Source organism: Ensifer sp. ENS11, from assembly GCF_014851895.1.
In the GTDB taxonomy this organism is placed as follows: Bacteria; Pseudomonadota; Alphaproteobacteria; order Rhizobiales; family Rhizobiaceae; genus Ensifer; species Ensifer canadensis.
This window is the reverse complement of sequence record NZ_JACVAN010000021.1, coordinates 57672-115342: the sequence shown is the minus strand read 5'-3', so window position 1 is coordinate 115342 and position 57671 is coordinate 57672. Positions and strand designations below refer to the sequence as shown.

47 protein-coding genes (2 of these 47 cut by a window edge) are annotated in these 57671 nt (G+C 62.6%); 24 read left to right on the top strand and 23 right to left on the bottom strand.

Annotation, left to right across the window (positions count from 1 at the left end; translation table 11 throughout):
- Window positions 1–588, bottom strand: the 5' portion of a protein-coding gene (locus tag IB264_RS28115) for a dipeptidase (protein ID WP_025428401.1). Its footprint begins 453 nt before the window's first position; the window shows 588 of its 1041 coding nt (coding positions 1–588); it begins with the start codon at window positions 586–588; its stop codon lies off the left edge, out of view.
- 287 nt (window positions 589–875) lie between these two features.
- Between IB264_RS28115 and IB264_RS28110 the strand changes: the two genes are divergently transcribed.
- The 7 genes from IB264_RS28110 (at window position 876) to IB264_RS28080 (ending at window position 8499) form a co-directional block, all read left to right on the top strand.
- Window positions 876–2474 carry an ABC transporter substrate-binding protein gene (locus IB264_RS28110; protein WP_025428400.1) on the top strand — a complete coding sequence of 533 codons (1599 nt, stop codon included), beginning with the start codon at window positions 876–878 and terminating at the stop codon, window positions 2472–2474.
- Window positions 2471–3484, top strand: a complete 1014-nt coding sequence (locus IB264_RS28105; RefSeq protein ID WP_025428399.1) for an ABC transporter permease — start codon at window positions 2471–2473, stop codon at window positions 3482–3484. Before IB264_RS28110 ends, IB264_RS28105 begins: the two co-directional genes overlap by 4 nt.
- Window positions 3481–4383, top strand: a complete 903-nt coding sequence (locus tag IB264_RS28100; RefSeq protein ID WP_192434426.1) for an ABC transporter permease — start codon at window positions 3481–3483, stop codon at window positions 4381–4383. The genes IB264_RS28105 and IB264_RS28100 overlap by 4 nt, the downstream gene beginning before the upstream one ends.
- 4 nt (window positions 4384–4387) lie before the next feature.
- Window positions 4388–5218, top strand: a complete 831-nt coding sequence (locus IB264_RS28095; RefSeq protein ID WP_025428397.1) for an ABC transporter ATP-binding protein — start codon at window positions 4388–4390, stop codon at window positions 5216–5218.
- On the top strand, window positions 5215–5955 hold the full coding sequence (locus IB264_RS28090; RefSeq protein WP_025428396.1) for an ABC transporter ATP-binding protein: 741 nt from the start codon (window positions 5215–5217) through the stop codon (window positions 5953–5955). The genes IB264_RS28095 and IB264_RS28090 overlap by 4 nt, the downstream gene beginning before the upstream one ends.
- Before the next feature lie 39 nt (window positions 5956–5994).
- Entirely contained in the window at window positions 5995–7509 is a 1515-nt protein-coding gene (locus IB264_RS28085) for a serine hydrolase (RefSeq protein WP_025428395.1), read from the top strand.
- A gap of 87 nt (window positions 7510–7596) precedes the next feature.
- The gene (locus IB264_RS28080) at window positions 7597–8499 is read left to right on the top strand and encodes a LysR family transcriptional regulator (protein WP_025428394.1); all 903 of its coding nucleotides are present in this window, start codon (window positions 7597–7599) and stop codon (window positions 8497–8499) included.
- Between the two features lie 77 nt (window positions 8500–8576).
- Here the strand turns inward: IB264_RS28080 and IB264_RS28075 are convergent, their stop codons facing one another.
- The 3 genes from IB264_RS28075 to IB264_RS28065 form a co-directional block, all read right to left on the bottom strand.
- Window positions 8577–9443 (bottom strand): D-amino-acid transaminase, encoded by an 867-nt coding sequence (locus IB264_RS28075; protein ID WP_025428393.1) that lies wholly within the window; start codon window positions 9441–9443, stop codon window positions 8577–8579.
- A gap of 25 nt (window positions 9444–9468) precedes the next feature.
- The gene (locus IB264_RS28070; RefSeq protein WP_025428392.1) at window positions 9469–10524 is read right to left on the bottom strand and encodes a P1 family peptidase; all 1056 of its coding nucleotides are present in this window, start codon (window positions 10522–10524) and stop codon (window positions 9469–9471) included.
- 179 nt (window positions 10525–10703) lie between these two features.
- The gene (locus IB264_RS28065) at window positions 10704–11750 is read right to left on the bottom strand and encodes a DUF930 domain-containing protein (RefSeq protein WP_025428391.1); all 1047 of its coding nucleotides are present in this window, start codon (window positions 11748–11750) and stop codon (window positions 10704–10706) included.
- A 413-nt stretch (window positions 11751–12163) separates the two neighbouring features.
- Between IB264_RS28065 and IB264_RS28060 the strand changes: the two genes are divergently transcribed.
- From IB264_RS28060 to IB264_RS28045, 4 genes are all read left to right on the top strand, one after another.
- The gene (locus IB264_RS28060; RefSeq protein WP_038577778.1) at window positions 12164–13207 is read left to right on the top strand and encodes an amino acid ABC transporter substrate-binding protein; all 1044 of its coding nucleotides are present in this window, start codon (window positions 12164–12166) and stop codon (window positions 13205–13207) included.
- 19 nt (window positions 13208–13226) lie between these two features.
- Window positions 13227–14417, top strand: a complete 1191-nt coding sequence (locus IB264_RS28055; protein WP_084815192.1) for an amino acid ABC transporter permease — start codon at window positions 13227–13229, stop codon at window positions 14415–14417.
- Window positions 14414–15487 (top strand): amino acid ABC transporter permease, encoded by a 1074-nt coding sequence (locus IB264_RS28050; RefSeq protein WP_025428388.1) that lies wholly within the window; start codon window positions 14414–14416, stop codon window positions 15485–15487. Before IB264_RS28055 ends, IB264_RS28050 begins: the two co-directional genes overlap by 4 nt.
- A gap of 82 nt (window positions 15488–15569) precedes the next feature.
- Window positions 15570–16778 (top strand): TIGR03862 family flavoprotein, encoded by a 1209-nt coding sequence (locus IB264_RS28045; protein ID WP_025428387.1) that lies wholly within the window; start codon window positions 15570–15572, stop codon window positions 16776–16778.
- A 128-nt stretch (window positions 16779–16906) separates the two neighbouring features.
- Here the strand turns inward: IB264_RS28045 and IB264_RS28040 are convergent, their stop codons facing one another.
- Window positions 16907–18721 (bottom strand): ABC transporter ATP-binding protein, encoded by a 1815-nt coding sequence (locus IB264_RS28040; protein WP_025428386.1) that lies wholly within the window; start codon window positions 18719–18721, stop codon window positions 16907–16909.
- A gap of 506 nt (window positions 18722–19227) precedes the next feature.
- Between IB264_RS28040 and IB264_RS28035 the strand changes: the two genes are divergently transcribed.
- From IB264_RS28035 to IB264_RS28005, 7 genes are all read left to right on the top strand, one after another.
- On the top strand, window positions 19228–20577 hold the full coding sequence (locus tag IB264_RS28035) for an ABC transporter substrate-binding protein (protein WP_128090502.1): 1350 nt from the start codon (window positions 19228–19230) through the stop codon (window positions 20575–20577).
- A complete protein-coding gene (locus tag IB264_RS28030) occupies window positions 20577–22481 on the top strand; it encodes an ATP-binding protein (RefSeq protein WP_225906408.1) in 1905 nt (634 codons plus the stop codon). Before IB264_RS28035 ends, IB264_RS28030 begins: the two co-directional genes overlap by 1 nt.
- Complete coding sequence (locus IB264_RS28025; protein ID WP_025428383.1) at window positions 22478–23818, top strand: sigma-54 dependent transcriptional regulator; 1341 nt, start codon at window positions 22478–22480, stop codon at window positions 23816–23818. The genes IB264_RS28030 and IB264_RS28025 overlap by 4 nt, the downstream gene beginning before the upstream one ends.
- 162 nt (window positions 23819–23980) lie before the next feature.
- Window positions 23981–25300 carry an ABC transporter substrate-binding protein gene (locus IB264_RS28020; RefSeq protein WP_025428382.1) on the top strand — a complete coding sequence of 440 codons (1320 nt, stop codon included), beginning with the start codon at window positions 23981–23983 and terminating at the stop codon, window positions 25298–25300.
- Between the two features lie 217 nt (window positions 25301–25517).
- Window positions 25518–27227: an iron ABC transporter permease gene (locus IB264_RS28015; RefSeq protein ID WP_025428381.1), complete on the top strand. Its 1710-nt coding sequence runs from the start codon at window positions 25518–25520 to the stop codon at window positions 27225–27227.
- 18 nt (window positions 27228–27245) lie between these two features.
- Window positions 27246–28346: an ABC transporter ATP-binding protein gene (locus tag IB264_RS28010; protein WP_084815191.1), complete on the top strand. Its 1101-nt coding sequence runs from the start codon at window positions 27246–27248 to the stop codon at window positions 28344–28346.
- 91 nt (window positions 28347–28437) lie between these two features.
- Complete coding sequence (locus tag IB264_RS28005) at window positions 28438–29097, top strand: histidine phosphatase family protein (protein ID WP_025428379.1); 660 nt, start codon at window positions 28438–28440, stop codon at window positions 29095–29097.
- A gap of 95 nt (window positions 29098–29192) precedes the next feature.
- On the opposite strand, the gene IB264_RS28000 is transcribed toward IB264_RS28005, so the two are convergent.
- The 3 genes from IB264_RS28000 to IB264_RS27990 form a co-directional block, all read right to left on the bottom strand.
- On the bottom strand, window positions 29193–30977 hold the full coding sequence (locus IB264_RS28000; protein ID WP_084815190.1) for a diguanylate cyclase: 1785 nt from the start codon (window positions 30975–30977) through the stop codon (window positions 29193–29195).
- Window positions 30978–31123: 146 nt separating this feature from the next.
- Complete coding sequence (locus IB264_RS27995) at window positions 31124–33334, bottom strand: TonB-dependent siderophore receptor (RefSeq protein WP_025428377.1); 2211 nt, start codon at window positions 33332–33334, stop codon at window positions 31124–31126.
- Between the two features lie 179 nt (window positions 33335–33513).
- Complete coding sequence (locus IB264_RS27990) at window positions 33514–34398, bottom strand: AraC family transcriptional regulator (protein WP_025428376.1); 885 nt, start codon at window positions 34396–34398, stop codon at window positions 33514–33516.
- A gap of 244 nt (window positions 34399–34642) precedes the next feature.
- On the opposite strand from IB264_RS27990, the gene IB264_RS27985 reads away from it, so the two are divergent.
- A complete protein-coding gene (locus IB264_RS27985) occupies window positions 34643–34849 on the top strand; it encodes a hypothetical protein (RefSeq protein ID WP_025428375.1) in 207 nt (68 codons plus the stop codon).
- A gap of 32 nt (window positions 34850–34881) precedes the next feature.
- On the opposite strand, the gene bla is transcribed toward IB264_RS27985, so the two are convergent.
- On the bottom strand, window positions 34882–35742 hold the full coding sequence (gene bla, locus IB264_RS27980) for a subclass B3 metallo-beta-lactamase (RefSeq protein WP_192434424.1): 861 nt from the start codon (window positions 35740–35742) through the stop codon (window positions 34882–34884).
- 329 nt (window positions 35743–36071) lie between these two features.
- Between bla and IB264_RS27975 the strand changes: the two genes are divergently transcribed.
- Window positions 36072–37028 (top strand): polysaccharide deacetylase family protein, encoded by a 957-nt coding sequence (locus IB264_RS27975; protein WP_057213053.1) that lies wholly within the window; start codon window positions 36072–36074, stop codon window positions 37026–37028.
- A gap of 94 nt (window positions 37029–37122) precedes the next feature.
- Here IB264_RS27975 and IB264_RS27970 read toward each other — a convergent pair whose 3' ends face one another.
- Window positions 37123–38040, bottom strand: coding sequence for a LysR family transcriptional regulator (locus IB264_RS27970; RefSeq protein ID WP_057224036.1), 918 nt, complete (start codon window positions 38038–38040; stop codon window positions 37123–37125).
- A 449-nt stretch (window positions 38041–38489) separates the two neighbouring features.
- Here IB264_RS27970 and IB264_RS27965 point away from each other — a divergent pair, with 449 nt between their 5' ends.
- Both IB264_RS27965 and IB264_RS27960 read left to right on the top strand, forming a co-directional pair.
- On the top strand, window positions 38490–40943 hold the full coding sequence (locus IB264_RS27965) for a penicillin-binding protein 1A (protein ID WP_057224035.1): 2454 nt from the start codon (window positions 38490–38492) through the stop codon (window positions 40941–40943).
- Window position 40944: 1 nt separating this feature from the next.
- Window positions 40945–42684, top strand: a complete 1740-nt coding sequence (locus IB264_RS27960) for a penicillin-binding protein 2 (protein WP_025428370.1) — start codon at window positions 40945–40947, stop codon at window positions 42682–42684.
- An 83-nt stretch (window positions 42685–42767) separates the two neighbouring features.
- On the opposite strand, the gene IB264_RS27955 is transcribed toward IB264_RS27960, so the two are convergent.
- Window positions 42768–43370, bottom strand: a complete 603-nt coding sequence (locus IB264_RS27955; protein ID WP_025428369.1) for a nitroreductase family protein — start codon at window positions 43368–43370, stop codon at window positions 42768–42770.
- Between IB264_RS27955 and IB264_RS35465 the strand changes: the two genes are divergently transcribed.
- Window positions 43363–43830, top strand: a complete 468-nt coding sequence (locus IB264_RS35465; RefSeq protein ID WP_156407918.1) for a hypothetical protein — start codon at window positions 43363–43365, stop codon at window positions 43828–43830. The two genes, IB264_RS27955 and IB264_RS35465, sit on opposite strands and share 8 nt — an antisense overlap.
- On the opposite strand, the gene IB264_RS27945 is transcribed toward IB264_RS35465, so the two are convergent.
- The 12 genes from IB264_RS27945 to IB264_RS27890 form a co-directional block, all read right to left on the bottom strand.
- A complete protein-coding gene (locus IB264_RS27945; protein ID WP_025428367.1) occupies window positions 43827–44423 on the bottom strand; it encodes a 2-hydroxychromene-2-carboxylate isomerase in 597 nt (198 codons plus the stop codon). The genes IB264_RS35465 and IB264_RS27945 overlap by 4 nt on opposite strands.
- A gap of 48 nt (window positions 44424–44471) precedes the next feature.
- Entirely contained in the window at window positions 44472–45533 is a 1062-nt protein-coding gene (locus tag IB264_RS27940) for an LLM class flavin-dependent oxidoreductase (RefSeq protein WP_192434422.1), read from the bottom strand.
- A gap of 11 nt (window positions 45534–45544) precedes the next feature.
- Entirely contained in the window at window positions 45545–46483 is a 939-nt protein-coding gene (locus IB264_RS27935; RefSeq protein ID WP_057224031.1) for an ABC transporter substrate-binding protein, read from the bottom strand.
- 76 nt (window positions 46484–46559) lie between these two features.
- The gene (locus IB264_RS27930) at window positions 46560–47504 is read right to left on the bottom strand and encodes an ABC transporter substrate-binding protein (RefSeq protein ID WP_025428364.1); all 945 of its coding nucleotides are present in this window, start codon (window positions 47502–47504) and stop codon (window positions 46560–46562) included.
- Between the two features lie 77 nt (window positions 47505–47581).
- Window positions 47582–49357: an amino acid ABC transporter permease/ATP-binding protein gene (locus IB264_RS35270; RefSeq protein WP_081788921.1), complete on the bottom strand. Its 1776-nt coding sequence runs from the start codon at window positions 49355–49357 to the stop codon at window positions 47582–47584.
- Window positions 49358–49400: 43 nt separating this feature from the next.
- Window positions 49401–49952 carry a GNAT family N-acetyltransferase gene (locus IB264_RS27920; protein WP_057207543.1) on the bottom strand — a complete coding sequence of 184 codons (552 nt, stop codon included), beginning with the start codon at window positions 49950–49952 and terminating at the stop codon, window positions 49401–49403.
- A gap of 25 nt (window positions 49953–49977) precedes the next feature.
- On the bottom strand, window positions 49978–51165 hold the full coding sequence (locus IB264_RS27915; protein WP_038578097.1) for a M20 aminoacylase family protein: 1188 nt from the start codon (window positions 51163–51165) through the stop codon (window positions 49978–49980).
- Window positions 51166–51184: 19 nt separating this feature from the next.
- Window positions 51185–52534, bottom strand: a complete 1350-nt coding sequence (locus IB264_RS27910) for an LLM class flavin-dependent oxidoreductase (RefSeq protein WP_025428363.1) — start codon at window positions 52532–52534, stop codon at window positions 51185–51187.
- A 23-nt stretch (window positions 52535–52557) separates the two neighbouring features.
- On the bottom strand, window positions 52558–53553 hold the full coding sequence (locus tag IB264_RS27905; protein ID WP_025428362.1) for an LLM class flavin-dependent oxidoreductase: 996 nt from the start codon (window positions 53551–53553) through the stop codon (window positions 52558–52560).
- Between the two features lie 377 nt (window positions 53554–53930).
- Window positions 53931–54458 carry a DUF992 domain-containing protein gene (locus tag IB264_RS27900; RefSeq protein WP_057224028.1) on the bottom strand — a complete coding sequence of 176 codons (528 nt, stop codon included), beginning with the start codon at window positions 54456–54458 and terminating at the stop codon, window positions 53931–53933.
- 320 nt (window positions 54459–54778) lie between these two features.
- Window positions 54779–54991, bottom strand: a complete 213-nt coding sequence (locus IB264_RS27895; RefSeq protein WP_025428360.1) for a hypothetical protein — start codon at window positions 54989–54991, stop codon at window positions 54779–54781.
- A gap of 113 nt (window positions 54992–55104) precedes the next feature.
- Window positions 55105–56283, bottom strand: coding sequence for a glycosyltransferase (locus IB264_RS27890; protein ID WP_025428359.1), 1179 nt, complete (start codon window positions 56281–56283; stop codon window positions 55105–55107).
- A gap of 330 nt (window positions 56284–56613) precedes the next feature.
- Between IB264_RS27890 and IB264_RS27885 the strand changes: the two genes are divergently transcribed.
- Window positions 56614–57671, top strand: partial view of a polysaccharide biosynthesis/export family protein gene (locus IB264_RS27885; protein ID WP_025428358.1) — the 5' portion only. The gene runs 268 nt beyond the window's last position; 1058 of the gene's 1326 nt are visible here — the first part of the coding sequence; it begins with the start codon at window positions 56614–56616; its stop codon lies beyond the right edge, outside the window.

Below are 57671 nucleotides of genomic sequence, written 5' to 3'. Positions count from 1 at the left end.
CATGACCCTGAGCTCGTTGCACGCCCGGATCAGATCCTTGCCGCTTTCCGTCAGGCCGGGACCGATATCCGGCGACGACGGGAAACGGAACGGCACACCATAGGCAAAGATGTTCGGCCGGCTCCAGACAGGCCCGAGCGTGCGCAGGCCGGCGGCGTGCAGCACGTAAAGCGCATCGAGATCGGCGGCGAAGGCTTCGACACCTTCGACGTGGAGCACCGAGGCGAACACACCGTCGGCGATGGCCTGGCGGATATCGGCTGCCGACCGGCAGATCTTCAGACGGCCGCTCGCTCGCCGCTCAAGCCGCATGAGCAGGCTTGCCATGCCGAGCGTGCTCTTCAGCGCATCCTGCTGATCCGGCGTTGCGAAATCGCCATTGGCATCCTTCTGCATGCTGGGCGACGCGACATAGACAGCGCAAAGACCACCGGCGAGCCCACCTTTTTCCGCCTTGACGAGATCGATATGACCGCTGCCGCCGCCGTCAACGAAGCGGGCCTCGGCGTCTGCCTGCTGCGAGTGCCACAAGCGGGACAACACATCGTTATGTCCATCGAAGACCGGAATTTTCGCCTGTGTTGCCAATTGGGGACCGCCTTTCAACTTGTTTGCCGCCCACGGCGGCCGACTGCGCACGACTCAAACTGGCCGTCGCGCGCGAACATAATCATCTGACAGCCCTAGGGGAAAGCCGTCCATCGGCGCAAATGCAAACCATGCATAGGCCCTGCCGAAATCGGAATTGGTAGCACCAAGCCATGTTGTGCTTAATCCGGCCACTAACAAGGGAACACGGTTGGCGGTGAGGTGAACTGCGAAAACCTCACGACGGCCGTTCGCATGACGTTAAGTCCGAGAAGGGGATATTTCCGATGATTTCCAGACGCAACCTGTTGATCGGCGGCGCTGCCGTGCCGTTTCTGTCCTATGTCAGCCTGGTTCCGGCCTTCGCCGAAACGCCGAAGGACATTCTGGTTGTCGCTCAGCAGCTCGACAACATGACCAGCCTCGATCCGCATGAGAGCTTCGAGGCAGTCGGCAGCGAAATCTGCGGCAATATCTACCAGAAGCTCGTTCATCCCAACCTTGATGATGCCAACAAGGTCGACCCGATCCTGGCTGAATCCTGGGAAACCGATGCCGACAGCAAGGGGTTCACCTTCAAGCTTCGCGCAGGCGCAACCTTTGCCAGCGGCGCGCCGGTTACGTCAGAAGATGCGGCCTTCTCGCTGCAGCGCGCCATCAAGATGAACAAAGGCCCGGCCTTCATCATCGCCCAGTTCGGCTTCACGCCGGAGAATGTCGAAGAGCGCATCGTCGCCGTCGATGCTTCGACCCTACGCCTGACGCTCGAGGAGCCGGCATCGCTCTCCTTCCTGCTCTACTGCCTCTCGGCCAATGTCGGCAGCATCGTCGAGAAGAAGGCCGCGCTCGAAAACGAAGTCGACGGCGACCTCGGCAACGCCTGGCTGCAGAAGAACACCGCCGGTTCGGGCGAGTTCGCGCTGCAGTCCTGGAAGCCGAGCGAGAGCGTCGCGCTGACGGTCAATCCGAACGGCCCCTACAAGGGCAATATCAAGCGCATCATCCTACGCCACGTTGCCGACCCGTCGTCGCAGCTGCTGATGCTGCAGAAGGGCGACGCCGACATCGCCCGCAACCTCAGCTCCGAACAGTTGCGCACCCTGCAGGGCGACGAGAACTACGCGCTGGTTCGCAAGGGCGTCGCCTCGCTCGTGCTGATCTCGCTCAACCAGAAGCAGGCAAACCTCGCAAAGCCTGAGGTCTGGCAGGCGATCAAGCACGCACTTGACTACAAGGGCATGCAGGAAAACATCGTGCCCCTCACCCACAAGATCCACCAGAGCTTCCTGCCCGAGGGCTATCCGGGCGTCGTCAACGATACGCCGTTTACGAAGGATGTGGCCAGGGCCAAGGCGCTGATGGCCGAGGCGGGCCTCGAAGGCGGTTTCGACATCGTGATGGATCATTATTCGGCACAGCCCTATCCGGATCTGGCGCAGGCGATCCAGGCAAACCTTGCCGAAATCGGCATCCGCGTGCAGCTCCAGGCGGCCGAGAACCGCCAGGTGCTGACCAAGATGCGCGCCCGTGAGCACCAGATGGCGCTCTCGGCCTGGGGATCGGACTACTTCGACCCGCACGCCAATGCCGACGTCTTCAACATCAACCCCGACAATTCGGATGATGCCAAGTCGCGCCCCTTCCTGTGGCGCTCATCCTGGCAGGACGCCGAGATGGCAAAGAAGGCCGAGGCCGCCCGCGACGAGCAGGATCCGGCAAAGCGCATCGCGCTCTACGAGGAGCTGCAGCGCGCCCATATGGAGCACAGCCCCTTCATCTTCATGCTGCAGACGACGACCACGGCCGCCTGCCGCAAGTCTGTTGCCGGCATCCGGCTCGGCACGCTGTCGGACTCCCATTCCTATGCAGAGGCGTCCAAGGCTTGAACAAGCGTATCCGAAGCTTTTCCGCCACGTTGAGCAGCGTCTTCCTGACGCTGCTCGGCCTGACGATCGTCACCTTCATGATCGGCCGCGTCATGCCCGTCGACCCGGTGATTGCCGCGGTCGGCGACAACGCCTCCGAGGCGGTGATCACCCGCGCGCGCATCGAAATGGGGCTCGACCAGCCGCTGATCGTGCAGTTCTTCCGTTATCTCTGGCAATTGCTGCACGGTGATCTCGGCATGTCGATCCTGACACGCAACCCGGTTGCGACCGATATCGCCCGGTTCTTCCCGGCTACGCTGGAGCTGGCGACGGCGGCGCTGCTGCTGTCGGCGGCAATCGGCATTCCGCTCGGCGTCTGGGCGGCCGTCCGGCAGGGCAAGTTCGTCGATCAGGCGATCCGCGTCGTCTGCCTCGCCGGTCATTCCGTTCCGGTGTTCATGCTGTCGCTGATCTCGCTGTTGATCTTCTACGCGACGCTTGGCGTGGCACCGGGACCCGGCCGCCAGGACGTGATCTTCGACGGCATGATCGATCCGGTCACCGGCCTGTTGACGATCGATACACTGATCGCCGGCGACTGGGATGCTTTCCGTGACGCCGTGGCGCACATGGCGCAGCCGGTCTGCATTCTCGCCTATTTCAGCATGGCCTACATCACCCGCATGACCCGAGCCTTCATGGTCGATGCGCTGAAGGGCGAGTTCGTCATCACCGCGCGCGCCAAGGGTCTCTCCGCATCGACCGTCATCTGGAGCCACGCCTTCCCGACGGTAGCCGTGCAACTGGTGACAGTCTTGGCGCTGACCTATGCCGGACTTCTCGAAGGCGCCGTCGTTACCGAAACCGTGTTCAGCTGGCCGGGCCTCGGCCAATACCTGACGGTGTCGCTGATGAACGCCGACATGAACCCCGTGGTCGGAGCGACCCTTTTGATCGGCCTCATCTATGTCGGCCTCAACCTCATCGCCGACCTTCTCTATCGTGTACTGGATCCCCGCGTCCGATGATGCTTACGACCTTTCGAAACTGGGCGCTGGATGAAACGCCCGCCTCCCGCACCCAGGCCTCCTGGGGTCATCGCTATCGAATCTGGCTGAAGCTCAGGTCCAACCCGCTGGCGATGATCGGGCTGACGATCATCCTCGTCTTTTCGCTGCTTGCCGTGTTTGCGCCGGTACTGGCGCCGCACGATCCGGCGATCCAGAACCTGGCCAACCGGCTTGCCGCCCCAAGTGCTGCCCATTGGCTCGGCACCGACGAACTCGGCCGCGACATCTTCTCGCGCATCCTCTTCGGCGGTCGCGTGACGCTCGGCATGGTGGTTTCCGTGGTCGTTCTGGTGGCGCCGATCGGGCTCGCTGTCGGCTGCATTGCCGGTTATTTCGGCGGCATCGTCGATACGGTGCTGATGCGGGTCACCGACGTGTTTCTCGCCTTCCCGAGGCTCATTCTCGCGCTTGCCTTCGTCGCGGCGCTGAAGCCGGGCGTCGAAAGCGCCATCCTCGCCATCGCGCTCACAGCCTGGCCGCCCTATGCGCGTCTCGCCCGCGCCGAAACCATGACCGTGCGCCGCAGCGATTTCATCGCCGCCTGCCGGCTGACCGGTGCATCGCCATGGCGCATCATCATGCGCCATGCAGCGCCGCTCTGCGTGCCGAGCCTGATCGTGCGCATCACGCTCGACATGAGCTCGATCATCATCACCGCTGCAAGCCTCGGCTTCCTCGGCATGGGCGCGCAGCCGCCGTCACCGGAGTGGGACGCGATGATTGCCACCGCCAAGCGATTCATCTTCGACCAGTGGTGGGTCGCCACCGTTCCCGGCATCGCGATCTTCCTCGTGTCGCTCGCCTTCAACTTTCTCGGCGACGGATTGCGCGACGTGCTCGATCCGAAGGGGGACTGAGACCATGCTGGTTGATATCAAGAACCTCCGCATCGCCTTCGAGAACCGCTCCTCGCGCTTCGAGGCGGTGCGCGGCATCTCGCTTTCACTCGGCGCAGAGAAACTCGGCATCGTCGGCGAGAGCGGCTCGGGCAAGAGCCTGACGGCACGGGCGCTGATGAAGCTGCTGCCCTCCAATGCCGCCATATCAGCCGACCGGCTCTCCTTCGACGGCATCGATTTGCTCTCTGCCTCGGAAAAGCAGATGCGCCAGATCCGTGGCAAGCGGGCGGGCTTCATCCTGCAGGATCCGAAATATTCGCTCAACCCGGTGATGAACATCGGCCGACAGGTGGCGGAAGCCTGGCGTGCCCACAAGGGCGGCAGCAAGAGGCAAGCGCTCGAGGCGGCGATCCATCTCCTCGACCAGGTTAAAATCCGCAATCCGCGCGAAGTCGCCGCCGCCTACCCGCACGAAGTCTCGGGCGGCATGGGCCAGCGGGTGATGATCGCGATGATGCTGGCACCCGATCCGGAGCTGCTGATTGCCGACGAACCGACGAGCGCGCTCGATGCGACCGTGCAGGCAGAAATCCTGCGGCTGATCGAGGAGCTGGTGTCGGAGCGCAACATGGGCCTCATTCTCATCAGCCACGACCTGCCGCTCGTGTCGCATTTCTGCGACCGCGTCGCGGTGATGTATTCCGGCCGCGTGATGGAAGAGCTGAAGGCGTCCGAGCTGCTGAACGCCCGCCACCCCTATACCAAGGGGCTTCTCAACTGCATGCCTTCCCTCACGCATCCCAGGGACCGGTTGCCTGTTCTCAACCGCGATGCATCGTGGCTCACCGCATGATCGACGTTGAAAATCTCCGCATAAGATTCGGCGACCGCGAAGTCGTCAAAGGTGTCTCGTTTTCGGTGAAGAAGGGCGACAGCTTCGGCATCGTCGGCGAAAGTGGCTCGGGCAAATCCACGATCCTCAGGGCGATGGCCGGGCTCAATGAAAGCTGGGCCGGTCGCATCGCCTTTGGCGGTGAAGCGGCGGCACTGAAGCGCCCACCCGCCTTCTTCCGCCGGGTGCAGATGGTGTTCCAGGATCCTTATGGCTCGCTGCATCCACGCCAGACAATCGATCGCATTCTCAGCGAATTGCCGCTCGTGCACGGCATGGACAATATCGACAAGCGGATCGTTCAGGCGCTGTCCGACGTGGCGCTGCCGCAGGCGGCCCGCTTCCGGTTTCCGCACCAGCTGTCCGGCGGCCAGCGTCAGCGGGTGGCGATCGCCCGGGCGCTGATTGCCGATCCGCAGGTGTTGCTGCTCGACGAGCCGACGAGTGCGCTCGACGTTTCGGTGCAGGCTGAGATCCTCAACCTATTGTCCGATCTTCGCGAAGCGCGAAATCTCACCTACATTCTCGTCAGCCACAACCTGGCGGTGATCGCCCACCTCTGCGGTCAGGTCGGCGTCATGCTGAACGGCGAAATGGTGGAGCAACTGAGCGCGCAGGACCTTCGAGCGGGCAAGACACACCATGCCCATACGACGGAGTTGCGTATGCTGAGCGTCGGGCTGGAAGAACCGGCCTGACTTCGCCCCTTGGTGACAACTAGGACAATGGAAGAAAACATGCCGGCACATTTCGATTGGCACGCCGCATCCGCCACAGCCGAAGGATTCGCCAAGCAGTGGGCGGAGAACGAACCGGGCGGCGCCATCGTCGGTTTCGACGATAGCGGCATCCGCTTTTCGCATGCGCGCGGCGTCGAAAGCCTGGCAACGTTTGCGCCATTCTCGGCCGAAAGCGTCGTTCGCTATGCCTCGGTCACCAAGCATTTCTTCTGTGCCATGGTGCTTGGCCATGACGACATCATCAAGCTCGACGACCGGCTTGGGCACCATCTGCCCGAACTCGTCTCGCCGCTTGCCGACGTGACGGTCGGCCAGGCGCTGGATATGAGCGGCGGCCTGCCGGATACGCGCGAATGCCTGTCCCTGCTCGGCCTCTCCGTCTACACGGACACACAGGCCGCACCGCTTCTGGCGTTTCTGGCGCGTCTGCGGCGGCTGAATTTCGATGCCGGCAGCGAGGTCTCCTACTCCAACACCGGTTATCGCCTCGTCGAGGCCGCGCTGGAGCGCAAGGGCTTTGCCTTCGACGACTTCATCCAGAACGACGTTGCCGGACCGCTCGGCGTCACCTTCAAGGCGCCCGACGTCTGGAACGATCCGGTCGCGAGCCTGGTGCCTGGTTATTGGCACTCTGGCGAGCGCTGGCAGCTTTCCGCCGCCGGCCTGCATATCTCCGCTTCCGGCAGCCTGACAGGAAGCGCCAATGCGCTCACTGCCTGGTTGCAGGCATTGATGGGCGGGCACGGTCGTTACGAAGGTTTGCTGGAAAGGTTGCAGACGACCCGTTTCCTGGCGGACGGACGGCCGAGCGGCTACAGCCTTGGCCTGCGCTCGTCGACGCTCGGTGAACGTAGCTTCGTCGGCCACGGCGGCTCACACCCCGGCTACAAGACTTACTTCCTGCTCGACCCCGAAAGCCGCTCGGGCTTCGTCGTCGTCTCCAACCGTGAGGACACCAACGGCAACAAGATCGCGCTCGAAAGCATGGCGGCGCTGACCGGCTTGCCGCTGCCAACACCGGCAGCCGGCATTCCCGACGGCCTCTATATCACCGAACAAGGTCCCTGGTGGCTGGAGATCAAGGGCAGCGTCTGCACCTATCTCGATGCCGACGACACGCTTTACGACGACGGCGACGGGTGGGTTTCCTCGCGCTCGGCCTCGTCGCCGATGCGGCTGCGGCTGGAGGGATCGGCGCTTGTCGGCGAGGCGGGCCATGCGGCGCGGCGGTTCCTGCCCGTCGCCGGCCAGCACGTTGTGCCGGCGTCTCTCTCCGGAGCGTGGCAGTCCCCTGAAGGGGCAGAGTTCGAGATCCGCGACGGGGCGGTGGTTATGGGTGTTGGCCCGGTGCGCAACGTCATGCCGCTGACGGCGCTCGGCAACGGTCGCTTCCTGTTCACGCTGCATGACGGCCCCTGGACGAAGCGTGTCTGCCTGCATGCCCTCGACGATAACCGGGTGGAACTGGTGCTCAACCGCGCGCGGATGATGGAATACCGCCGTCGGCCCTGATTTTTCTTGAAGCCTGTCGAACTGTGCCTAAAAGGGGTCAGGTTCCCGCTGCAAGGCGGGAAATGACGTTCTTCAGGAGTGCATGCGTTGGAAATCAAGTGGCTCGAAGACTTTCTGGCACTGGCGAGCACGCTCAATTTCTCGAAGGCGGCCGACGAACGGCACGTCACCCAATCCGCCTTCAGCCGCCGGATCAAGCAGCTCGAAGCCTGGGTCGGCGCGAGCCTTGTCGACCGCGCCACCTACCCCTCTCGGTTGACCGAGGCGGGCCTGAAATTCGTTCCGGTGGCGCAGGAGACCCTTCAGCACCTCTATCAATCCAGGCGCAACCTGCAGAAGGAAGAGGGCTCGGACGCCAAGACGATCAAGGTGACCGCGCTCCACACGCTCTCCTTCACCTTCTTTCCCGACTGGATGAACCGCATCAACAGGAAGGCCGGCCCGGTCTTCTCGCGGCTTCGCCCTGACTCCGGCAGCATGGAGGAGAACCTCAACTCACTGGTCGATGGCTCGTGCGACTTCCTCCTGACCTATGCCCACACCCAGGTGCCGCTGCTCCTGGACCCGCAGGCGTTCGAACACCGCTTGCTCGGCCATGAAAAGATCATCCCGGTTTCGGCGCCTATCGAAACCGGAGCGGCCGCGCACCTGCTGGAGGGCGGTGCAAAGCCCTTCCCTCATATCAGCTACGAGAAGTCGTCATTCTTCGGGCAATTGCTGGGAGAGCTGGTCGGCGCCGACCTGCCGCCCTTTCAGCGCGTGCATGAGGGCAGCATGTCCGTCGGCCTGAAAGCGATGGCGCAGGCCGGCTGGGGCATTGCCTGGGTGCCGGAAAGCCTGATGACCGCAGAGCTTTCGTCCGGCACGCTGGTGCGCGCCGCCGATCCCCGTTGGGATATCAGCGTCGAAATCCGGCTCTATCGCGCCAAGGACAACCGGCGCCCCGTCGTCGGCCGTATCTGGCAGTCGCAAGAAGCGGCTGCCCTTTGAGGAAGGTATGAAGCGGTTCCGGTCAGGATTCGCTTCGCACTCCTGTCCCATCGACTGCCCCTCCCGCTAATCGGCCGCTAGATCGCCGTACGGCGGGCATTTTCCAGATAGAGTTCACGCAGCCGCTTGACCATCGGTCCGGGCACGCCGTCGCCGACAGGCTTTCCGTCGATGCGCGTCACGGAGACGACGAAGTTCGACGCGCTCGTCAGGCATGCCTCGCGGGCGCCCAGCGCCTCATCGAGCGAAAACGGCCGCTCCTCGATCGTAAGCCCCTGCTCGCGCGCCAGTTCCAGCGCGGCAAGGCGCGTGCAGCCGGGCAACGTCGCACTGCTGTTGCCGCGGGTAACGATCCTGCCGTCGTCGGTAACGATATAGGCGGTGGAGGACGCGCCTTCGGTCACCAACCCGTCCTCGATCATCCAGGCTTCGTCGCAGCCTTCGGCCTTGGCGATGCGCTTCGCCATCACCTGCGGCAAGAGACATACGCTCTTGATATCGCGTCGCGCCCAGCGCTGGTCGGCGACCGATTTGACGGAAACACCGTTGTCTACCGCTGCGACGTGCTCGAGCGTCTTGACCTGGGTGAAGAGCAGCAGCGTCGGCTTGATCTCTCCTGAAAACAGGAAGTTGCGATCCTCGGCGCCGCGCGTGAGTTGCAGATAGACCACGCCCTCGACGAGGTTGTTCTCGCGCACCAACCGGCGCTCGATCTCGACGATCTCGGAAACGGGGACCGGAAGCGGCACGTCGATCTCGCGGGCGGAGCGTTCGAGCCGCGCCATATGCAGCGCGCTGTCGATAAGCTTGCCTTCGAGCACGGCGGTCACTTCATAGATCCCGTCGCCGAACAGGAAACCGCGGTCGAAGACCGAAAGATGCGCCGCGTGCTCGGAAACGAACTCGCCGTTCAGATAAACGATACGGCCGGTCGGGTTGGACATGGTAACTCCGTCTGAGGGAAGAGAATTAGGCTTTGAGGGCTGCGAGGCGGACGAGCGAAATCGCCTCAACCGAACTCACCTTGCCGGTGGCCGCATTGAAACCGCTTGTGGATTGCGCCGTGACCAGCGAATTGAGGATCGCCTCTTCTGTCGCCTCGATCGTCGCCTCGAACAGCGGCGAGATCAGGTCGTTCGGCAGGTCGGGGTAGCTGGAGATCGCTGTGCGCCGCTCGCGCGTCCGGCGGACAGCTTCCGCGGTGGAGAATGCCAGCGCATAGTCGCCGGATCCATTGCTGAGGGCGGCACCGGTGCGGGAGAGGCCGCCAAAGGCGCGCTCGGCCAGCCGTTCGAGGCTGCGCGCCGACAACGGCGCGTCGGTGGCGACGACGATGACGATTGAGCCGTCGCGATCATGTCCCGACGGCGCATCATAGGGATGCCCGCAAATCAGCAGCCGGCCGCCATAATTGGACTGCACCAGCACGCCGACTGTGAAGGTTTCGCCTGCCGCCTTGACGCGGCGCGAACTGGTGCCGATCCCGCCCTTGAGACCGAAGGCCACCGTGCCGGTGCCGGCGCCGATGGCGCCCTCTTCGACCGGACCGGGCGCCGCCGCGGCAATTGCCTTGCCGATCTCATCGATCGTCGGGCGGCCGGCGCGGATATCGTTCAGTCTGGAGTCATTGGTCTCTCCGACGACGGCGTTGAGCGACACAACCTTTTCGTTGCCCGGCTGGGCCAGCGTAAAACGGTTGATCGCCTCGATCGCCCGCCCGGTTGCGAGCGTATTGGTCAGAACAACTGGCGTTTCGAGCTCGCCCAACTCGGCGATCTGGGTCGAACCTACGAATTTGCCGAAGCCGTTCAGGACCGCCAGCGCCGCCGGCACCTTGTCCTGAAACAGATTGCCCTGGTGGGGAAGGATAGCAGTCGCGCCCGTGCGGATCCTGTCGCCCTCGACCACAGTCGCGTGGCCAACGGCTACACCGGCAACGTCGGTAATCGCGTTCAACGAGCCGGTTTCATATACGCCTGGGCGGAATCCGAGGTCGCGAAGCCTTTGGCGCGTGTTTGCCGACATGTAGCCTTTTCCCCATTTTGCCAAGTGGCGATCCGCCGCAAACGACCGTCGCCCTATTTGGCTGGAAGCTACTCTGCCCTGCGACAAAACGGCATCGCAAAAATGGAATAGTTCTATGAGAAGTCCGCAAGACGACCGGACGTCTCGCGTTGCAGAGCACGGGCGGCTCGAAGATCGGCTCAGTTGGGCGGCAGACGGCGGCTCTTCCAAGCCGTTTTCGGAACGATGTTGCCGATGGCGAAGCTGAAAGATGTGACCTCGACCGTCTCGAGATCGACCTTGCATTTGAAGTCGACGTCGTACCAATTGCCCTTGCTGCGATAGGCGCCGCCGCTTGCGTCGATCTGCTCCTTGCCGATGAACCCGCCAGATGGCCCGAAGGGCACGAGTATATCAGGAAAGTCCTCCGGCCGCTGATGGCGGATCTGCTCCAGGGCTTCGATGTTGCAGAGTTGGAGGATACGCTTCTTGACCGGAAGTTGGCCCATCGCCTGCTTAACGCGCGGATCGGCGATCGACTTCGCCGAAAAAAGCTCCTCGGCCTTGACAAACCGGTCGGACGGCAACTTCGCCGTCGCTTCGGCCTCGCCTTCCGTCTCGTCACTTTTCTCCTTGTCGTCGGCAGGTTTGCGCACCGGCACCGAATCGGCTTTGGACACCGCCTTCTCGGCATCCGCCTCGGCAGCCGGCTTCTTCTCATCCGCCTCGGCAGCCGGCTTCTTCTCAGCAGCACTATTATCGCCGTTGGCAGGGGTCGACAGGACGGCAAGCTGCTGCGGTGTCGGCTTTTCCGTCTCCGGTTGCTTCTGCGCCTGCGCCTCCTCTTTCTCCACCTTCTTCGTGGCGGCGTCGGCCGCCTCTGCCTTCTTCGGCTGGTTCACCACATCCTTCTTCTCGGCCTTCGCAGTGGGCGGAAGCTGAGCAGCTTTAGCCTCCTGCTTGATCTTGGCCGCAGCCGACTCGAAGGCCTGTGGCTGCTGACGAGAGGGAGCCGGTTGTGGCTTCGGCTGTTCCTTCTTCGGCTGAGCCTCCTGCTTGGGCTTCTCTTGCTGCTTGGGCTGCGGTGGAGAGACGAGTTCGACGTTGATGCTCTGCTCGCCCTGCGGTTTGGGCGTTTCCTTCGGCAGTTGGATCAGCAGCAGAGCGATGACAAGCAGGTGCAGAGCCACCGAGGTCGGCGTGCCCCATCTGATCTTCTCCCACCATTTTTCTGAAAACAGCTGCATCGCTTACGAGATAATGGACCACATGGGCGGAAGCTAGGTGCTTCGGCACATCTCAACAAGTGGCCGCAATAAAGCACACACAAACCGGAGACTTGACCGGTCGTAGCCTGGCCCGGTCAAGATGCGCACAGCGGTGAACGAAAAATCATCCGTCACCCGAAGAAAATGCGCGGGGCCATCATGAGCTGAGCACACAGCCAGTCAGTGCGAATGTCTTTGCGAGGTTAAGGCCCAGCAACTATCGAAATCATTTCACCGACACTGAAAGGCGAGAAATTTCTTCCCGAAATGGCAGATATTCCGCATAATCATCTCTATTCTATATTTTCTATAGATTTAAAACATAAAGGCAGTCGCGGCCCGGGATTTGTCGGGCGGCGCGACGGACGAACACCATGGCCAGGAGCCTCTTCATGCAGCGAAATTCTATCGGCAGCAGATTTTTCACAAAGGCATTTACAGCCACGGCGGCCCTGACGGCAGCCCTGATCGCCTCCTCCGCCCTTGCGGGCGAGACCCTCGACAAGATCAAGGCACGCGGGCTCATCAAGGTGGGCGTCGGCACCACGCCCGGCTTCTTCACGCCGGATAGCAGCGGCCGCTGGCAGGGTTTCTTCGTCGATTTCGGTCGCGCGCTCGCAGTCACCGTCTTCAACGACACCGAGAAAGTCGAGTTCACCAACTCCTCGCCGCAGCAGCGCCTCCCCGCCCTGCAATCGGGCGAATTCGACATCCTGCTCTCCGGCGTGACCCAGACAGTGACCAGAGCGTTCAAGCTCGGCTTCCATTTCGGCCCGGTGGTCTTCTATGACGGCCAGGGCCTGCTGGTGCGCAAGGATCTTGGTGTCGGCAAGGGCGAGGAGCTCGACGGAGCGACGATCGGGGTCCAGAGCGGCACGACCGGCGAACTCAACATCGCCGATTTCTTCCGCAAGACCGGCAAGACCTTTACGCCTGTGACGATCGAAGAGACCGGCGAATTCCTGAAGGCACTCGATTCCGGTCGCGTCGATGCGCTGACCCAGGATGCGACCGACCTTGCCGCCAAGCGCACGCAGCTTTCCAAGCCGGACGACTATGTCCTTCTGCCAGAGCGCCTGTCGAAGGAACCACTCGCACCGGCCATTCGCGCCGGCGACGACCAGTGGCTGGAGATCGTCAACTGGACCGTCTACGCCACGATCCAGGCGGAAGAGTTCGGCATCACCCAGAAGAATGTCGACAGTTTCCTTACGAGCGAAGATCCGGGCATCAAGCGCTTCCTCGGCGTTGATCCGTCGCTCGGCGAAGCCATCGGGCTTGACCCGAAGTTCGCCTATAACATCGTCAAGGCGGTCGGAAACTACGGCGAGATCTTCGACCGCAACGTCGGCAAGGGCACGCCGCTCAATTTCGATCGCGGCTACAACCAGCCCTGGACCGCCGGCGGCCTACTCTATTCGCCGCCGTTCCGTTGAGCCTTTGCCGGTATCTGCGATGACATCCACTCTTCAACCGGGCCCGCTAGGGCCCGGACTTCCCTCGCGGTTGCGCACCTGGCTCGGCCCCTCGCCCTTTCAACAGATCGTCCTGTTTATCGGCGTGCTGGGGATCTTTGCGCTCTTCGGCTCCAACACCGTCGACAGCATGCAACGCATGGGCCTCACTCCGGGTTTCGGCTTTCTCTTCCATCAGGCGAATTTCGAAATCGGCGAAACCGTGCTTCCCTATTCGGCGGGAGACACCTACGCCCGCGCGCTTGCGGCGGGCCTAGCCAACACCGTCAAGGTCGCCGTCGTCGGCTGTGTGCTCGCCACGTTTCTTGGCGTTGCCCTTGGCATCGCCCGGCTGTCGGGTAACCTGTTGCTGGCAACCTTCGTTCATGCCTATGTCGAACTGCTGCGCAACACGCCGCTGCTGCTGCAGCTCTTCCTCTGGAGCGCGATCATCCATGCGCTACCGCCGCCGCGCGGCGCCTATCTCTTCCTGGAAAGCGTCTATCTCAGCAATCGCGGTGTCTATGTCCCGTCCATTTCGCTACACGGCCTCTCCTGGGCGATCTGGCTGCCGGCCATCCTGTTGACGGCTTACGCGTCGCTGTCGCTCGCCCGGCGCCTGCTGACAGGTGCGACCTTCTATATGCCGAAGGCAACCATGACCGTGTTCGGTTCGCTGGTCGTCTGCACGCTCGCGCTCACCTCTTTCGGCCTCGCTGCCACCATCGATCTGCCAGCCAAGGGCGGCTTCAATATCAAGGGCGGCCTGTCGCTGACGCCGGAATTCTTCGCGCTCTTGATCGGCTTGGTCGTCAACGCGTCCGCCTCGATCTCCGAAATCGTGCGGAGCGGCATCCAGTCGGTAAAATCGGGCCAATGGGAAGCGGCGCGTGCGCTGGGCCTGAAGCCGGCGCAGATCATGCGTCTCGTCGTCTTGCCGCAGGCGTTGCGTGTCATCACGCCGTTGATGATCTCAAGCTTTCTCGACCTCACCAAGAATTCCAGCCTCGCGGTGGCGATCGGCTATCCCGATATCGTCAGCGTCGCCAACACCACCGCCAACACCACCGGCCAGGCGCTGGAAGCGATCTGCATCATCGCCGCCGTCTATCTCACCCTGAGCCTCTCGGTGTCGGCACTGATGAACTTCTACAACAGCCGCATTGTCCTTCGCGGGGAGACACGGCGATGAGCCATATCGAACTGCCACCACCTGTTGCGCCGGACTGGCATCGCTGGCGAAGCGGCCTCTTCGGCGGTTGGGGTAACAGCCTCATCACGCTCGCTACCCTCGGCGTCTTTGTCTGGTTTCTCCAACCTTTCCTCCGTTGGGCAATTTTCGATGCGGTATGGACGGGAACCGCGACAGATTGTGCGGTTGACGGGGTCGGCGCCTGCTGGGCTTTCATCGGCGCCAAGCTGCGTTTCATCCTCTTCGCGTTCTTTCCGCCCGTGCTGCAATGGCGCCCTGCCCTTGTGGTTATAACCGTGCTCGCCCTGCTGGTGTTATCCGCCCTGCCGCGGTTCTGGAGTTTCCGGCTTGTGCCGCTCTGGATCGCCGCACTCGTCTTGAGCTGGCTTTTGATGGCGGGAACGTTGACGCCACCAGTGGTGTCGACCAACAATTGGGGCGGGCTGCCGATCACGCTGGTCGTCTCGATCGCTGGCCTCGCCTTCGCATTCCCGATCGCGCTCCTGCTGGCTCTTGCCCGACAATCGAGCATGGGGATCGTCCGGACGCTAGCGATCACCTTTATCGAGACGCTGCGCGGCGTGCCGATGATCGCAGTGCTCTATGTCGCCATGCTGATCGTTCCGCTCGCCCTGCCGAGCGGGGCCGCCATCGACAAGTTGTTGCGCGCACAGATCGGCGTAACGCTGTTCTTCTCGGCCTATCTCGCCGAAGTCATCCGTGCCGGCCTACAGGTGGTGCCGTGGGGCCAGCGGGAGGCAGCACTTTCCCTTGGTCTGGGCTATGTCCAGACGATCCGCCTCGTCGTCCTTCCCCAGGCGCTGCGCGCCGTCATCCCGGCGATCGTCAATCTTTCGATCGGCATCGTGCTCAACACGTCGCTTTTGGCGGTGATCGGCATCTACGACCTCCTGAATGCGGCAAGGACCTCGGCCACGGATCCGACCTGGCTCGGCTTCTATACCGAAGCCTATGTCTTCGCCGCCGCGGTCTATTTCATCATCTGCTTTGCCGGCTCGCGCTACAGCATCTGGCTCGAGAAACGTCTGAACACCGCGAGCAGGCATTGAAGCGCGCCCTTCGCCCCGCCTTGCGCGAGGCGCCGTGACGGGCCAAGAGTCCCCGTAACGGAATCGGACGCCGGACGGGCACATGAAACGAAGCGAAATCGCGATCATCGGCGGCGGGCCGAGCGGGCTGATGGCGGCAGAGATCCTGTCTATGCAGAACCATTCGGTGACGGTCTACGACAGCATGCCGACCGTTGCGCGCAAGTTTCTGCTTGCCGGCAAGTCCGGCCTCAATATCACCCATTCCGAGGATTTCGAGCGCTTTGCCGATCGCTTCGGCGCCGCGTCGCAACAGTTGCGCCCGGCACTCGACGCTTTCACGCCCGCGGACGTGCGCGTCTGGGCGGAAGGTCTCGGGACCGAAACCTTCGTCGGCTCGTCCGGCCGGGTATTTCCGAAGGCGATGAAGGCCTCACCGCTGCTGCGCGCCTGGATCAAGAGGCTTGAGGCGCAGGGCGTGCGGATCCTGACGCGGCACCGATGGACTGGCTTTGCCGGTCAGACACTGACCTTCGACACGCCGGATGGGCATAAGACCGTCCACAGCGATGCCACGCTTCTCGCACTCGGCGGGGCAAGCTACCCGCGCCTCGGGTCGGACGCCGGATGGACGACGGCTCTGAAAGACGCCGGCGTCGATGTCACCGACTTCCGCCCAGCCAATTGTGGCTTCGATGTCGACTGGAGCGATGCGTTCCGTGAGCGCTTTGCCGGCGAAGCGCTGAAATCGGTGACGGCGACTTCAGAGGCAGGCACGATCCCCGGCGAATTCGTCATCACCCGTCACGGTATTGAGGGCAGCCTCGTCTATGCCCATGCGGCGCATTTGCGCGACCGTCTGGAGATGCAGCGCTCTGCGGCATTGTCAATCGATCTTGCTCCGGGACGAACGGTCGAACGGCTGGCCAAGGACTTGGCGCGCCAAGACGGCAAGATGAGCGTCTCCAATCGCCTGCGCAAAGGTGCGGGCCTGGAGGGCGTCAAATCGGCCTTGCTGCGCGAAATTGTTCCCGAGGCCACACGCACCGATCTGAACGCGCTTGCCGAACGCATCAAGTCGCTGCCGATTGCCGTCCTTCGTCCCCGTCCCATTGCCGAGGCGATTTCATCGGCGGGCGGCGTGCGTTGGAGCGCCATGGATGACGCCTACATGCTCACCGCGCTGCCGGGGATTTTCGTTGCCGGCGAGATGATCGATTGGGAAGCGCCGACCGGCGGGTATCTGCTGACCGCCTGTTTCGCCACGGGTCGTGCTGCGGCACGCGGCATCGACGCATGGCTGCGACGGTAGGCAAGCGTCGCCCCCCCCGCAAAGCGGTATCACTGACGACGCGGGATAACAGATAAAGAAACGCAAGACGCCGGCACACTCAGGTACCGGCGTCCTTGCATTTCGGCATTTGCGGCTTGCGCCCGGCCTTAGCTGTCGTTGAGGACCAGGCCCTTGGTCAGTTCCAGCGCCTGCCGCTCGAACAAGCCGCGGTAGATGCCGCCGTCGAGGCGGATGAGTGCCTCGTGCGTGCCCTCCTCGGCGATGCGGCCGTGGCTGAACACCAGCAACCGATCGAGCGCGCGTACGGTCGACAGCCGGTGCGCGATCACCAGGGTGGTGCGACCCAGCATCAATCGCTCCATCGCCTGCTGGATCAGCACTTCCGATTCCGAATCGAGGCTCGACGTCGCCTCGTCCAGAATGAGGATCGGTGCATCCGCCAGGAAGGCCCGGGCGATGGCGATGCGCTGGCGTTCGCCGCCCGACAGCTTGACCCCGCGTTCGCCCACCAGCGTGCCGTAGCCTTTCGGCAGGCCCGTGATGAAGTCGTGAGCGCTCGCAAGCCTTGCGGCTTTTTCGATCTCCGCTTGCGTGGCCGTCGGCCGGGCATAGGCGATGTTCTCCGCAAGCGAGCGGTGGAACAGGATCGGTTCCTGCTGGACGATCGCGATCTGCTGGCGCAACGAAGCCTGGGCAACGCCGGCGATATCCTGACCGTCGATCCGGATCTGGCCGGACTTCAGGTCATGCAGGCGCTGGATCAGCTTGACGAAGGTCGTCTTGCCCGAGCCGGAATGTCCAACAAGGCCGACACGCTCGCCCGCCGGGATCGTCACCGAGAACCGATCATAGAGCGGCTTGCGATGGGCGCCGTAGTGGAAGGTCACATCGTTGAATTCGATGCGACCGTCGGTGATGCGGATCGGCTTTGCTTCGGCCTTATCTTCGATACCGAGCGGCTGGGCGTGGATGTCGACCAGCTCTTCCATATCGTTGACGGACCGCTGCAGGTTGCGGATGTGCATGCCCACTTCACGCAGGTAGCCCTGCAGGATGAAGAAGGAGGTCAACACGAAGGTGATATCACCGGCTGTTGCCTGCCCGCGCGACCAGAGAAACAGTGCAAAGCCGATGACCGCCGCCCTAAGAACGAGCAGCAGGGCACCCTGCGTCGTACCGTTCACCGTTCCGCGGACCCAGGTCCGGCCCGTGCGGTCCCGCCATTTGGCCAGCACCTTGACCAGCCGCGCATCCTCGCGCTTTTCGGCCCCGAAGCCTTTGACAACGTTGTTGCAGCTGACGGCATCGGCAAGCGAACCGCCGAGCTTGGTATCCCAGCTGTTGGCCAGGCGTGCCATCGGCGCGACGTAGCCGAGCGACAACGTGACCGTCGCAGCGATGAAGACAAGCGAGCCCACGCCGATGATGACACCCATCATCGGCCAGTACCACGCCATCAAAGCGGTCGAGCCGACCAGCATGATGATCGACGGAAACAACGCGATCAGCAGCGTGTCGTTCAACAGGTCCAGCGCCCACATGCCGCGCGTCACCTTGCGCACCGTCGAGCCGGCAAAGCTGTTGGCATGCCAGTCGGACGAGAAGCGCTGGATGCGGAAGAAGGCCGCCGAGGCAATGTCGGACATCATCTTGAGCGTCAGGTCGACGACACCCATGAAGGTGACATGCCGGAAAATGATGGCACCGAGCGACAGCGCCATCATCGTCCAGAATGCCGCAAGGGCCGCGTCCCAGGCCACCTGGTCGGAGGCAGCACCGGTCACGACCGCGTCGACCAGCCGACCGGAGTAAAGTGGCGTCAGGACATCCGCGAGCGTCGAAAACAGGACGGCACCGAGGATGAAGGCAAGGCGAAGCGGCTGGCGCTTCCAATGAACCCAGGTGAAACCGAGAACGCTGCGGAACGCACCGCCGCGCAAGGCGAAACGAGTAAAAGCCATAACGATTGCCCAATGCCTGGAGCATTGGCCTCAAAATTCAGGTCAATGAAACATGCCGAGAAAGGGAAACTGTTTTCCGATCGGCATCAATGGATTGGTAGCTTCCGCATCGAGGGAAGACCAAAGTCAGCGAGAAAGGTCCTGACTTGCAACTGCTAAAGAGCCCGAAGCCCCCCAGCGTCTCGTTCAGAACTGTACGCCGCCCCGTAGGGAGAAAGAATAAGCTGGCATCTGAAACCTCCCTGATCTGTTGCCGGAAATCGACTTATAGGCGAATCGCCCGCAACCGCCAAGCGAGGAAATCTAGCCATGCCGCCAAAGTGCAACCGGTGCGGCTTGCTTGCAACAGTGTACAAGACGCCCCGGGGTTTACGGCGACACGGTCTTCGTAGCAGAGTAAACCGTCGGCCGATGGCGGGATCAACCCGCCGGGATGGCGATAATGAGGGAGGGACCGCGGCAGCTTTTTTTTAAGAAGAAGCAGGCGCTGGTCGTGGTGGCATGCAGTGTTGAAGTTCCGTTTCGTCATTCTTGCGGCATTGCAACTGCTGGCTTTTGCCGGCCTCAGCATGCCCGTGATCGCTGCGCAGGCAGCCGAAAAACGGGACCTGGTGGTTGTCACCTCCTACCCGCCATCCTTTTTTGAGCCGTTTCGCCGGGCGTTCGAGAAGGCCAATCCCGATATCCGCACGTCGATCGTTCAGCGCAACACGGCAAGCGCGACGCGCTTCGTCATGGAGAAAGCCGATGTGCCGGCCGACATATTCTGGGCCTCGGCGACCGATGCTTTCGAACTCTTGAAGCGCAGCGGCGAACTGCGCCCGATTGCGCCGCGCCACACGGGCGCGGCTGAAAAAGTCTTCGGTTACCCGGTCAACGATCCCGAGGGTTACTATCTCGGCTTTGCGCTCTCCGGTTACGGCTTCGTCTACAATCAGTCCTACCTCGCCCAGAACAAGCTGCCGGTGCCGCGGGACTGGCAGGACCTGCTGAACCCCATCTATTCCGGCCAGATCGGCATCACCACGCCGTCACGGTCGGGCACGACGCATCTGATCGTCGAGGCCTTGCTGCAGACCTATGGATGGGAAAAGGGCTGGGCGATGCTGTCCCAGCTCGGCGGCAATCTATCGACGGTTACCGCGCGCAGTTTCGGCGTTGCGTCCGGTGTCGCCCAAAGGCGCTTCAGCATCGGCATCACCATCGATTTCCTCGCCAATGCGCCAGAATTCGCCGACGCCGGCAATGTGTTCATCCTGCCGCCCGATACCGTGTTCGTGCCGGCCAGCATCGCGATCCTCTCCCGGGCGCGCAATGTTTCCGCCGCCGAGCGCTTCATCGATTTCGTTCTGTCTGAAGACGGCCAGAAGGTGCTGTTGCTGCCCGCCGTCGCCCGCATTCCTCTCAACCCGGCGCTCAACAAGGGACTACTGCCCCAAGAGAGTGATGACGGCCTGTTGAAATACGGCGGTTTCGACGCGGCGTTGTCTGCTCGAAGGTACGGTCTCGTCAACCTGATCTTCGACGACTATATCGTGCGCCGCCGGGCGACGCTTGCCCGGCTCTGGAAAAGGGTGACGGATCTGGAAGCGATCGAAATCGAGGACGCGCAGCAGCGCAGCACGCTTGCGAGAGCCCGGCGTCTGCTGGGCACGCCGCCGCTTTCGGCCAGCGATGTGGAAAACACCGACGAAGCCCTGAAGGCCGAGTGGCCGCGCAGCATTGCCCGCTCGCCGGCGCATACCGCACTGACGCAGCGGCTGCGCGCCACCATCGAGCGGAACCTGGCGACGGCCGAAATGCTGCTCTCCTCCGTCGGGCGACCGGCGACAGATCTGCAGCCATGGCGGCAGTGATGGGCCAATCGTTAGACCCTGCTGCCGGGATGCGCCGCTGGCGCTTCGGCATCGGCGCGCGCCTGGTCCTTGCCTTCGTCGCGATCGTCGGCCTCGCCGTCGGCGCCTGCCTTGTCGGCTGGCTCTCCTACGAGCGTCTGTCCGGTGAACTGTCGCGGATCGCGGAAGACCAGATGCCGCAACTCGCCTTCGCCTCGAGACTGTCGAAGGCGGGTGCCGACATCGGTTCGGTGACGACGGTTCTCGCAGGCGCTGAGACACGTGCCGAGTACAACGAGATCCGCAGCAGCTACGCGGCGCGCCTGACCACACTGCGCTCGCTGCTTGGGGAAAGCGGCACAAAGTCGGATGCGACCGATCTGCTGCCGCTGGCGGAAGCGATCGGCGAAAACCTCGACAAGATCGACCTTGCCGCCGGCAAGCGCTTTACACTTCGCGAAGCGATGCGCTCCGATACCGACGAACTGCGGTGGGTCCAGGCCGATCTCCTCGAGGAGGCCGATCCGCTCGTCGACGACATTCGCTTCAACATCGAAGCCGAAACGCGCAACGGAAACGGGGCGGCCGCACTTGCTGAGCAGCAAAAGAGCGAGGCGCTGCTGACGGCCGTGTCGCAAGCGAACCTGGCAACCGGGCTGATCGGCCGGCTCGTCAACGCCACCACGCAAGAGGAAATTCAGGAAACCAATGCCTTCCTCGGTGACAGCGCCGACGAACTCGCCAGCCGCATCGCCAGCCTCGATAACTGGCCTGATAGCATCACCGTTCGCCAACTGGCACGCCGCATTCTCGACCAGTCCGACGTTCTGACGGGCATTCCCAACCGCAAGCGCTCGGAAATGATCGAGGCGGCAAAGCTCTCCGAACTTGCCGGCGAAAACGGCCGCCTCGTCGAGGACCTGGGGCGCCGGATCGAAACGGAAGTCGTGACGATCGAGGCCAGCGCCGCCGCCGCCGCCCAACGGGCCGCTGCGGCTATCGAAACGGGGCGCAGCCTGCTCGTCGCCATCGCCATTCTTTCGGTGCTGCTCGCGTCTGCGATCGGCTTCTTCTACGTCTACCGCAATCTGCTCGCACGCATCCGGCTTCTTTCGGCAGCCGCCGGCGCGATCAGCAGCGGGCGTCCGGCAACCGCGATCCCCGCACCCGAGGCCGACGAGCTCGGCGATCTCGCCCATGCGCTGGTACTTTTCCGCCAGACGCGCGACGAGTTGATCCAGTCGGCAAAGCTCGCGGCTCTCGGGCAGATGGCGGCCGGCATCGGCCACGAGCTCAACCAGCCGCTGGCAGCCCTTCGGGCGCATATCCATAGCGCCACCACTCTGATCGGGCGAGACAAGGGCGATCAAGCATTGCTCAATCTCGACAAGATGAAGGGACTGACGGGGCGCATGGCCGACCAGATCAGCCATATCCGTCGCTTTGCCCGCCGGCCCGACGCGCAGCTGCGGCCCGTCGATCTCACCGCGGCGGTCCGCGACGCGCTCAGCCTGCTCGAACATCGGTTCGAGGAAGAGGCTGTCGAAATACAACTGCGCCTGCCGGAAGGCGCCGCAGTCCTTGTCATGGCCGAACCGGTGCGGCTCGAACAGGTGGCGGTCAATCTCATCGGCAACGCCTTGGATGCCGTTAAAGACAGGCCCGTTCGCCAGGTAAACGCAATGATCGAAAGGGTCGGTACCGATGCCCGCCTTGTCGTCGGCGATAGCGGAACCGGTATTGCTGCTGCCGATGTCGGCGCGGTTTTCGATCCCTTCTTCACCACCAAGCCGGTCGGTTCCGGCCTCGGACTTGGCCTCTCCATTTCCTACAACATCGTCAAGGATTTCGGTGGCGAGATATCGATCCTTGAAACCAGTGCGGACGGCACGCAATTCCTCGTATCCTTGAAAGGCCCGGAATGACGTTGGACCCGGATATCATCCTGATCGACGACGATGCCAGCGTGCTTGAAGCCTGCTGTCAGGTGCTCGAACTGGAAGACCTCAGCGTATCGCCGCACGGCTCGGTGACATCGGCGCTCGCCGGCCTTCGCGCCGACAGCCGCGCCGTTATCGTTTCCGACGTGCGCATGCCGGATCACGATGGCTTCGATCTGGTCGCCGCCGTGCGCAAGATCGACCAGGAGATCCCGATCATCCTGATGTCCGGGCACGGCGATATCCCGATGGCGCTTCGCGCCATGCGCGACGGCGCCTGGGATTTTCTGGAGAAGCCCGCCGATCCGATGCATCTCATCGAAACCGTACGCCGCGCCCGCGACCATCGCCGCCTGCTTCTCGAAAACCGGCGGCTGCGGCTGTCGGTGGACGACGACGGTTGGGAAACGCGCCTGATCGGACATTCCGGACCGATGGTTGCGCTGCGGGAGAAACTCAAGCGCATCGCGGCCGCGACAACCGACGCGCTCATCATCGGCGATACCGGCACAGGCAAGGAAGTGACGGCGCGCGCGCTGCACGATTTCAGCGGGCGCAAGGGGCGTTTCGTCGCCGTCAATTGCGGCGCCATTCCCGAAACCATGCTGGAATCCGAACTCTTCGGCCATGAGGCCGGGGCCTTTACCGGTGCGCGCGAGAAGCGCATCGGCAAGATCGAGTATGCCGACGGTGGTACGCTGTTTCTCGACGAGATCGAATCGATGCCGCTTGCCGCCCAGGTGCGGCTGCTGCGCGTACTGCAGGAGCGCGTCATCGAACGGCTCGGCTCCAACGTCGAGCTGCCGGTTGACATGCGCGTCGTGGCGGCGACCAAGGCGGATCTGCATGCGGCGGCCAAAAAGGGCGATTTCCGTGAAGACCTTGCCTACCGCCTCGACATCGCCCGTGTGGAGCTGCCGTCACTGGCGCAACGCAAGGGCGACGTCGGCCTCTTGTTCCAGCATTTCCTCGGCCTCGCCGCCAAACGACAGGGCCGCACCCCGCCGCGGGTGAGCGCCGAACTTCTGGCCGAACTCAATGGCAGGTCATGGCCGGGCAACGTTCGCGAACTGCGCAACGTCGCGGAGCGCTTCGTGCTCGGGCTTGAAGACCGCTCCGATATCGACCGGGCAGCGGCAGGCGGCGAGACGTTGGAGGTGCAGATGGACCGCCTCGAGCGCGCCATCCTTCTCGACAGCCTCGCCAGGCACGACGGCCGCGTCGGCGCGACGGCCGATGCGCTCGGCATCTCCCGCAAGACGCTCTACCTCAAGATGCGCAAATTCGATATTGCCGCCCAGGGCGATGGCGAAGCCGGCTGATGTTACCGGTTTGACCCCGTCCTTTTGCGAGGTTGTTACCTTTTTTACCCATCAGCCGACAAAGAACTGCTGATTTCCGGCGGTTTTCAATCTGGCACGGTGCTTGCTCTCAATAGATCGGACACCAAACAAGCGGTGTCCCTATTGGGAGGAGATACCTATATGTTGAAGACCATTGCTGCGGCGATGCTGATGTCGGCTGCCTTCGTCGTGACGGTTTACGCCCAGGACGGCGGGAAAGTCACGATCGTCACGTCGTTTTCCAAGGATGTGACCGATCCGTTCAAGGCGGGCTTCGAAGCGGCCAACCCCGGCTTCACCCTCGACGTCCAGAACAAGAGCACGAGCTCGGGCGTCAAATACATCGATGAAACCAAGGTGAACAACCAGGTCGACCTGTTCTGGGCATCGGCCCCGGACGCATTCGACAGCCTCAAGAGCCGCGAGCTGCTCGCCAAGTTCACGCCTTCGGTCACCGGCCTTCCTGAAAAGGTCGGCTCCTACCCCGTCAACGACAAGGACGGCTATTACTTCGGCTTTGCCGCCTCCGGTTACGGCATTATGTCGAACGATCGCTATCTCGAAGCCAACGATCTGCCGAAGCCGGTCGAGTGGAGCGACCTGACCAAGCCCGAATACCACGATCACATCGCGATTGCTGCGCCCTCGCGTTCGGGCACGACCCACCTGACGATCGAGACGATCCTGCAGGGCGAAGGCTGGGACAAGGGCTGGGCGACGCTGAAGGGTATCGGCGGCAACCTGCAGCAGGTCACCGAGCGTTCGTTCGGCGTTCCTGACGCGGTCAACTCCGGCCAGACCGGCATCGGCATCGTCATCGACTTCTTCGCCTTCTCGGCACAGGCAAGCGGCTTCCCTGTCAGCTTCGCCTACCCGTCGGTCACGACGGTCGTTCCGGCCAATATCGGCATCGTTGCCAATGCGCCGAACCAGGCCGGTGCTGAAGCCTTCGTCAACTACCTGCTTTCGGAAAAGGGCCAGGCCGTTCTGCTCGAACCGGCGATCCGTCGTCTGCCGATCAACCCGGCCCTCTACGAAAAGGCACCGGAAGGCTTCCCGAATCCCTACAAGGATCCGCGCTTCCAGTCGATGATCACGTTCGATTCCGACGTTTCGAAGAAGCGCACCGACGTCGTCGACACGCTCTACGATCAGCTGATCTCGTTCCAGCTCGACAACATCAAGGGCGCCACCAAGGCGATCCACGAAGCCGAAAACGCAGTTGCCGCCAACGAACAGGCTCCCGCACGCGCTTTGCTGACGGAAGCCCACGCGCTGATCGCGGCCATGCCGATCACTGCCGACGAAGCTGCCAGCCAGCAGATCCGCGACGCCTTCACCGGCGGCGAGGAAAAGACCGCCCGCCAGGCGGAACTCGAGCAGAAATGGGCCGCCTTTGCGACCGAGAAGTACGCCGCCGCCAAGGCCAAGGCCGAGGAAGCGCTGGCTCTCGTCGACTGACGCCGGCTTAAAAAGCCGCCTGCCCCGGCGGGCGGCCATCCCCGAAAACCATGCCTTCGCCAAGCCTGACGCGCCTGCCGGTCGGCTCTCAGTGATCCGAACCGATCCTGAAGCAACCGCGCAGCAGCCGACAGCGTTGCTGCGACCCCAGCGATCCAGAGGCGCAGGGGCGCCGCAAGCGCGTCAGGCTTGTCGACCAAAATCCGGAGTCTGCCCCATGGCGCTCGTTCAATCCATTCCCATAAGACGCGTTTCGGCCAAGCCCGGACAGATCTTTGCCATCTCGCTGATCGCGCTTTTCCTCGCCATCTTCCTGGTCATCCCGGCCGGTACGGTGATCTACACCGCCTTCACCGAAAAGGGCACCGGCGCGTTGACGATCGTCAACTTTGTCGACTTCTTCAACACCGATCTGTTCCGGCGGTCGTTCTTCAACTCCGTCTACGTCTCCGGCATGTCGGTGGTCTGGGCAAGCGCCATCGCGCTGCCGCTCGCGGTTTTGACCACGCGCTTCGACTTCCGCGGCTCGCTGATCATCCAGACGCTCGGCTTCGTGCCGCTGATCATGCCGCCATTCGTCGGTGCGGTCGCCATGCAGCTGCTGTTCGGCCGCAACGGCACCGTCAACCTCATCCTGAATGACTGGTTCGGCATCCGCATTCCCTTCATGGAAGGCCTGAACGGCGTCATCTTCGTGCAGTCGCTGCACTATTTCCCCTTCATCCTCATCAATCTGTCGACCAGCCTGCGCAACATCGACCGCTCGATGGAAGAAGCAGCCCAGAACCTCGGCTCGTCCGGCTTCCGGCTGTTCCGCCGCGTCGTCTTCCCGCTGGCAATGCCCGGCTATCTCGCCGGCGCTTCGCTGGTCTTCGTCAAGGTCTTCGACGACCTGGCAACGCCGCTGCTTCTCAACGTCAAGGACATGCTGGCGCCCCAGGCTTACCTCCGCGTCACTTCGGTCGGCCTCACCGATCCGATGGGCTATGTCATCTCGGTCATCCTCATCACCGTCTCGATCTTCGCCATGTGGCTGTCAGCGATCGCTATGCGCGGCAAGGACTATTCGACGACGCAGCGCGGCGGCGGTGGTCTTTCCCGTCGCAAGCTGAGCCGCGGTGAGAGCGTCATAGCCTATGGCGTCGTCGGCCTGATCCTGCTGCTCGTGCTGTCGCCGCATATCGGCTTGCTTCTGCTGTCGCTTGCAACCGTGTGGTCGTTCAGCGCGTTGCCGGACGCCTATACGGTCGCGCACTACGGCCGCGTCTTCGGCGAAAGCTCGCTCTACATCAAGAACACGCTGATCTACGCCAGCCTCGCCGGCCTGATCGACGTGGTCATCGGTGGCGCCATCGCCTATCTCGTGCTGCGAACCAAGGTCGTCGGCCGTCGCTGGCTCGACTGGGCGGCAACCGCCGCACTCGCCATCCCCGGCGTCGTGCTCGGCATCGGCTACCTCCGCACCTTCTACGGCATCACGCTGCCGGATGGTACGCCGCTTGCGACGCTCTGGGTCATGGTGGTGCTGGCACTCGCCATCCGTCGTCTGCCCTACGCGCTCAGAGCCTGCTACGCCGCATTGCAGCAGGTGTCGGAATCGCTGGAGGAGGCCGCCGAAAACCTCGGCGCCACCAAGCAGCGAACGATCCGGCGCATTGTCCTGCCTTTGATGACGGGTGGTCTGCTCGCCGGCTTCGTCACCAGCTTTTCGACGGCCGCCGTCGAACTGTCGGCAACCCTGATGCTGATCCAGAGCAACTCGGACGCACCGATCGCCTACGGGCTCTACGTCTTCATGCAATCGCCGGCGGGTCGTGGCCCGGGTGCAGCCCTCGGCGTCATCGCCGTCATCATGGTCGCACTCTGCACCCTGCTCTCGCACTACGTCATCGAGCGGCGCCAGAAGGCGCTCGGCATGACGAAATAGAAACTCGGGAGGAACACTATGACTGTCAACATCAACAGCGCAGCGCTCGCGGTTAGCCCCGCCAAGGCGATCAGCATCAGCGACGTCAATCTCTACTACGGCGCGCTCCACGTGCTGAAGGATATCAACCTGGAGATCCAACCGGGCGAGTTCTTCGCCTTTCTCGGCCCGTCCGGCTGCGGCAAGACCACGCTTCTCAGGCTGATCGCCGGCTTCAACAATGCCCGGCAGGGCAAGGTCGTCATCGGCGGCCAGGACGTGCTCGACATGCCGCCGTGGAAGCGGGACATCGGCATGGTCTTCCAGTCCTACGCGCTCTGGCCGCATATGACGGTGGCCGCCAATGTTGCCTTCGGCCTGGAAGAGCGTCGCCTGCCGCGCGCGGAGGTCGAACGCCGGGTCCAGGCGGCACTCGAACTCGTCGGGCTGAAACATCTCGCCGATCGCCGCCCGTCGCAGCTCTCCGGCGGACAGCAGCAGCGCGTCGCACTTGCCCGCACCATCGCAATCGAACCGAAGGTGCTTCTGCTCGACGAGCCGCTCTCCAACCTCGACGCCAAGATGCGCGTCGAAGTCCGGCGGGAGCTGCGCGACCTGCAGCAGCGGCTGAAGTTGACGACGATCTTCGTCACCCACGATCAGGAGGAGGCCAACACCGTCTGCGACCGTATCGCCGTCTTCAATGAAGGGCGCATCCAGCAGGTGGGAACGCCGATGGGCCTCTATGAGAAGCCCGCCAACCTGTTCGTCGCCAACTTCCTCGGCACCGCCAACATCCTTGACGGCACCGTCTCGGGTTCCGGCACGCAGCGCACGTTCGAGGTTGCAGGCGCCGGCTCGATCCCGATCCCGGCAGGGGCGTCGGTACCGGCGGGCGCCAAGCTCGTCTTCCGGCCGCAATATGCGACGCTCGGCACGCTGGAGCCGGGTGCCGTCGCCTTGACCGGCACGATCGCGCATCGCGAATTCCTGGGCGCCACCGTCCGCTACGGCGTGCAGGTCGGAACGGCCACGGTGCTGATCGACGCACCGTTCCATTCCGGCGGCTCTCTGCTAGAGACCGGAGCCACGACGACACTCGGCCTCAAGCCGTCCTCGGCGCTTTGGCTTGCCGAGTAAGCAACCAGGCACCCGCCGGCCGTCGGTCGGCGGGTGTCCTTCTTTCTTTTTTTCATGTCGGTGCGCCGCGCCGTCGAACTTCGAGCATGTCATGACCTCCCATTTGCCAAACATCATCCTCATCCGCCACGGCGAAACCCAATGGAATGTCGCCGGTCGGCTGCAAGGCCGAAAGGACACGCCGTTGACGGCAAACGGTGTCCGGCAGGCGCTCGCCGTCGGGCTGCGGCTGGCGGAAAGAATTGCCGGCGAGACGAAACTCAAATTCTGGGTTAGCCCGCTTGGGCGCGCGCGCCAGACGGCGTCGATCCTTGCCGACACATGGTCTGTTCCCTTCGAGCAATTCACCCATGACGAGGCACTGGTGGAAAGGGCCTACGGCTCCTGGGAAGGGCGCGCGCACGATGAGATCGAGAGGGATCTCGCGCACGAATATGAGGCGCATAGCGCCGAACCGTGGGATTACGCCATGCCCGGCGGCGAAAGCCGCACCACGCTCGACGGCCGCCTGCTCGCCTGGCTCGCCACCCTCGACCACGAGAATACACACGTGGTGGTGACCCATAGCGGCTGCGTGCGCGCCCTGCGCGGCATCTATACCAAGGCGTCCCGCGAGGAGATCCTCGCCTACCGCGAACCGCAAACGGCCTCGTTCCTGCTTTCGACCGGCCATGAAACCATGATCGGCATTCCGCTCAGCATTCTGCGCGCACTCGGCTGCGAAGGCGAGGGCCGAACCGTCTGGATCTGAACGGCGACGGTCCGACGTTGGCTCGAGCGGGCCCGGCTGCGCGCGCTATCATGCCGCAGCCGTCCAAACCGGAAACGCGCTATTCCAGAAGAGTGCTAGATGACGACCAGCCCTGACGAGCAAACCGTCATGTTCCGCCCCCGCGCCTTGGCGTCGAGCAAGGCGGCATCGGCCCGCGTCAGAAGCGTCGCGACCGTGCCTTCGCGTGGCGACGAGGCAATACCGATCGACACGGACACGGAGCCGAGGATGCGTCCGCGGTGAGAAAGCGGCGTCGTGCCGATCATGTCGCGCAGGCGCTCGGCGAATTCAAAGCCCGCCGCCTCGCTCATTTCGGGCAGCAGCATCGTGAACTCCTCGCCACCGAAACGATAGGTCGCGCCCAGCTCGCCGGCCGCGTCGAGCATGATCTGGGCAACATACTGCATCACCACATCGCCGGCGTCGTGGCCGAACTCGTCGTTGAAGCGTTTGAAGTGATCAATGTCGATCATGAGGCAAACGAGCGGCCGTCCGGCCCGCTCCCGCAATTGCTTGTTCAGGGCTTCGTCGAGGCAGCGCCGGTTGAGCAGCCCCGTCAATGCGTCGCGGACCGCCAGGTTGGTCAGTTTTTCTCGCAGCTGTAGGTTGGCCACAGCCAGGCCGATATTTTCCGCGATCAGCTCGAGATAAAGCCGCGACGTCTCGACGGCCGGCTGCTCGGGCGAGCGTTCCTCGAAATAGAGCAGACCGATCGTATCGCCCTGAGCGGTCAGCGGCACGCACAGTCCAGCGACATCGCTCCCGTCCCGATGCTGGCAGGCAATATCGCCCTGCCCGCCATTGCTGACATGCGGCCGGCCGCGGCGAAGCCCCCAGCAGGCACTGGAAGGGAAAGTATCGGCCGAATGTTGCGGGTCGAGCCAGGTGCCGACACGCGTCAGCGACGTGCGGTTATCGTTCAGCACATAGAGATGACCGGCAAGGTTGGGGAAGATCTGCGGTGCGAACCGGGCTACGACCTCGGCCAGTTCTTCCTGGATCTGGCACGCCTGCAGCCGATGCATCATTTGCAGGATGAGGTCCTTGGTCTGCTGATCCAGTCGGCGCTCTGCATCGAGCCGGTCCCGCTCCAGCCCGTTGGTGCGAAAGATATGGATCGCCTCGTTCATCTCGCCGATCTCGTCGCGGCGGCGGTCGAGCGGAACTTCCACGTCGTAATCCTGCTTGGCAAGCCGCGTCACGATGCCCGTCATGCGCACCAGCGGCATGGCCACGCGCCGCTTGAGCACGAAATAAAGGACACCGAGGAAGAGCGCCGCAGTCATGGCGAGCATCGTCTTGGCGGCGATGGCGAACCAGTCGCTTCGCTCCTTTGCCTGCTCCAGTGCCGCGCCGGTTCTGGCCTTGGTCAGTTCGCGGAAGCGGACCACCGTTTCAAGCAACGCCGTCTGCAGACGGTCGTGCTCCGGACCGAAGAGCATTTGTTGCGCTTTTGCCTGGTCGCCCTCCTGGTAGGCGGCGATCGCCGAAACCTCGATCTTGTCGAGGGCCTCTACCTCGCGCTCGACCTCCTGAAGTGCCGCCAACTCGGCCGGTGACGCCCCAACCTCCCGCACGTTCTTGATCGCCGCCTCGTGAGCGCGCTCTTCCTCTTCCCTGCCATGGAAGCGTTCGAGATGGCGCAGGTCGCCGCGCATCACGTACAGACGGGCAGCATCGCTCCGTTCCTCAGCGCCGAGCGCAAGATCTTCGCCAAGCGTGTCGAGCACAAGATGCTGCTCGGCCGCCTGCCGCTCCTCGATCGCGCTGTTCGTCGACAGGATGAACGCTACACCGGAAAGTCCGGTCAAAAGGACCGTGACCCCGTAGGCCCAGTTTGTAATCGCATTGATTCTCATGGGATGATCTATAGCCGATGGCGACGGAATAGCCGACATTGGAAAGCGCAGCGAGCGACGCATTTGCCAGAATGTAAACGACGTCGGGACCGGCTGCCGCCGGTCCCGACGTCGTTTACATACAAACTAAAGCGGTGATGCCGTCGTTACCATTTCTTGCTGAGCTTCAGGGTCAGCGTGCGGCTTTCGCCGTAGCCGCACACCGAAAGCCCCTGGCACCCCTTCACATATTCCTTGTCGAAGAGATTGGAGACGTTGAGCGATGCCGCCCAATCGTCCTTCTCGTAGCGAATTGCCGCATCGACCAATGCGGCCGAGGGCACTTTGCGCGTGTTCTCCGCATCCGCCCAGGATTCCCCCTGGTATCTGACGCCGGCGCCAAGGCTGACCCCCTCGAGCGCTCCTGAAGGCACGGTATAGTCGAGCCACAGCGACGCCTGAGCGTTGGGAACAAGGTACGGCGTCTTTCCCACCAACGCCGTGTTCGCGTCTTCGGTCACCTCGAGATCCATGAAATCAAGACCGGCGATCAGCTTCCAATCTTCGTTGATATTGGCCTTGCCCTCAAACTCGATGCCGCGGGAACGCACCTCACCCGTCTGGGTGGAAATGCTCGTCAACGGGTCGGTCACGAGAGCATTGCGCTTGGTCAACTGATAGAGTGATGCCGTCAACACGCCGTCGAATAACGTCGGCTCGTATTTGACCCCGACTTCGAACTGTTCACCTTCCTGCGGCTTGGTATTGCCTGTTGCTGTCACCGCGACGATCGGGTTGAAGAAGGTCGCGACGCTGACATATGGGGTCAGGCCATTGTCGAACTCATAGGCAAGGCCAGCGCGGCCGCTGAAAGCGCCTTCGTTGTAGCTGAAGGCGTTATTTTGCGTCGGAGCCCAGAAGGTCGGGCCGTTTTTGGTGTTGGTGTCCACGTAATCGTAGCGACCATTGAGCGTGACGAGCCAGCCCTGACCGAACCTGATCTGATCCTGCGCATAAACGCCCAGCTGCTGCTGCGCCACCACCTGATTGATATAGGTGGCGTTTGCGGGCTGCGGCGCACCATAGATCGGATCCGTTGCGCTGATGGGTGTAGCGGCCGACGAAGCCTGCACATGGTCCAGCCGGTAGTACTTGTAGTCCAGGCCAACGAGCAGCGTATGATCCAGTGCCCCGGTTTCGAATTCTCCTTCGACACGGTTGTCGACGGCGAAGGTATCGACCTTCGATGTCGCCTCAAACCCCAGACGATAAAGGAGATTGTCGGGGGTGGCCGGCACTGTCGACGACGGGAAGGGCAGGCTCGGATCGTAGTAACCGAAGGTATATGGGCCGTTCTCATGCTTGTAGAGATGGCCGTACCGCAGGTTCTGGCTAAACTGCCAACCGCCTTCAAACTCGTGCGTGAATTCATAGCCGATCATCTGCTGGACATAGGTGCCCGTATCCAGATCCGGCTCACCATAAAATGCATCGCGGTCGATCTTACCGAAGGGTGCATCGACGACCGTGCCGACATAAGGCAGGAAGCCGTTGCCGACGTGCACCTGGTCGAGGCCCTGTAGAACACCGTAGACCGTCAGGCTTGTCGCATCATCAGGCGCGTAGGTGATCTGCGGCAGGACGAAGCCGCGCAGATCGTTGGAGAAATCGGTGTAGGTATCGCCGCCCGACATCTTGCCGGTGACGCGATACCGGATGGTGCCATCGTCCGTCAGCTTGTCGTTGACATCGAAGCCGGTGAAGGCATTGCCAAAGTTGTTGATGCCGATCTCGGTATAATAGAGCGGTTCATCGAATGGCCGCTTGCTGATCAGGCTGATGATACCGCCTGCGTTGGCGCCGCCGTAGAGCGCCGAGGCGGGCCCCTTCAGCACTTCGACCCGCTCAAGCATGAAGGGGTCGACCTGGAAGCCGCCGAAACCAAAGCTGAAAAGCGTCAGACCATCGAGGAACACGCCGGTCTGCGTCGCGTCGAAGCCGCGGATGTAGTACCAATCCGTATCTGCATCGGTACCGAAAGGCTCCGTCGTCACACCCGGCGTGTAACGCAAAGCCTCATCGACTTTGTTGACCACGCCGCGGTCGTCGAGCTCATCGCGACCGATGACGGAGACGGATTGGGGAATTTCGCTGATCGGCGTGGCCGACTTCGAGCCCGTCGTCGTCGCCTTGGCGACGTAACCGTCAACGGGGCCGGTGGCCTCGTCGCGTAAGCCCTGTGCCTGCACCTCGATCTTTTCGAGTTTCGTGGCGATACCGTCCTGGGCGACCGCCGCCGTCGACACGAGCAAGGCGATACCGGCAACGCCACTCGCAAGGAATTTTCTCAAACGCACACTTTCACCATCACGCTGCATCGTATCGTCGCCCTTTGATGCCGGACCCGCCATCCCCACGACGTGCGGCCCGACTTTCTGACTGCTGATAAGATGACCGTTTATCTCAACTATTAGGACGGGGCTTGTTTCGAACCCTGAAAGTTGAACGCCCTTGGGCAAATGTGTGCGGGCAACTGTTCAAGGCTGAAGGCATTTGCTCAGGCGAGACGGCTTCTTTTCCAAAGAGCCGGCGTCGTTCCGACTGCCTTGCGGAAGACGCGGGTGAAATGTGCCTGATCCGAAAAACCGGTTTCGGCAGCGATCGCGGTCAGCGACGCTTCATTCTTTAAAAGCAGATGCTTGGCCCGCTCGATCCGGGCGTTTGTCTGCCACTGGTGCGGCGCCACGCCCGTCGATGCCTTGAAGGCATGGCTGAAATGGGACTGCGAAAGCCCGGCGAGACCAGCCAGTTCCTCGAGCCGGATGTTGCGAACGCTGTTTTCCTCGATGTACTCCACCACCCGACGCAACTGCCATGACGCGAGCTGGCTGCGCTTGCGCGCGCTGCTGCGATTGAGCTTCATCAGGTCGATGAACAGCGCCAGCGTCAGTCCGTCGCCGTAGAGGTCGTGAAGGGGTTGCGGATTAAGGCATTCGGCCGCGATCAGCCGGGCGAGCTGAAGAAACCGCTCGTCCTGGAACATCAACCGCGGCACCTCGCACTGCCGGGCGTCGAGATCCTCCATCAGTCGCCGGCTGAGGATGTCGATGTTGAAGTGCAGATCGAGATGGCGGATGTATTTGACATCAACCACATCCGCCCAGATCTCGATGCCGGCGGGGATGTAGGAGATCGCCTGTTGCCGATAGCCCTGGACGGCGCCGCTTGCCTGCGAGGAAAGCTTGACGTTGGAGCTGCTCCCACCCCGCGCATCGAGAACGATGAACATCCGCGGATCATCCGAGACGTAGTAGCCGCCGGCATGCGGGTCGCATTCCACATCCCACACATCGGCAATGATCCCGTTCCATTCCCGGCGATGCAACTCGCCCTGGATCTTGAAACCGGCAATCTTGTTCTGCATCCGCGGCTGAAACGTCATTATCGCGTTGCCCGTCTTCGGGAAGGTCTGACTTGGCTACTTTATTCCTTCCTCCAATACTCATCTTTAAGCCGCAACGGAAGTCCCCGGCGATTGCTTTTGGAGCACCAAGCGGATCTGAGGGTGAAAGACTGCGGCGTGGCATGATTTTTTTTCGAGATTCCACACCAAAGGATCACACGGACAATCCCCAGCAGGGCCGATAGGGCTATAAGGCTGCACTCAAACAGATCAGGAGCTTACGATGGACACCGTCGAAATCGCAGACCGCAGCGAATTTGCCCTATGGGCAATCCAGCGCGCACAGGAAATCGTCGTGACCGAAGGCGCGTCTTTCGCCATGGCGGCACGCGACGTGGACGATACGGCACTGACCGCTGCTGCAACAGCACTCGGCAAGGCCATCAGCGACGCCATGCTCGAAGTGTTCGACGGTCTCATGGCTGAGTAGGTAAAGGGCCACGCCAAGCGCGGCCCCTTCTCTCATTTTTTCGCCTTCTGCCGTGCAAGCTCTTTCTTGAAGGCGGCACGGGACTTTTCGACGATTTGGCCCAGCAAGGCCGGATCGACGAAGGCATCCTCCTCGCCCGCATCCCGCCGCGCGGCGCGGCCGAGAATGTCGGCGATATCGGGATGAGCGGGCAGGACCACATCCGCCGTCATGCCTCCCAGCCGGTCGAAGCTGGTCTCGAAGTCGGCAACGATCCCGGGATAGCGCTTGTTGCCGAAGAGCTTGTTGCCGGCGACGGTGACGCTGCAGGGAAAGACCACCTTGAGCGCACGCCCGGCCTCGCTCACCGACGTTGACCAGGTGGTGCAGCCCGGCGTGTGGCCGGGCGTCAGCGTCGCCTTCATGCTGACGTCTCCGAGCGTCACGACTTCGCCGTCGTCAAGCACATGATCGACCTTCACCGCCGGAAAGGTTCCACGCTTATAGGTGGTCTCACCATCATGCAGGCCGTTTTCCAGTGCCCAGCGATCCGCCGCGATCGCATAGAGCTTGGCGCCGCTGTCACGCTTGATTTGTGCAACGCCAGCGACATGATCGTAATGCGCATGGCTCGTGACGATGATCTTGATGTCGGAGCGTTTGAAACCGAGTGCTGCGATATTGTCCTCGACAAGGGATGCGGTGCTCTTCAACGTGCCGTCGAGCAGAATGGCCTGCTTGCCTGAGGTGATGAGGTAGGCCGCCAGCCCCTTGGTCCCGACGTAATAGATGTTGCCGACGACGCGGAATGGCTTTGTCGGCTGCGACCATTCGGCGTTATCAGCCATTGCCGCACTCGCCAGGCATACCGTGGCGACCACCGTCGCCAGCGCGCGTCGCATCATCTTTCTCATACAAGCCTCCGCATCTCGAATTTGGTTTCCATGAACCTCGGACGCGTCCTGCCTAAGGAGCCGTGGCGGGGTCGGCAAACGACGATAATTTGCGGCAGCCATTAGAATAATTTGCATTTCGATGAACCTGGACAGTCGGGGCCAGCAGCCACAGGCACTTGGCCCGGAAATCCCGACCACGCAATGCTCATGCAACCCTTGCGTACGAGGGTCGATCTCATTTCGATTAGCAGAAGAGGGACGATGATGATGGAAACCAGGCTTCATGGCGCCTGCGGCACGCAGTGTTAGGGCTAGGCGTTCGAAGGGCCCGCGCGATCGGGCGCCTCATGCTGCTTGCCTTCACGCCTTGGCTCGCGCTTGTTTTCTTCCTGGTCGACGCCCATGCCGAAACCAGCGGCACCGCCCGGGAGAAATCCGTCGCCATCACATTCGATGATCTTCCCCACGCCAATGCCGGCACCGACGGAACAGATCAACCTTCGCCTCAAAGCATCCAGGATGCGAATGCCCGCATTCTTGCCGCCCTCAGGGATCACAAGGCGCCGGCTATCGGCTTTGTCGTGGAAAGCAAGGTTCGCGCGATCGGTCCGTTTGCGAAAGATATCCTGAAGGATTGGACCGGCCCGCGGCTGACGCTCGGCAACCATACCTTCTCGCACGCGGACACCAACACGCTCGACATCGCCGGCATCGAGCGCGAGATCGTCGATGGCGAGAAGACGACGAGGCGAACGCTAAAGGCGGCGGGCAAGCAGCTGCGTTTCCTACGGTTTCCCTACAATCACACCGGCGACACAACGGAAAAGCAGAAGGCGATCGCGGCGCTTGCGGCGAAGCTTGACTACACGATCGCCGCCTCGACCATCGATACCTCCGATTACGTCTTCGACCGCGCCTATGAGCGCGCGCTTGCCGAAAACGACACGGAAGCCGCCCACCGCATCAGGACGGCCTATCTGATGCACACCCAACAGCAGATCGCCTATTACGCCGGTCTCAACGAGCAGGTCCTTGGCTACGAGCCGCCGGCAATCATGCTCTTGCATGTCAACCGGCTGAATGCCGACGCGATGAAGGGGATCCTGTCGCTGTTCGAAGAGAGCGGCTACAGTTTCACAACGCTCGAAAAGGCGCAGGCCGACGCCGCCTATCGGCGACCGCTGTCCTACGCGACGAAATTCGGTCCGATGTGGGGTTACCGCTGGGCGAAGGACAGAAACGTGCGCGTTGACGGCAGCCTGGAACGAGAGCCGCCGGAATGGATCGTCAGCTACGGCGAATAGCTCGGCACACCGGTCGCAGGTTGACCTTCAGTATCGAGTTGCTCCCAGCAGATCCCCTTTCGCTGACGGCACTCCCCCGCCAACGCATTGCAGCCTATGCCGAGTTGCTCGCCTCCGGCTCATGCAATCGGGCGGCGCTATCCTCCTTCGCCGCCATCAGCCAATCGTGGAAGGCGGACATCGCCAGTGTCGGCGCGCGCGACCGCAGCCGCGTCAGCCAGTAGCTCCCCATCGAGGTATAGACGTCGAAGGGCTGCCGCACTGTGCCGTTCGACAGCAGTCGGGAAAACATCAAAGGCGGCGCAAGCGCCACACCGATGCCCTGGGCGGCTGCCTCCATCATGGCGAGCGACGAATCGAAGACGACGCCCTTGAGCAGCGGCGCCGGATAGGTGATGCCGGCAGCGGCAAACCAGTTCACCCATTCGTCCGCCCGATAGGACCTGAGCAGCGTCTGGCCCAGAAGATCGGCGGGACGGCGCAGCGTATCGGCAATCTCAGGTACGCACAGCACCGAAAGCGGCGCCTCGAACAGCCGCGTCGCCTCGATGTTGTGCCAGGAACCGCTGCCGAAGCGAATGGCGTAGTCGAGCCCCTCGGCGGCCATGTCGACACGATTGTTGTTCGTCGACAACCGGACATCGATGAAGGGATATTTTTCCTGAAAATCCGCAAGGCGTGGCAGCAGCCAGCCGACGGCAAAGGTGCCGACTGCGCCGATCATCAGCACCTCCCGCAGATGGCCGCCCTCGAACCGTTCGAGCATATCGGCCATGCGATCGAAGGAATCCTGGAGTACCGGCAGCAACGCCTCGCCCTCGGCGGTGATCATCAGACCGCGCGGCAGCCGCTTGAACAGCGTCACGTTGAGACGGCTTTCCAGCAGCTTCACCTGGTGGCTGACCGCCGCCTGCGTCACGCACAGTTCGATCGCCGCGCGGGTAAAACTCAGATGTCGCGCGGACGCCTCAAAGGCCCGCAGCGCATTGAGGGGGAGATATGGCCTGACCATGGATGCCCTAATTCAGCTAATGGGTCCTGCAAATAAACGTGGTTTGCCGCTGCGGTGCAACCTCTTTACGGTGAACTCACGTCGGCACCCTGTTTCGCCAGGACGAGACTGCCAACATATCGAGGATCCGGCCCCTCAGACATACTTCCCCGTGGAGGACCCAACCATGTGTCGTCTCAACTGAACGCCCCATAGGCACGCGCCCAACACGTTTCGCACCGTCACATCCGCTCCGGCCGCAGCAGCGGACCAAGGCGGCATGTCACAGCCCTTGGTGGTGAGACTGAGGCGACGAACCGGCCGCGACGGGATAGGCGAAACATCGGGCTTCTAGGCCCGATCCGCCGCCCCGCACCGCCTTCACGCCACAAACTGATGCGCGTCAGCCGCTCCCTTGGATCGGATGGCGAAGCCATGTCCTTCGAAATTCGAAAGCCCCGACATCCGCCATGAAGTTCATTGCAAACCTGCTCGCAACCCTGATCAATCTGGCAACGCTTCTCGGCGTCGGGCTGGCATTCTGCGCCGCGGCCCTGACGCGAGACCTGCCGGATCATCGGGCGCTGGCGAACTGGGAGCCGGCGGTCACGACCCGGCTTTACGCCGGCGACGGCGCCATGATTGCGCAATATGCCCGGGAACGCCGTCTGTTCCTGCCGATCGGCGCCATTCCCGCCCGGGTCAAGCAGGCTTTCCTTTCGGCCGAAGACAAGAACTTCTACCTTCATCCGGGCATTGACCTGACGAGTCTTGCCACCGCGCTCTGGTCGAATGTCGCCAACTACGGCTCGGGCCGGCGCATGATTGGCGGATCGACGATCACGCAGCAGATCGCCAAGAATTTTCTCCTGTCCTCCGATCGAACGGTCGAGCGCAAGCTGCGCGAAGCGATCCTTTCGATCCGCATCGACCAGACCTATTCCAAGGACCGGATCCTGGAACTTTATCTCAACGACATCTATCTCGGTCTCGGCGCCTATGGCATCGCGCAGGCAGCGCTTACCTATTTCGACAAGCCGGTCGATCAACTGACGGTGGCCGAAGCGGCCTATCTCGCCGCCCTACCAAAAGCGCCGAACAATTATGACCCGTATCGCCATCCGGACCGAGCCGTCACCCGGCGCGACTGGGTCATCGAGCAGATGCGCCGCAACGGCGTCATCGACAGAGAGGTTGCAGCCGCAGCCACCGCCTCGCCCCTCAGCATCAGGCCGAAACGACAGGAGACATCCACCGACAAGGCGGACTACTTCACCGAGGAGGTGCGCCGCCAGTTAGGCACCCGCTATGGCGAGGCAGCGCTTTACACTGCCGGGCTCTCGGTTCGCACGACACTCGATCCGCGGCTGCAGCAAGCGGCCATGCGGGCGTTGCGAAAGGGACTGGTTGGCTACGACCAGGCAAAGGGGTACCGGGGGCCGATCACCCGCCTGCCTTCGCTTGAAGGGTGGCAGCAGGCGCTCGCCAAACGTCAGCCGCTCTCGGACGTTCCGGAATGGCAGCTCGCAGTCGTCCTCTCCGCAAGCAACGACAAGGCCGAACTCGGCCTCAGACCGTCAGGACCAGAAACGGCGACGGCGGCCGCAGACACGGCCATGATCGACCGCGATGACACAGCCTGGGCTCTGTGCCGGCTCGCCGAAGGCAAGCGTCGTTGTGCCTCATCCCTCAACGGCGTGTTGCAGCCGGGCGACGTCGTCTATGTCGAAAAGCAGGAGACTGGCTATGTCCTGCGCCAGCCGCCGCAGGTGCAGGGAGCGCTGGTCTCGATGGACCCGAACACTGGTCGGGTGCTCGCGGTCGCCGGCGGCTTTTCCTACGCGCAATCCGAATTCAATCGCGCGACCCAGGCTTACCGCCAGCCCGGCTCGTCGTTCAAGCCGTTCGTCTACGCCGCGGCACTCGATACCGGCTATGCGCCGACCACGCTCGTCATGGACGCGCCGATCGCCATCCCTGATGGCACCGGCAAGACATGGCGGCCGAAAAACTATGATGGGCGCTTCAGCGGTCCTTCGACCCTGCGAACGGGGCTGGAAAACAGCCGCAACCTGATGACCGTGCGCCTTGCTCGCCATCTTGGCATGGACCTTGTCGCCGACTACGGCAAGCGCTTCGGCATTTACGACGAGCTTCGCACCTACCTACCGATGGCGCTGGGCGCCGGCGAAACGACGTTGCTGCGGCTCGTTTCCGCCTATGCCGTCATCGCCAATGGCGGCAAGGCCATAACCCCGTCGATGATCGACCGTATTCAGGATCGATATGGCCGGACGATCTACCGGCAAGACAGCCGCCAGTGCGCGGACTGCAATGCGCTTGCCTGGGAAAACCAGGAAGAGCCTGATCTCGTCGACATCAGGGACTATGTGCTCGACCCGATGACGGCCTATCAGATCACTTCGATGATGCGTGGCGTGGTGGAAAGAGGCACCGCCAGAAATGTCGCCACGCTGGGTGTCCCGATCGCCGGCAAGACCGGAACGACCAACGACGAGAAGGACGTCTGGTTCGTGGGTTTCACCCCCAATATCGTCACCGGCGTCTTCCTCGGCTACGACACGCCGAAGCCGATGGGTTACGGCGAAACCGGTGGCGGTCTCGCCGCACCGATCTTCATCGACTTCATGAAGGTGGCACTTCAGGGAAAACCGGCGGCCGATTTTCATCCGCCGCCCGGCATGTCCTTCCAGACAGTCGACAGAAAGACGGGGCGGCCCGCGCAGGACGGCGCGCAAGGCGCCATCCTCGAAGCCTTCAAGCCGGGAACCGGCCCCTGCGACGGCGGTTGCGCCGTCATCGACGACAAGGAGATGGCCGAGTTGCCGGCCAACGGCGCCGACCAGGGCCTAACACCTGAATTGCGGCAGAAGCTGCTCAGCAATACCGGCGGGCTCTACTGATATGGTGCAACGGCTTCAATCGCGCGCGGATCGCCGCAAGCGCATCCTCTTTCTGATAGCCGTGTTTATCGTCGTGTTCCTGACGATGTTCGGGCGACTGATCCAGCTCGGCACGGCCGAAATCGAGACCACCGGCTATGTGCCGAAGCGCCCCTCGGTCGGTCGCCCTTCGATCCTGGATCGCAACGGCAATCTGCTGGCGATCGATGTGCCAAGCTCCGGTGTCTATGCCGAGCCCCGCTTCATCGTCGACGTCGACGAGGCGGTGGAAAAGCTGACGGCCATCTTCCCCGATCTCGATGCTCGCGAACTGCACCAGCGGCTGAAAAGCAAGGCGCCCTTCGCGTGGATCAAGCGTCAGGTGACACCGGCTGAGGAGCAGGCGCTCTGGGACGCGGGCATTCCGGCCGTCGGCTTCCAGCGGGAAAAGCGGCGTGTCTACCCCAATGGTTCGCTTGCCGCCCACGTGCTCGGCACTGTCGATATCGACAATATCGGCATTGCCGGCATCGAAAAATGGATCGAGAGCCAGGGCCTGGACGTGTTGCGCCAGACCGGCATGGACCTCTCCCATCAGAACCTGCAGCCCGTCACGCTGACGCTCGACATCCGAATCCAGCACGCGCTGCAGATCGAGCTTGCCAAGGCGATCGAGAAATTCGGGGCAAAGGCCGGTGCCGGATTGGTGCTCGATATCACCAATGGTGAAGTGCTGGCGCTTGCCTCCGCGCCGGATTTCGACCCCAACACCCCCGCCGATGCGCTGAAGCCTGATCGTATCAACCGCATTGCCGCCGCCACCTTCGAGATGGGCTCCACCTTCAAGGCCCTGACGACGGCCATGGCGCTCGATTCCGGGCAGTTCAACATCCGCTCCGTCATCGATGCCAGCAGGCCGCTGGCCTTCGGCCGGTTCCGCATCCGCGATTATCGCGGGAAATACCGGCCGCTCAGCCTGCCGGAAGCCTTCATCTATTCCTCCAACATCGCGATGGCCAAGATGGCGATCGCGCTCGGCCCTGAGAACTTCCGCGCCTTTCTCTCTCGTTTCGGACAGATGTCGCGACTGACGACCGAGTTGCCGGAGAGCGCGCATCCGCAACTGCCGCGCTCCTGGCGCGAGATCGATACGGCAACCGCATCCTACGGCCACGGCATTGCCGTGACGCCGCTGCAGGCGAGCATTGCGGTTGCGGCCCTCGTCAACGGCGGGCGCCTGATCAGGCCGACATTGATCAAAGGCTCTGATGTCGAAGAGCGGGTGCTGGCCGCCGACCTCATCAAGCCGGAAACCGGCGAGGCCATGCGTTTTCTGCTCCGCCTCAATGCCAGAACCGGATCGGCGCGAAAGGCCGAAGTCAAAGGTTATTTCATCGGCGGCAAGACCGGCACGGCCGAAAAGGTCGTCGCTGGACGCTATGCCAAGGATCTCAATCTCACGTCCTTCATGGGTGTCGTTCCGGCCGACGATCCGCGCTATCTGCTCCTGACCATTCTGGACGAGCCCAAAGGGTTGCCGGAAACCTATGGCTTCCGCACCTCCGGCTGGAATGCCGCCCCGCTCGGCGGTGCTGTGTTCGAGCGCATCCTTCCGATGATGAGCCTGATGCCGTCCTTCGACGTCCGGGACGTGAGCTTTCCGTCGATCGTTGCGCAGCAGGCCTATGGTTCCGAGCTGTTTTCAGGTGCGACCCTGCACGGCGCGTCCGGCCATGACACACCCATTGAAGAGCCACTTTGAGGTAAGACGGCAATTGTGACCTGTCAGCCGAATTGCGGCCGAGGGCGAGACCCGCCCTCGGCAAAGTCATCGGAGCAATGCGTTCAAGACCGCTCGAAACGACCCTCGGACACGATCTCCGTCAGGGGTTTCCGCGGGCTCGGCACTTCGCGCTCCCGCAACCCCTCGGGCAATTGCGCCTTGTCGCCGATCCTGCCGATCGCCACGGCGGCTTCAACGCGGTAATCGGACGGCACGCCAAGCTCGGTCCGCGCCCTGTCGTAGTCGAGGCCGGCCATACCGTGCGCCTGCCAACCGGAATAGGCGGCCTGCAGCGCGAGCGCACCCCATGCGGCCCCCGTGTCAAACGAGTGCGTATAGGAAGGCACTTCCTCGCTGGCGCCAGGAGGCAGCAGCGACGTTTTCGACAGCACGAAGATCAGTGCGGAAGCCTCCTTGGCCCAGCTTTGATTGAATGCGTTGAGAATGCCGAACAGTTTGTCCCAATGCTCGGTGCCTCTGCGGGCATAGATGAAATGCCAGGGCTGGGCGTTATAGGCCGACGGCGCCCAGCGCGCCGCCTCCAGGATGCCGAACAGCTCGGCTTCGGAGATCTCCGCTCCGGCATAGGCGCGCGGCGACCAACGCTCGAGAAAGAGCGGGTTGATCGGGTGGCCGGCGATACGCGAATTGATTTCGATGGTCATGGCTTTCCTGTGTCGTGGCGTTGGTTTCAGCCTTCAGCCACAATCGAAATCACCAGGTTTCGTACCGTTCGCGCCGACGGTTGAGATTGGAAATCTCGTCCGAAAGCTCTGCGATGCGGTCTCGAAGTTCGTTCGTTGTTCCGTCTTCGAAATCATCGATCCCGAAACAATCCCGCGCTTCGTAAAGCTCAAGCTTGCCTTGCAGGACATCTCGGATCGCGCTCAGGCGTTCATATTGCCGCAGGACACTCATGGCACACCTCATCAAAAGCCATCGTTGTCTAGGAAATGCGCAAACAACGGAAAAGGTTTCATTCGACTGCTCGGCTTCAAGCATCCTGAAAATTATCGAGTTAAACAGTGGATTAAAGGAACCTCGACCCAAAGATCGTACCAGGCTTGGAAAAGTGATCCGACGGCGTGCCGCGAGCGCTCGATCTCCGCGCCCGCCGATGCCTAAGGCCGCTCGCCTTGCAGGTGTTGCTCCAGAAACGGCAGATTGTCCTGGCCCCAATAAATCTCGCCGTCATAGCCGAACGTCGGGAACCCGAAGACGCCGCTCTTGAGAGTATGCTCCCGATCGGACGCCCATTTCTCGACAACGTCTGCGGCACTTTCCCGCGCAAGCAAGGCACTGCCATCGAAGCCTGCGCGCGTTGCTACTGCCTCGCGCACCTCTGACCGGCCGATGTCCTCGGCTCGGACCCAGAAGGCTTCCTGCAAAATCTCCGTCAAGGCGAACCAGTCCTTGCCGTCGAGATACGTGGCAATCACCATCCGTGACGCAGGCGTGGGATCGGCGAGCGGCGGACGGCCGTCGAGCAGAAGTTCCCTGCCCCGCACACGGCTCCAGCGCTTCAGGTCGCGCGTGCCGTACGCTCGTCGCGCCTGCGGCCGATTGCGCGAGAAGATGCCGCCGTTTTCCTCGACCACCGTGGCCATGTAGGGCGTGATTGCCGCTTCGTGCCGGCGTGCGAGAGCCGCAAAGGCTTCAAGCCCGATGAACGACCAGGGCGAGCCGATCGAGAAGAAGTAGTCGATGCTTTTTGTCACTGTCAGATCTGCCTCATGGGTTTTGGATCTGGGATTGTAGGCAGCGGCCTAAGCCGCCGCCGGGTTCGCTGACAGCGTTCGAGCGGCCTCGCCCTTCGTCGGCGACCAGCCAAGCTCCGGTGCGATGCGCGTAAAGACATCATCGAGGATCTGGCGATACTCGTCGTGTTCGAATTCGTAGGGCAGTTCGAGCCTGAGTTCGCGCACATGCGGCAGGATCGGATCGGCCAACAGCCGTTCGAGGATCTGCTCGGACGTACCGACGAGATCGCTGGCAAACAGCGTGCGCCGCTCGCCCTGTGGTGTCAGCGTGCGCTCATGCCGGCTGGCGGCGTAGTCGAGATAGCGGCGCCGGGTGCTGGCGTTGGCGCCATCGAGCGGAACGATGACGCGCCCGAGCGCGACGCGTTTCTCTGCGCCGCCAGCCTGCCGATAGGTTTCGAGCTGGCGTGCCTGCGCCTCGAAAAAGTCGTTGGTCTGCTCGCCTGTCGTGACGTTGCCGATCAGGAGATTGAAGCCGTTCTCGCCGGCCCAGCGGGCGGAGCGCAAGGAGCCGCCACCGTACCACAGCCTGTCGACAAGCCCCTTGGCATGGGGTTGCAACCGTGGGCGCTGCGGGCCGAACGGTGTCTTGATGACGGTACGCTCGTCGCCGAGAAATGCCCCGCGCAGATTATCTGCAAAACGCAGAACCCGCTGATGGGAGAAATCGCTGGCAGACCAGTCTCCGTCAAAGGCGAGCGGACCGATGAGGTCCACATGTGGCGGGCGGCCCGCGCTCAGGCCGATATTCAGGCGGCCGCGCGACAACACGTCAACGGTCGAAAGGTCCTCGGCCAACCGGTAGGGGTTCTCATAGCCAATCGGGATCACCGCCGTGCCGAGCTGAATGCGATCGGTTCTCTGGGTCGCCGCCGCCAGAAAGGCGGCCGCCGACGAGATGCCGGGCTCCAGGTGGCGCTGCCGCACCCAGGCGCTGGCGAAGCCGAGCCTCTCGCCATATTCGAGCAGGCGCAGAGTCTGCTCCAGCCCCGCCAAGGGATCGTCGCTCGCGTAGTTTCCGGGAGTGAGAAAGCCGATATGATCGATCGAGATCTTATGCTCTGTCATCGTTGCTCACCTCAGGATTTCGGCAGGCCGGGTGGATTGGTTTCCGACTTCGGCAGCGCCTCTTCCGCCAGGTGCCAGCGCTCGAGAATTTTGGCGTAAGTGCCATTGTCAATGAGGCCGTTGGTGGCGGCGGTCAGGGCGTCGGCTAGGCCACTGTTCTTGCGCGTGGTGATCGCCACGTCGGATCGCTCCGGCCAACCGGCGCTCAAGGTGCCGACGCGTTTGATGTTCCGGTCGCGGGCGGCAATGAAGACGAGTTGCGCATGCGGCTGGACGATCACGTCGGCGCGGCCTGCAGCCAATGCGACAAGGCTCGTGGCCTCGTCGTCATAGTATTGCAGCTCGAGCGCCTTTAGCCCGGCAGCGACATTCTCGTCGTTCCATTTGAGAAGAATGCGCTCCTGGTTTGTCCCAGCGCCAACGATGATCCTCAGGCCGGCGGCATCCTTCGGCTCCTTGATCGATGTAACTGCGCTGTCGGCCTTGACGAAGAAGCCATGCAATCCCTGACGGTAGCTCGAAAAGTCGAACTTCTCCTTGCGCTGTTCCGTCACGCCGACATTGGAGATCACCGCATCGTATTTGCCCGAGGTCAGGCCGAGCGGCCAATCGATCCAGGCGATTGGCACGAGCTCCAGCGTCAACCCCAGACTATCGGCGACGGCCAAAGCATATTCCGGATCCGCGCCGATGACGGTCTTTGCATCGTTCGCATAGGTCGCAAGCGGCGGGCCGCCGGGGCTGACGGCAACGGTGAATTTGCCGGGGGTGACGAATTTGAAGCTTGGCGGTATCGCCGCAATCGCCGCCTCGTTTCGTTCGGCACGGATGCGCCCCGGTTGTTCAGGGCTGAAATCGAAGCCGTCGGCGGCCAGCGCCGGGGCAAGGTGGAAAAGTGCCGTCGCAAATGCGGCGATGAACGAGGGGCGCAATGCAGCTAGACCAAGCATTTCTGTCGTCTCCGGAAGGGATGTTGAACGAACGGGCCGGCGGCAAAAGCAGGCGCCGACCCGCAACAGGCAATGATCAGGAGCCGCTCTTCGGCAGGCCCGGTGGGTTGGTCTGCGACGCGTCGACCGCCTCGTCGGTCAGGCTCCAGCGCTTCAGCACCTCGCCGTATTTGCCGTTCTTGATCAGGTCGTTGATGGCAAGGGTGATCGCGTCGGCAAGGCCACCACCCTTGCGGGTCGTCACCGCGATCTCGGCGGTCAGCGGCCAGCCGCCGCTGGCGATGCCGACGACCTTGGTGTCGTTGCGGATCGAGGCGGCATAGGCGCGCGTCGCATTGGGGTTGAATTCGACGTCGGCCCGGCCGGACTGCAGCGCCAGGTCACCAGCCGCGCGGTCGTCATAATATTGCACCTCGATCGGCTTCAGCCCGGCGGCGACGTTCTGCCTGTCCCATTCCAGAATGATCTTTTCCTGATTGGTGCCGGCCCCGGTGATCACCTTCAGGCCCGCCACGTCCTTCGGTTCCTTGATCGATGTGATCGGGCTGTCGGACTTGACGAAGAAGCCGAGCACGTCGCGCCTATAGGTGGAGAAGTCGAATTTCTCCTTGCGCTCCTCGGTCACGGTCACGTTGCTGATCACCGCATCATATTTGCCGGAGGCGACGCCGAGCGGCCAATCGGCCCAGGCGACCGCGACGAGATCCAGTTCGAGGCCGAGGGAATCGGCCACCAGCGAGGCGAGATCGGGATCGGCGCCGACGACCGTTTTGGAGTCCGATGCGTAGGTGGCAATCGGCGGATCCCAGGGGTTGACGGCAACGGTGAATTTTCCTGGGTTTACGAACTTGAAGTCGGGCGCAATCGCCTTGATGGCCGCTTCGTTCCGCTCGGCCCGCACGCGGTTGGACGTATCCGGGCTGAGATCGAACTTCTCCTGCGCCTGAACCGAGGCCGTACCGAGCGTCGCTGCGGCGACCGCTCCTGCCAAAAGCAGTTTTGCTCTATCGAAAAATGCCATGTACTTAAACTCCATTTCATCTTTGGGTTGCAGATTGTGTCGGCACGATCCAGCGTGCCCATGCACGCCTGGAATTTTCAGAGAACCTTGGCGAGGAATTCGCGGGTGCGCGGATGTTCCGCGGTGGTGAAGATGCGGGACGGCGGCCCGGCCTCCAGGATGCGGCCCGCCTCGATGAAGACGACGGTGTCGGCAACCTCGCGGGCAAACCCGATCTCGTGCGTGACGATCACAAGCGTCGTGCCGGTGCGGGCCAGTTCCTTGATGACATCAAGCACTTCGCCGACCAGTTCCGGATCGAGTGCCGAGGTCGGTTCGTCGAAGAGCAGGACCTTCGGCTTAAGGGCCAGAGCCCGTGCGATCGCCACGCGCTGCTGCTGGCCGCCCGAGAGCTGCCGGGGATAGGCGTTGATCTTGTCGCTGAGGCCGACCCGCGCCAGCAGTTCCTGCGCCAACCGAACAGCGTCGTCGCGCTTGAGGCCGCGCACCTGCAACGGTGCCTCGATGAGGTTTTCCAGCACCGTCAGATGCGGGAAGAGATTGAAATTCTGGAACACCATGCCGATGTCGGCGCGGCGCTTCAAAATATCCTTCTCCTTCAGTTCATAGAGCGTGTTGCCCTTCTGGCTGTAGCCGACGAGATCGCCGTCGATCGAGATGAAGCCGTCATCGACCCGCTCCAGATGATTGATGGCGCGCAGCAAAGTCGACTTACCCGAACCCGATGGCCCGAGGATCGCCGTGACGCTGCCGGCAGGCAAGCTCAGCTCGACGTCATCTAGCACTTTCAGCGGACCGAAACTCTTCGAGATGCCATGGATGCGGACGGCACCGCCGGCGCGGAATGCAGTCGCGTCATGAAAACCGGTCTTGCGGGCGATGGCACCACTGCTCGCAACCTCGGCCAGCGGACGCCGAAACCGCGAGAAGAAGGCCTGGAACGGCAGCGGCACCGGATTGCGAACGGCCCCCTTGGAGAAATGGCGTTCGATATAGTGCTGGGCGATCGACAGCCCGGTCATGATCACCAGGTACCAGACGGTGGCCACCATCAGGAGCGGAATGACTTCGAGATTGCGGCGATAGATGACCTGAACGGTGTAGAAGAGCTCCGGCAGCGCCAGCACGTAGACCATTGATGTGCTCTTTGCGAGCCCGATGATCTCGTTGAAGCCGGTCGGCAGGATCGAGCGCATCGCCTGTGGCAGCACGATACGGAATGCCTGGCGATGACGGGGAAGACCGAGTGCAGCCGCGGCCTCGTGTTGCCCGTGATCGACGGAGAGAATGCCGCCACGCACGATCTCGGCAAAGAAGGCCGACTGATTGAGCGTCAGACCGAGAAAGGCTGCTGCAAACGGCGTCAGCAGCTGGGTCGTCGGGTAGTTGAAGAGCGTCGTGTCGGTGAAAGGAATCCCAACCGAGATCGTCTCGTAGAGATAGCCGAGATTGTTGAGCACGAGCAGCAGCACGATCAGCGGAATGGAGCGCAGCAGCCAGATGTAACCGAAGGACAGGCCACCGAGCAGCGGCGACTTCGACACCCGGGCGAGCGCCAGAGCCGTTCCAAGTAGCGAGCCTGAAACGGTCGCAAGTGCCGTCAGGAGCAGCGTCCGCCCAAGGCCCGCAAGCACCGGTTCTGCAAAGAACCATTCGGCAAAGACCGGCCAGCCCCAGCGAGGATTGGTCAGCACCGAATAAAGCACGCCGGTTATGACGAGCGCAGCAAACAGGGTGCCGAGCGCCCTGCCAGGATGGCGGGCCGGCACGATGCGATAATGCGCGTAGCCCGGATTGGGTTCGCTTGCTCGCCCGGTTCCGGCAACGCCGGCATAATCGGTCAAAATGGCCATGATGCATCCTCTCTGGATGGTTGGCGCCCGTTGGACGCCGGCGTTACGGGTGGCTCACTGCCTGCGGATGCGATGGGCGCGGCTCTCCGAGAAGCGCGAGCGACGCGACGAGATGGGTGATGTCCTTCTCGAACGGCAGCGTCTTGTAGACCTCCGGATCGGCAGCGACGTCGAACAGCGCCGTGTAGCCATTGACGAGATAGAGACCCACTGCCTCCGGCTGCCGGAAGCCGGTGGTCAGATAAATGCGGGAATAGCCTTGCCTTGCTGCTTGCGCTTCGAGTTCGAGCAGAACCCTGCGCGCCAATCCCTGGCGGCGCAGGTCGGAGCGCGTCCAGATGCGTTTGAACTCCGCGGTGCGGTCGTCGTAGTGCTTGAACGCACCGCCGCCGATCGTCTCGCCGTTGCGGATCAGCAGCACGAAATTGCCATGCGGCGGCGCGAAGGCATCAGGTGGATAGCGGTTGAGTTCTGCCGCAGCACCCTCGTCGCTGAAGTAGTTGCCGTAACGGCTGTCATATTCGATGATCAGTTCGTCGATCAGCGGCTTGGCACGCGGGTCGAGGGGGGTGGTGTAGAGAAACGTATCGCTCATGGTTTCGCCAATCCCGTTGTCGTCATCATGCGAGGAAGGTTTCGACCAGCCGCACCCAATAGCGGGCGGCAGGCGCGATGATTGCGTCGTTGAAGTCGTAGTTGGCGCTATGGAGCGACGCGCTGTCGCCATTGCCGACGAAGAGATAGCTGCCGGCCTTCTCCTCCAGCATGAAGGCGAAGTCTTCGCTTGCCGTGCGCGGCTTGAAGTTGCTCACGATCTGGCCGGGGCCGAAGGCTTCTAGTGCGACACTGCGGGCAAGCTCCGTCTCGGCGCGGTGATTGATCAGAGCCGGGAAGCCGCGGCGATAATCCACCTCCGCGGTGGCGCCGAAGCTTTCGGCCTGAGCGCACGCCAGTGCAGGTACCCGCTCGCCGAGCAGTGCGCGGGTCGCCTCGTTGAAGGCCCGCATGGTCAGCTTCAGCGCCACGCTTTCAGGAATGACGTTGGATGCCGAACCGCCATGGATCGAGCCGACGGTAACCACCGCCATCTCCTGCGGGTCGACATTGCGCGAAACCACGCTCTGCAGGGCGGTGATCAGCGACGCGGTCGCTAGCACCGGATCGACGGTCAGCTGCGGTTCCGCCCCATGGCCACCCTTGCCGACGATCGTGATGTTGCACTGGTCGACCGAAGCCATGGCGGCACCGGCAACGAAGCCGAATTGCCCTGTTGGAACGCCCGGCCAGTTGTGCAGGCCGAAGACGGCGTCGACGGGAAACCGTTCGAACAGCCCTTCGGACAGCATCTTGCGCGCGCCGGCGCCGATCTCTTCGGCCGGCTGGAAGATCAGCCGCACGGTGCCGTCGAAGCGGCCTGCTTCCGCCAGATAGCGTCCGGCGGCAAGCAGGATTGCCGTGTGGCCATCGTGCCCGCAGGCATGCATGACGCCGCGATGGACGCTGGCATGGGCAAGACCCGTTGCCTCCTCGATCGGCAAGGCGTCCATGTCGGCACGGATGCCGATGCTGCGTTGGCCTTCACCCCGGCTCAAGGTGGCGACGACACCGGTTCCGCCAATTCCCGTTGCCACCTCGTAGCCCCAGGAAGAGAGCCGACTGACGACGATTTCGCTGGTGCGGTGTTCGTGAAACGCAAGTTCCGGATGGCGGTGGAGATCGTGGCGTAGCGCGACGATCTCATCGAGATAGGCGCCGATGCCTCGCTCGACCGCGTCCCCCGCCTGTGTGTCCTTGACGATCATGTTCATCGGCGGCTCCGTCGACGCCTCAAGCGCCGACGGCCCTTCCCTGCTCGATCTCTTCCGCCGCCGCCGCATAGCGGCTCTCCCTGTAGGGCAGCCCCAGATGATCACGCAGCGTCTCGCCCTTCAGATGCGGGTCGAAATAGCCGCGCTCTTCAAGAATCGGCAGCACGTGGGCGGCGAAATCCTGCAGGCCTTCGGCAATGACCGGGAAGCCGAGGATGAAGCCATCTGCCGCCTCACCATCGACCCAACGGATGATCTCGTCGGCGATGTGGTCTGCGGTGCCGATGAAGGCGGTCCGCGGCGTCGCAACATCAAGCGCGATCTCGCGAAGAGTCTGGCCGGTCTCGCGCGCCGTCTTCTTGATGCGGTCGGTCGTCGCGCGAAAGCTGTTCTTGCCGATATCGCCGATGTCGGGGAACGGTTCGTCCAGGGGATAGGCACTGAAATCATGGTGATCGAAGAACCGGCCGAGATAGAGCAGCGCCTCCTCGACCGTGACCAGCGCGCGGATTGCCTGATACTTGGTCTCCGCCTCCGCGGCCGTCGAGCCGACGATCGGCGCGATGCCGGGGAAGAGGCCGATATCGGCCGCCCTTCGGCCTTGAGCAATCGCACTCTGCTTGATCTGCTTGTAGAAGGCTTGAGCATCGTCGATCGGGCCGCCATTGGTGAAGACGGCATCGGCATGTTTGCCGGCAAGACGGATACCTGAATCGGAAGCCCCTGCCTGGAAGATCACCGGCTGTCCCTGGCGCGACCGGCTGATGTTGAGCGGCCCTTCGATGCGGAAGAAACGGCCTTTGTGGTTCAGACGGCGCATCTTGGCCTTGTCGACATAGACGCCAGCCTGACGGTCACGGACAAAGGCATCGTCGTCCCAGGAGTCCCAGAGGCCCTTGGTCGCATCCAGATACTCGTCGGCGATCTCGTAGCGCAGCTCATGTTCCGGATGCTCGCGCCCATAGTTGCGGCCGGAGCCCTCCAACGGCGAGGTCACCGCGTTCCATCCGGCCCGCCCGCCGCTGATCAGGTCGAGCGAAGCGAACTGGCGGGCGATGGTGAAGGGGTCGCTGTAGGAGGTCGAAACGGTACCGACGAGCCCGATCTTCGAGGTCGATGCGGCAAGCGCAGACAGAATGGTCAGCGGCTCGAAGCGGTTGAGAAAATGCGGGATCGACTGTTCGTTGATATAGAGGCCGTCGGCGACGAAGGCGAAAGCGATACCGGCGGCTTCCGCCTTGCGCGCCGTGTCGACGAAGAATCCGAAGTTGACGCTAGCGTCGGCGGGACCGCTCGGATGCTTCCAGGCATTCATGTGGCCGCCGGGGCCCTGCAGCATGATACCGAAGGTGACATTTTTCTGGGGCATGGACGAGATCCTTGTGCGGATGTTCAGGCGACGAGCGAAAGCCGCTCTCTGGCGATGAGTTCGATCGATGCGAAGCGTTCGGCCGCAGGAAGGGCTGGCGTGTCGATCACGAATTCCTTGACGCCGTAGCGGCGGTGAAGCGCATCAAGCTCCTGGCGGACCTGCCGCGGCGTTCCGTGCAGCACGCTCGGGCTCTTTTCCTCGACCCGGTAGTCGCTGACGCCCGCCTGGCGCGCGAATTCGGCCGCCTGTTCCTCACTGCCGACATTGACGCTTTGGCCGTTGCCGAGGAAAACCTTGAAGATACGAAGGCCGGCGACGCGCTCGCGGGCGCGCTCCTCGCTTTCCGCTGCCAGCGCCGCGACTGCCAAAATCGGCCGACCACCGCCCGTTGCGCGCTCGTAAGCCGCAACAGTTCGCTCGATGTTGTCCGGATCACCATTGAGATGCGCGGCAAACACCAGTTGCCAGCCTTTTGCAGCGGCAAGCTCCGCACTCTCGACACTGGCCCCAAGCAGGAACCGTTCAGGCGCATGGACGGGCAAGGGCGTTGCCAGCAACGCTCCGTCGTCGGATTTTCCGGGCGCAAGATAGTGGTTGAGATCGCTCAGCTGTTCGGCAAAACCCGGCTTGCGCTCGGGATCGATGCCGATCTGTAGTGCCCTTGTCGAGAGAGGAAAGCCACCCGGCGCCTTGCCGACACCGAGATCAACCCGTCCGGGCGCAAGTGATGCCAGGAGGTTGAACGTTTCGGCGACCTTGTAGGCGCTGTAATGCTGCAGCATGACGCCGCCGGAGCCGATGCGGATCTTGGATGTGCGCGCCAGGAGATAGGCAATCAGCGTTTCGGGCGCCGAGCTTGCCAGCCCTGTCATGTTGTGATGCTCGGCCAGCCAGAAGCGGTGATAGCCCCACTCTTCCGCTTTCGCCGCCAGCCTGGCGGTTGCCTGCAACGCGTCAGTTGCGGTGGTTCCCGGATCGATCGGGCTCTTGTCGAGAAGACTGAGAAGATAGGACATGCCGAGTGTTCCAGATTGTCATAGCGTCCGTACTGGTCGCCATTACTCCATAAAACACATAGACAATATGCATTATAAGAAATGCATTTCTATTTCGGGGCGGGATGAGAGAAAAACCCGCCCAAAGTTTGCAGCCTGGAATCTCGCTGAAGACAGGGTGCGCCACATGTGGTCGGCGCTGGAAGCCAGCCGTTCGACCGGAAGTGCAGGAGATGGGCTGCAGTCAGCCTTGCGGAAACAACGCCGATGCGTGGTCCGGCGACACGATTGCTCGACGCCAGCTTCGGCTGAGGCAGCGCGGCGATCCTGAGATGTGGAGGCGGCGAAAAAGGATGGGGAAGCACCGGCGCGCAGCAGAGCCGCGCGCCGCTCGCAGATCAGTTCACCGAAGTGAGCGTCATCGACGTGCCGGTCGCGGCAACGTTGAGGCCGAGTTGACCCGTCACACTGACCGTCTGCAGGTGGATGGCACCGGCCGTACCGCCGATGAGGATGTTGGCGCCGACGCCTGCACCGAGCGTCGCTTCGGCGGTCGCACCCTGGTAGATGCCGCTCAACGCGCCCTTGTGATAGCCGGCGGTCGGCGCGAACACCGCCCAGATCAGCCGGCTGCGGGTGGTGAAGCCGACATCGACGCCGAGCTTGCGGATCGCACCGGCATAGTGGTCGGAAGCCTCCGCGCCGACGGTCGAACGGAAGACGCATTGGACTTCCTTGGCCGAACCCAGGACATAGCCGGCACCGCCGGCAATGTTGCAGTCGAGGTAACCGATCTTGACGCCACCGCGCGCGTCCGGCTCCCGGTAGGTGTCCTTGTAGGTCGGCAGGTCGGCGGCATTGACGGCCCACGCACCGGCAGACGCCAGGGTTGCAGCAGTAAGCGCCATCGCAAGACTCTTTTTCATAGTTCGCTCCTTTTCGGATCGTTATTGATCAACAGCACTCGGTCTTTTGGAAAACGAATCGAGCAACAGAGACGTCACCGTTGAACGCCGATCGGACATTTCGAAGGCACCGCTCCGGGCGCGAGCACCCGGATGCAAGTTTGCGGCGGACTGTTGCTGATGGAGAACACCAATCGCCTGCGGACACCTGCCGAAGGGCAGTTGCGCCAATATGGACATAGGATGGCGAGAGCGTCGGACCAGTGTGGCTCAAAAGCCGCATCGTGAGACAGACCGCAGAAGGTGCCGCCACCGGGAGCGTCGCTTCAACCGCCCATCGGTCAACTTGCCTTGCGGTCGAGCCCCGCCAGCCACCCAACCGTCATCAGAACGAGGATTGCCGCAAGGGCAAGCAGACCGACGGCATACATTACGAGGAATTCGAGGAGGCGCGGCACGAATAGCAGCGCCTGTCTCGGCAGCGATTGAGCACCACGCCAAGCGGGCAGCTCATCCCGATTGAAAGCCTCCAGCCGACGAACAAGAAAACGCATGTCCACCTCTTCCGGCCGACGGCAAGCCAAGGTGGCGCGCCGGCAATTCCCGTTTGAACATCGCTGGCCAGTCGTTGCTGCGACTGGCGGTCGATACGCAGCCTCGCCCGCCCTCAATGCAGCGGCGTCGCGCTTTCCGCATCGCGCAATTGAAAACCGCCGATCGCCAGTTTTCCGTCGCCGAACGGCAGCGCGCGGCGCTGACGAAGCTCGTCATCGATCACCGCCTGCATGCCGGACTTGAATTTCCTGACGCTGAACTGGGCAGTGTGTGTCCTGATGACGTCGGGCCGGAAGGTATCTTCGCGCGCCTCGAAAGCGTAGATCGCCTTGATCAGCGCGTCGACACTCTGCTGCTCGAAAAGCATGCCCGTCAGATTGGGCACGACGGTTTCAAGCGCCCCCCCGGCGCCAAAGGCGATGACCGGACGGCCGCTCGCCATGGCCTCGACAGGCACGATGCCGAAGTCTTCCTCTCCGGGAAAGACAAGAGCGCGGCAGCGCGAGAGCTTTTCCTTCAGCACTGCAAAGGGCGCGCGCCCGAGGAAGGTGACGGTAGGACCGGCCATGCGCTTCAGCCTGGCGATATCCTGCTCCTTGCCGTCGCCGATCACGACCAAGTTCTTGCCCATCTTCGTGAACGCCTCGACCGCGAGGTCAATTCGCTTGTAGGGAACGATCTGCCCTGCACAAAGATAGAAATCCTCGATCTGCGTCGAGGGTGCGAAGTCCTCTGTGCTCACAGGCGGATAGACGACCGTGGCCGGACGTCGGTAGTATTTGGCGATGCGTGCCGCGACATGATGGGAATTGGCAACAAACCGATCCACCCGCATGCTGGTATTGACGTCCCAGCTGCGCAGCATCGGCGCCAACACCGGCATCATCATCCGTGACAACAGGCCCGCGCTCGACCGATAGGCATGGTAGTGATCCCAGAGATAGCGCATGGGAGAATGGCAGTAGCAGATGTGTGCTGCATGTGGCGGCGGGATGATCCCCTTCGCTGGCCCTGACTCACTCGAAATGATCAGGTCGTAGCCGCTGAGATCGAGGCTCTCGAGCGCAAAAGGCATCAGTGGCAGCAGCGACTGATAGTGCCCGATCGCTCCCGGAATGCGCTGTAGGAATGACGAGGTGACCTTGTGCTTCTTGATCGTGTCGGACACGCGGCCCGGATCATAAACCAGGGTGAAGATGTCGGCCTCGGGATAGAGGTCGCAAAGCGATTCAATCACCTTCTCCCCGCCGCGCATCGATACCAGCCAATAATGAACGATTGCGACGCGCATAGTGCTCCCCTCTGAAACGATCCTGCCGCAGCATGGGACACACAAGGTGCGCGTGCACAGAGCCAAGATCGGTCCGGGGGTGCATCCGAAGGAACGATCGTCCTACCCGAAAGGTTTAGCTGCCGGTGGCGGCCGACCCGGGCTTAGCCATAGGCCGAGGCAATCCTATCCGATGGTGCCGCCGGTTTAGGGATATTCCCCTAAAGGGATTACCCGCGATTAGACCGCAGGGAATTTACCTCGAACGTTTTGGGCCGACAATCAATCCGACGCGCCACACCAAGCCGAGCTGTCCGGTACCGTGGCGCGCTGGAACATCAGCGAGGCCCCATGCCCCATGCCGATCACCGTATTCTACATCGCCTGTCGTCGCTTGGCCGTGTCTCGACCCTATACCTGGCGATCGGCCTGAGCACTCTTGCTCCCATCCATCAGGCCCATGCCGAGCCGGTGTTCCGTTTGCAGCCCCAGACAAGGGTCAAGGTCGCGATCGTCGAATGGGTCGCGGCGACCGGGGAATACAAGGAATGGACCGCGCTCAACGGAGAATACGTCGTTTCCCCCGCCGGCACGATCTCGGTTCCGCTGGTCGGCGAAGTGAAGGCCAAGGATCGGACACCTGCAGAACTGGCGGCCACGATCGCCGACCTCCTGAAGGAGCGCACCGGCCTTAGCAAGGCGCCGGAGACATCCGTCGAAGTTGTCCGCTACCCGATGATCTATGTCACGGGTCTGGTCGACCGGCCGAGCGAGCTGGAATTCCGCCCGGGCATGACTGTGATGCAGGCGGTGGCCATGGCGGGCGGGCGCGAACGCCGTACGAACCCTGCCGGCGGCTACTCCGACATGGAGCAGATCCGCTACACCGGCGAGTTGAACCGGATGGAACTCGAGATGATGCAACTCGCCGCCCGTCGGGCGCGGCTGAGGGCCGAGTTCACCGACAGCGCCAAGATCGAGTTTCCCCAGGCGCTCAAGGCCGCCGATGGCGCCGCCATCCAGCAGATCGTACGAGACGAGAGCACGCTCTTCGATGCCCGGATCGAAGCCATGCGCCGCCAGCTCGATTCCCTTGCCGAGCTCGGCACGCTGCTCAAGAACGAAATCGATGTGCTCGATGAAAAGACGGCCGTCCAGCAGCGTCAGATCGAGATCGCCCAGGACGAGCTCAAAGGCATATCGAAGCTGGTGAACGACCAGACGGTGACGAAGTCGCGGCAGACGTCGCTCGAGCGGATCGTCGCAGAGCTGCAAAGCGACAAGCTCGACCTCCAGGTGGCCGCCATGCGCGCCAAGCAGAAACTCAGCGAAACCGAACGCGATGCCGTGACCTTGCAGGGTCAACGCCGAACCGAAGCCGGCCGCGACCTGCAGACGACGGAAGCCGC

What these genes read in the sequence shown, in the direction of transcription:
- IB264_RS28110 (WP_025428400.1), top strand. Translation starts at nt 876, where the DNA reads ATGATTTCCAGACGCAACCTGTTGATCGGCGGCGCTGCCGTGCCGTTT.
- IB264_RS28100 (WP_192434426.1), top strand. Translation starts at nt 3,481, where the DNA reads ATGATGCTTACGACCTTTCGAAACTGGGCGCTGGATGAAACGCCCGCC.
- IB264_RS28095 (WP_025428397.1), top strand. Translation starts at nt 4,388, where the DNA reads ATGCTGGTTGATATCAAGAACCTCCGCATCGCCTTCGAGAACCGCTCC.
- IB264_RS28090 (WP_025428396.1), top strand. Translation starts at nt 5,215, where the DNA reads ATGATCGACGTTGAAAATCTCCGCATAAGATTCGGCGACCGCGAAGTC.
- IB264_RS28085 (WP_025428395.1), top strand. Translation starts at nt 5,995, where the DNA reads ATGCCGGCACATTTCGATTGGCACGCCGCATCCGCCACAGCCGAAGGA.
- IB264_RS28075 (WP_025428393.1), bottom strand. Translation starts at nt 9,443, where the DNA reads ATGTCCAACCCGACCGGCCGTATCGTTTATCTGAACGGCGAGTTCGTT.
- IB264_RS28070 (WP_025428392.1), bottom strand. Translation starts at nt 10,524, where the DNA reads ATGTCGGCAAACACGCGCCAAAGGCTTCGCGACCTCGGATTCCGCCCA.
- IB264_RS28065 (WP_025428391.1), bottom strand. Translation starts at nt 11,750, where the DNA reads ATGCAGCTGTTTTCAGAAAAATGGTGGGAGAAGATCAGATGGGGCACG.
- IB264_RS28060 (WP_038577778.1), top strand. Translation starts at nt 12,164, where the DNA reads ATGCAGCGAAATTCTATCGGCAGCAGATTTTTCACAAAGGCATTTACA.
- IB264_RS28055 (WP_084815192.1), top strand. Translation starts at nt 13,227, where the DNA reads ATGACATCCACTCTTCAACCGGGCCCGCTAGGGCCCGGACTTCCCTCG.
- IB264_RS28050 (WP_025428388.1), top strand. Translation starts at nt 14,414, where the DNA reads ATGAGCCATATCGAACTGCCACCACCTGTTGCGCCGGACTGGCATCGC.
- IB264_RS28045 (WP_025428387.1), top strand. Translation starts at nt 15,570, where the DNA reads ATGAAACGAAGCGAAATCGCGATCATCGGCGGCGGGCCGAGCGGGCTG.
- IB264_RS28040 (WP_025428386.1), bottom strand. Translation starts at nt 18,721, where the DNA reads ATGGCTTTTACTCGTTTCGCCTTGCGCGGCGGTGCGTTCCGCAGCGTT.
- IB264_RS28030 (WP_225906408.1), top strand. Translation starts at nt 20,577, where the DNA reads ATGGGCCAATCGTTAGACCCTGCTGCCGGGATGCGCCGCTGGCGCTTC.
- IB264_RS28025 (WP_025428383.1), top strand. Translation starts at nt 22,478, where the DNA reads ATGACGTTGGACCCGGATATCATCCTGATCGACGACGATGCCAGCGTG.
- IB264_RS28020 (WP_025428382.1), top strand. Translation starts at nt 23,981, where the DNA reads ATGTTGAAGACCATTGCTGCGGCGATGCTGATGTCGGCTGCCTTCGTC.
- IB264_RS28015 (WP_025428381.1), top strand. Translation starts at nt 25,518, where the DNA reads ATGGCGCTCGTTCAATCCATTCCCATAAGACGCGTTTCGGCCAAGCCC.
- IB264_RS28010 (WP_084815191.1), top strand. Translation starts at nt 27,246, where the DNA reads ATGACTGTCAACATCAACAGCGCAGCGCTCGCGGTTAGCCCCGCCAAG.
- IB264_RS28005 (WP_025428379.1), top strand. Translation starts at nt 28,438, where the DNA reads ATGACCTCCCATTTGCCAAACATCATCCTCATCCGCCACGGCGAAACC.
- IB264_RS28000 (WP_084815190.1), bottom strand. Translation starts at nt 30,977, where the DNA reads ATGAGAATCAATGCGATTACAAACTGGGCCTACGGGGTCACGGTCCTT.
- IB264_RS27995 (WP_025428377.1), bottom strand. Translation starts at nt 33,334, where the DNA reads ATGCAGCGTGATGGTGAAAGTGTGCGTTTGAGAAAATTCCTTGCGAGT.
- IB264_RS27990 (WP_025428376.1), bottom strand. Translation starts at nt 34,398, where the DNA reads ATGACGTTTCAGCCGCGGATGCAGAACAAGATTGCCGGTTTCAAGATC.
- IB264_RS27985 (WP_025428375.1), top strand. Translation starts at nt 34,643, where the DNA reads ATGGACACCGTCGAAATCGCAGACCGCAGCGAATTTGCCCTATGGGCA.
- bla (WP_192434424.1), bottom strand. Translation starts at nt 35,742, where the DNA reads ATGAGAAAGATGATGCGACGCGCGCTGGCGACGGTGGTCGCCACGGTA.
- IB264_RS27975 (WP_057213053.1), top strand. Translation starts at nt 36,072, where the DNA reads ATGCTGCTTGCCTTCACGCCTTGGCTCGCGCTTGTTTTCTTCCTGGTC.
- IB264_RS27970 (WP_057224036.1), bottom strand. Translation starts at nt 38,040, where the DNA reads ATGGTCAGGCCATATCTCCCCCTCAATGCGCTGCGGGCCTTTGAGGCG.
- IB264_RS27965 (WP_057224035.1), top strand. Translation starts at nt 38,490, where the DNA reads ATGAAGTTCATTGCAAACCTGCTCGCAACCCTGATCAATCTGGCAACG.
- IB264_RS27960 (WP_025428370.1), top strand. Translation starts at nt 40,945, where the DNA reads ATGGTGCAACGGCTTCAATCGCGCGCGGATCGCCGCAAGCGCATCCTC.
- IB264_RS35465 (WP_156407918.1), top strand. Translation starts at nt 43,363, where the DNA reads ATGGTCATGGCTTTCCTGTGTCGTGGCGTTGGTTTCAGCCTTCAGCCA.
- IB264_RS27955 (WP_025428369.1), bottom strand. Translation starts at nt 43,370, where the DNA reads ATGACCATCGAAATCAATTCGCGTATCGCCGGCCACCCGATCAACCCG.
- IB264_RS27940 (WP_192434422.1), bottom strand. Translation starts at nt 45,533, where the DNA reads ATGACAGAGCATAAGATCTCGATCGATCATATCGGCTTTCTCACTCCC.
- IB264_RS27935 (WP_057224031.1), bottom strand. Translation starts at nt 46,483, where the DNA reads ATGCTTGGTCTAGCTGCATTGCGCCCCTCGTTCATCGCCGCATTTGCG.
- IB264_RS27930 (WP_025428364.1), bottom strand. Translation starts at nt 47,504, where the DNA reads ATGGCATTTTTCGATAGAGCAAAACTGCTTTTGGCAGGAGCGGTCGCC.
- IB264_RS35270 (WP_081788921.1), bottom strand. Translation starts at nt 49,357, where the DNA reads ATGGCCATTTTGACCGATTATGCCGGCGTTGCCGGAACCGGGCGAGCA.
- IB264_RS27920 (WP_057207543.1), bottom strand. Translation starts at nt 49,952, where the DNA reads ATGAGCGATACGTTTCTCTACACCACCCCCCTCGACCCGCGTGCCAAG.
- IB264_RS27915 (WP_038578097.1), bottom strand. Translation starts at nt 51,165, where the DNA reads ATGAACATGATCGTCAAGGACACACAGGCGGGGGACGCGGTCGAGCGA.
- IB264_RS27910 (WP_025428363.1), bottom strand. Translation starts at nt 52,534, where the DNA reads ATGCCCCAGAAAAATGTCACCTTCGGTATCATGCTGCAGGGCCCCGGC.
- IB264_RS27905 (WP_025428362.1), bottom strand. Translation starts at nt 53,553, where the DNA reads ATGTCCTATCTTCTCAGTCTTCTCGACAAGAGCCCGATCGATCCGGGA.
- IB264_RS27900 (WP_057224028.1), bottom strand. Translation starts at nt 54,458, where the DNA reads ATGAAAAAGAGTCTTGCGATGGCGCTTACTGCTGCAACCCTGGCGTCT.
- IB264_RS27895 (WP_025428360.1), bottom strand. Translation starts at nt 54,991, where the DNA reads ATGCGTTTTCTTGTTCGTCGGCTGGAGGCTTTCAATCGGGATGAGCTG.
- IB264_RS27890 (WP_025428359.1), bottom strand. Translation starts at nt 56,283, where the DNA reads ATGCGCGTCGCAATCGTTCATTATTGGCTGGTATCGATGCGCGGCGGG.